Source organism: candidate division KSB1 bacterium (assembly GCA_034506395.1).
Classification (GTDB): domain Bacteria; phylum Zhuqueibacterota; class Zhuqueibacteria; order Thermofontimicrobiales; family Thermofontimicrobiaceae; genus Thermofontimicrobium.
This window is the reverse complement of record JAPDPQ010000004.1, coordinates 230,687-280,775: the sequence shown is the minus strand read 5'-3', so window position 1 is coordinate 280,775 and position 50,089 is coordinate 230,687. Positions and strand designations below refer to the sequence as shown.

The window sequence follows — 50,089 nt, the reverse complement described above, 5'->3', positions numbered from 1 at the left end:
GTTCAAAAAATTAGCATATTGGGCATTGGTGACCTCGGTCTGGCTCATATAAAAATCCGACACCGTAACGGAATGCACTGGCTTTTCGTCATCATCGCCATCGCCAAAGGTATCGCCCATGTCAAAGGTGCCGCCAGGGATAAAGACCAGGGTCATGCCGTTTACGATTTTTTCTGTGGGAGGCGTAACTGCCGTTTGATCCTGCTGTGTACGTTCAACCCGTTGTGGTTGGATCGTCACATTATTCACCTGGCCTTTCATGACCGTAACATTTTGAGCATAAATTTGTGTTCCAGTTCTGATCTCAACTTTATGTGTACCAGTTCGTATGTCACGATATTGTTTACTATCACCGCTTTCAATTTTTTCGACGAAGACCCCATCAATAAAAACTTCACCACTGATATAAGCAGTAAGCTGAATGATACCATAGGTGGCTATGGTTTCGCCACGAGGAACTGGGACAGCTCCGAGTCGGCTGGAATAATCGGCTGCCAGCATAATCCCTTGCTTTTGCGCCTCAGGGTTGATGAAAACGAAAGTCCCGCGATAATCGGCTGGGTCTAATGTCCAGAGCCTGGGCGTCAAGCGTTTTTGGTAACGAGCTGAAAACGAGGCGACCTGGTCTTTGACGTGAGCGTATATTTCGTCGACTGTAATAAAGCCATCTTTTCCCTTATCAGCTAAGCCTCGTTCTAAAGCATCTAATAATGCCCGAGTAAGAACGCCGTTGCCTTTGCCACCAGGCCTCGGCACTTCAAACGTTTGTTCGTCGGCGGTGCCAGCAGTGATAATGGCACGGCTGCCGTTACCGCTCAATGTCGATAGTAGCTGCTGGACATTATCATCGCCACCTCGTGGGGTAAATGCCAAGCCTGAAGCACAACAGTCGAAAATAAACAAGAGATGCTTAATAGAAGTCTCACTGCACCAGGTTTCGGCATCTTTAATTTTTAATACCTGGGAGCCAACAAAGTTTTTGGGTCTGGCGCCATAAAACTGCATGTAGCCCGTATTTCCGCCAGCATCATCCCCATGTCCCGCATAATAAAACAAAAATCGATCCCTATTACTTAGCTTTTTGAAGAAGACGTTGACGATATAGTGTTCAATGAGATCACGGTTTACAATTTTTTCAGTAGCAATATAGACCTCGTCAAAACCACCTTTGGTTAAAAGAAATTCCCTCATATCCCTGATATCATTTTTGACGAATGGCAGTGATGGTGTGAGATAGTGATACTCGCTCACGCCTACTAGTAAGGCCACGCTTCTGCCAAAAGGAAGTTCTTTCGAGGGCTGAATCACACTAAAGATATTTTGTAATTGCTGAAAAAACCAGGGACGATCAGCGGAAGATGAGGTTCGGTACCAGCGTTCTACACCATCACTCAACCGTTCGTTTTGAATGTCAGACTGTGAATAGGCTGACTGCAAAATATAAGCTATGATGCTTAATAATAAGGCAAGCAACAATAGCCAGCGCGTTTTATTTTTCATCTTTGCCCTCGCTTATGGATTGACGGCGATGGTCAAAATATTCCTTCCAAAAAAAGCCATTTTCAAAGGCCACGAAGAATACCATCAATTTGGTAGTAGTCAAATTTTTCAGATCAATATCAGCATTTTGAAGAGCCGAAAGCAGCGGAATGAACACAACCGGCGAGGCGAAAATTGGAGCAACAAAAAGCCCCCACTCGAACTTTTTCCGTTGTGGTGCTGCTTGTTCTAATCTCGAATAAATGTATTGAGCGAGCATTCCCAATAGCATGAAAAAGTAAAGTACGATCACAAAATAAATATCATTAGCTGAATCGCCTCTGCCAGTAGGCATTTGAGGCACATAAAAGAAAAAATAAATGAATGCAAAGCCAATTGCCAGGATAAATAAATGTGCAAAAAAGCGACGAATGTTTTTAGAACGAATGAAATAATAAACGCTGATTATTAATAAGCCCAATAGAGAAAGGCTTGTGATAATAAACATTGTTTTGGACATTTTGCCTCCTCTCATAAATTTTGAAGCTCATGATTTATAATTAAACTTAACTTATCTGAAAGAGAAAAAGCCTACGCCTGAACTCCAGTATTTCATCCTGTTTAATCCTGTTGATCTGGTCAAATGATTAAAAGGCTGACGCCTGAACTCCATCACAGCCAGAACGCATTCTCAATCAGATCGATCTTCCACAATCCATGCTCCCAGGTGACCAAAACGACATCGAAGCGGCAGTCGCGATCGGTGATATTGCGCTCGTAAAGATACCCTCTGGCAATGCGGCCCATCTGCTTTTGTTTTCCGCGAGTGATCCAATGAATGGGATCGCCGAAATCCCCGTGCTTTTTGGTCTTCACCTCGATGAAAATCAGCATGCCATCTTTTTCAGCGATGATGTCCAGCTCGCCGTGGCCGTAGCGGTAGTTACGTTCCAGAATATGATAGCCCTTATCTTCGAGAAATTTGGCGGCTAGGTTCTCGCCCAATTTGCCAACCGAGGGCTGTTTCTCTTTAGAATTTTGATTATCCATCTTATTTTTGTTGACTTTTCTAAATCAGTGCCTGCCAATACATCAAGCAGTTGTCATTTCGACCGGCCAGTTCGCCATAAGCGTCAACCTAAGAGAGGAATATTATTCTGGGCCATCCAGCAAATGCCTATTAGCGTCCACATAAGATATTTTTTTCTCAGAGACCGCTAAAGCGGTCAGCAACTCTGTTTAATTGACGCCCGAATTAATTCGGGCGTCAATGATAAACTCGTATTACTATTAATAACCGTTTTAACGGTTTTAACATTTTTGAGCTTAGGTTGACGCCAGAGGCCAGTTAGCGGTGAGAAATCTTTAGGTTCAGTATTTGTGAAAAAAAAGATTCCTCACTCCGTTCGGAATGACTTTTGTTTCCAAAATACAGTGGTTTTAAGACAGATACCAATGAACTCTGCTACGATTGTGGTAACGAGCACAAAGATGGTTTCTGAGCCTAATTGATCGGACACTTGCGTAATTTTAGCCATACGATTCCAGGTTTTTGATTTTAAACGTCGTTCGGTGAATGGGACAATAGCCGTATTCGATAATGGCTTGAATATGCTTTTTCGTTGGATAGCCTTTGTGCTGCGCAAAGCCATATTGGGGAAACAGCCGATCGTATTCCAGCATCAAGCGATCCCGGGTGACCTTGGCGATGATGGAGGCGGCCGCGATGGAAAAGCATTTGCCATCCCCACCAACGATCGCGGTCTGGGAGAAGTTTAGCTCGGGGACTGATCGGCCATCGACCAATACGTGCTCAGGTTGGGGGTTCAGTTGGGCGATCGCCTGTCTCATGGCGCGATAGGTGGCCTGAAGGATATTCATTTGGTCGATCGTTTGATGATCGCACCAGGCGATGCCGATCGAGATGGCCGATTGGGTGATTGGTCGGTAAAGTTGCTCTCTCAGCGCTGGCGAAAGCTTCTTTGAATCATTTATTCCAGGGATAAAAACATCGGGTGGGAAGATTACTGCAGCGGCAACCACTGGTCCCGCAAGAGGGCCGCGGCCCGCCTCATCAACTCCAGCCAGAAATCGCTTACCCGTGCTCCAGAGCTGACGTTCATACCGCAATAGCGCCGCAATCCGCCTCTGTTCCGCCAGCCCGATCCTCATTTGAGTCGTAGATTTCATCTTAAAATTAAATTTAAGAGATTTTTCAATAAAAGCAAGCAATTTTTGTGGCGCAGTTGAGTAGGTTAAGTCAGTTAAGTGGTTAAATTGGGTGTTTCGATGCTAAGAATATTGAGGCAACATCATTCATCTGAAATACTGTGAATCTTGAAGATTTCAACCACAAATTTAATCTGAATTTCACCAAGTATGTTTCTTATTGCCATGCTCATTTCCTAATAAAATTCCAGCAAGCCGCTGGTTAAAATAATTTTGTTCAAAGATATTTTGAATTGGCCGAATTAATGCTTGACATTTTTGTGGTTTTTTATTACATTATTGTTGTAAAAAGTGGCGGAGGGATCATGAATAAGTTCGATGAGATCGATAAAAAGATACTCAATATCCTTCAAGAACGAGGAAGAATTACCAACGCCAATCTTGCCGCAGAAGTTGGGCTTTCACCTCCCCCCATGCTGGAACGCGTCAAAAAATTAGAACGCAATGGTGTCATCAAGCAATATGTCGCCCTGGTCGATCCCAAAAAGGTCGACAAGGCGACCATCGTCTTTGTCTCGCTTACTGTCGCTCGTCATCGCGTCAAATCTTTCGATCAGGTCAATCAAGAACTCAACAAATTTCCCGAGGTATTAGAAATCTATCATATCTCTGGCGAGGAGGACTACTTAATCAAAGTTGTCGTCAAGGACATCCAGGAATATGAGCAATTCTTGCTGAAAAAGCTGGCCACTATTCCGGCGATCAGTCGGATCAAGAGCAGCGTTGTGCTCTCAACCATCAAATATGGGACGAAAATTCCCATTGATTGATCCGCAATTGCAGGTCACCGTTTGAAATGGATCAATAATTGGGAGAATCTATTCGAGTGTAAAAAGATAGAAATCGGGTGATTTGGCCCCTGCCAGATTGGCATCTATTAAATAGCTTATCAGTCAATATCGCGCTTTGCATTGGCTGGAATGAAAAGCATTACCTTAGCATTTTGGATGTTGGAGAACTCGAATCATCCACAGAAAAATTCGGATTAGAAGATGGTGGTTTCAATAAAGTGAGTTGATATTTCCTGCAGGTTGAAGTTGAGCGTTTTGTTTCTGTTTCAAATAAATGTCCAGCTTTATCATTCGAATCTTAATTGAGGAGGAGGCATTATGGCGACACTGAAAGAGAAATTGAAGGAAAAGATCGAGGCATGGCGACCCAGGACGACCCGTCTGCTTAAAGAATTTGGCCATGTGAAGATCGATGAAGTGACCATTGAACAATGCATTGGTGGCATGCGAGATATCAAATGTCTGGTAACTGACATCTCATATTTGGATCCTCATGAAGGAATTCGATTTCGCAATTATACGATTCCAGAAGTTTTGGAGAAATTGCCCAAGGTGCCTGGTTGTGAAATGCCTTACGTGGAAGGCCTGTTCTATTTGCTTCTCACGGGTGATATTCCCACCCAAGCTGAGGTAGATGAGGTCGCAAATGAATTCAAGAAGCGTCAAACGGTGCCGAAATATGTGTTCGATATGTTGAAGACATTGCCCAAGGATTCGCATCCAATGGCGATGTTCTCTGCCGGGATTGTCGCCATGCAACGAGAGTCAGTGTTTGCCAAGCAATATCGGGCGGGCGGATTGAAGAAGCTGGATTATTGGGATCCGACATACGAGGATGCGCTGAACCTATTGGCGAAGCTCCCACAATTGGGGGCGTTCATCTATCGGTGGAAATATAAGAATGGCGACATCATTGAGCCGGATCCAAATTTGGACATGGGTGGCAATTTCGCGCACATGATGGGGATCAAGAAGCCGTATGATGATGTGTCCCGACTCTATTTTATTCTGCACAGCGATCATGAGAGCGGCAATGTGAGCGCGCACACTGGGCATCTGATTGCTAGCGCCTTATCTGATATTTATTATTCTATATCGGGCATGATCAATGGCCTGGCTGGACCGCTTCATGGTCTGGCAAACGAAGAAGTCTTGCGCTGGATCCAGGGTGTTATGGACAAAATGGGAGGGAGGATCCCGACAGAAGAAGAGATGAAGAAATTTGTGTGGGATACGCTGAAGGCTGGTCAAGTGATCCCAGGATTCGGCCATGCAGTGCTCCGCAAGACCGATCCGCGCTATATGGCACAGCGCGAATTTTGCCTCAAGCATCTGCCTGATGACCCATTATTCAAGTACGTCGACCTATTGTTCAAAGTCGTTCCGCCGATCTTGTTGGAACAAGGCAAAGCCAAGAACCCATGGCCGAACGTCGATGCCCAGTCCGGCGTCATCCAGTGGTACTATGGTCTGAAGGAATATGATTTTTATACGGTATTGTTCGGCATTGGTCGAGCGTTGGGAGTTTGCGCAAATATCATTTGGGATCGCGCACTCGGTTATCCGATCGAGCGGCCCAAATCCGTTACCACAGCGATGTTGGAGGAGGCCGCTGGGATCGCCAGCTGATACCTCTTATGGCCTTGCGGAGGTTCATGCGCTACAACCGCGATTGTCCTTGTCTCAAAAGGGATGCCCCATTTGGCATCCCTGTTTTGTTATTCGCCCCACTATCATCATGATTTCACCAGAAAAATATTGAAAAAGATATTGAATTTGAAAAATTTTTTTTTTACATTCGCGCTTTCAATGATCCAATCAGCCATTCCGTTTCGACATGAGCAACGAATAATATCTTTCATGAACCGTGGCAGCAGAGGAATGAACTATGGAATTGATGGAATACTTCATTCAGCGGGCCTCTTTACAGCCCAAACGGATTGTCTTTCCAGAATCAAATGATGAGCGAATTTTGAAGACAGCAGAGCTGATCTTGCAACGACACATTGCCCATCCCATTCTCATCGGCGATGATTCGGCCGTGCGCGAACAAAGCCGGCAATTGGGCATCAATTTGGACGGCGTTAATGTTATATCCCCAGTGGATTCTCCGCAATTTGGTGACTATGTGGCTCGATATTGTGCCCAGCGGGACAATGTCACCGAAAAGATCGCCGAAAAACTTCTGAAAAAGCCGCTGCTTTTCGGTGCGATGATGGTTGCCCAGGGCGATGCGGATGGGGTCGTTTGTGGGGTGGCCCATGCCACGGCCTCAGTCATTCAAGCAGCCAGCTTGACAGTCGGTTTTGCTCCCGGAGTCTCTAATCCATCATCGTTATTCATCATGGTTGTTCCAGAATTTCTCGGTGAGAGGGATAAGATCTTTGTCTTTGCTGATTGTGCAGTGACCATAAAGCCGACAGCCGAACAATTAGCTGAAATTGCCATAGTAACAGGACGAAATGTTCGGCGGCTGCTGCAAATTGAACCGAAGATTGCCATGTTGTCGTTTTCAACCAAGGGAAGTGCCAGCCATGAGGAGGCGGATAAGGTGATTCGGGCGACAGAATTGGCCCGGCAGATGGCGCCCGAACTTGCCATCGATGGCGAGCTCCAGGCCGATGCTGCGATCGTACCCAGGGTCGCCCAAAAAAAAGTCAAAGAAAGCCCCGTAGCAGGGCAATGCAATGTGCTCATATTTCCAGACCTCAATTCAGGCAATATTGCTTACAAATTGGTTCAATATTTAGGCAAGGCCAAGGCGTTTGGTCCGTTTTTGCAGGGGTTCGCCAAGCCAGTTAGCGATCTTTCCAGAGGCGCCAGTGTGGAGGACATCGTAGGGGTGACAGCGGTGACAGCGGTGCAAGCGCAATGATGGTGCTAATTTCGATCAGAACGCCACCGGCCCATTCTGATTCTCTTCTGAAATATGCCCCAACTGTAAAATTGATGTTGTTCCAACCGCTAGTTCATTTTTGCCATTGTCCAAGGAGGATCTTATTCTTCTGTATCGATCCATTGGAAAAAGTGTTTACCAGGCTAATGGATGATTTAAATTTTTGACATGGGAACGCGCTTTAGAGCTAATTTGTATATCCCCACTTTTACGCTTTTGCAATGCGGAAACTAAGCCCGCAGCTTTAAATAAATCTTAGATTCAGTACCATATCTTGAACTATGCAACGTTCATTTAATTGGAGGTAACAGCTATGTTAGTCATCATCAAGGAGAATTACGATGAAATGAGCAAGGAGGCTGCCAAGATGGTGGCCGATCTGGTTCGGCGCAAACCAAATTGCGTGTTGGGATTTGCAACAGGAGGCACCCCATTGGGATTGTACAAAGAGCTCATTCGGATGCACAAAGAAGAGGGGTTAGATTTTTCGAAGGTGACAACCTTCAATCTCGATGAGTATGTCGGTTTGCCGCCAGAGCACCCGCAGAGCTACCATTATTTCATGTGGGAGAATTTGTTCAAACATATTAATGTGGACCCTCGTTACGTCCATATTCCACAGGGCATGGCTCAAGATATCGAGGAATTCTGTGAATGGTACGAAGAGCGGATCAAATTTTATGGTGGGATTGATCTTCAAATTTTGGGAATCGGTGCCAATGGGCATATCGCCTTCAATGAGCCTGGGTCATCATTGGGATCGCGAACGCGGATCAAAACGTTGCGACAGGAGACTCGCTGGGACAATAAGCGATTTTTCGAGAGCCATGAGGAAGTGCCCAAATATGCGATTACCATGGGTGTAGGAACCATTATGGATGCCAAGGCGTTGCTGCTTTTGGCCAGTGGCAAAAACAAAGCGAAGGCGATCAAAGCCACGGTTGAAGGACCGATCACAGCGCTATATCCAGCTACTATTGTCCAGATGCATCGCAAGGCATTTATCCTTTGTGATCGAGAAGCAGCTTCATTGCTTTCCACCGAATATACTGGCTATTTGACATAAACTGATTCCGGGGATGAATCGGCTGAAATAAGGCCGGCGCAGCAAACCATGGGCAGATTTGAGTCTATGCTACTGCTTTTTGCAGCCGATCATCCCCAGATTTTGCGGTCCAATGATTCTGATCACGAGAAACAATTTCTGAACAATAAAATTCTGGAGACCGTTATGAAAGTAATCATTTTTGAAGATGATCAGTTTGACAATTTGTATCCATTGACATATTTGCGACCTGTTTATGAGCTGAAATGTGGCCATACGAAACTTGTGCAAAAGATCCAGCGGCTTTTGGGGGATCAGGATTATTACTATTTTATGCGCGAATATCTGGCACCAGTATTTTCGAAAAAATATGGCGCCGATCGGGTGAACCAGTTCAACGCGCTGAATGGGGATTTACTATTGGTAAATGGACGGCTGTTAGCAATAGATATCACCTTGCAAGTTGAAGGGCCTGAGGAAGTTGCCCAGTCCGAGGGACAGATCATCTATGCTCGATTAAAGGCTTCTACGGTGCAGCAGATCGGTGCCAATAACGTGGGCGAGTTGCTGAAGAGAGCGGCAGATCGGTTGCCGAATAAAAATATCGATGCGAAATTGATTTGCTTTCCATGGAATTTGATCCAGCACAACAGCAAGGCCATCGCCGATGATTTTCAGCACATTGAGTATCGGGGGATCCACGGCGAGCTTTCCCCCCAGGCAGCGATCGTGGGAGATCCGAATTTGATCCACATCGCCTCTGGTGCATCCGTGCGGCCGTTTGTGACGCTCGATACCAGCCATGGCCCGATTATTCTAGATCAGGATGTGATCGTTCATCCTTATACGCATATCGAAGGCCCCAATGCCATAGGGGCACAAACGCAGGTGTTCGGCGGCAACATTCGGGAGGGCTGCGCCATCGGACCTGTATGCCGTGTGCGGGGGGAAATTGAGGAGAGCATCATCCACGGCTATTCCAATAAACACCATGATGGATTCCTGGGACATGCGTATGTGTGCGAATGGGTAAACCTTGGCGCATTTACCACAAATAGCGATCTGAAGAACGATTATACCTCGGTGCAAATTTATATCAAGGGCGAGTTAGTCGATTCTCGGGATTTAAAAGTCGGATCATTCATTGGCGATCACACCAAGACCAGCATCGGCACGCTTTTTACGACTGGCGCTGTCGTTGGTATTATGAGCAATGTCGTCAATGCTGGTGCTTTGATCCCGAAATTTGTGCCCTCGTTCTGCTGGTTCATCAATAATCGCGCTACAAAGGGATTTGGATTTCAACATATGGTCGACACGGCGGCCAAGGCCATGGCGCGTCGCAAGGTTCAATTGACGCCAGAGGACGAGGCGCTGTTGAGGACCGTGTTCGAAATGACCAAGGAAGAGCGAAGTTATTGGATAAAAAAAGGATTTCAAAGTCAAAGCTGATCACCAAAGTGGCATGCTATTGAGCGATAAATGTATTGTGGAAACTGATATTCGGAACGAATTAGTCGGTTTCTGTGGCAAAACAAGCTCTGTCGCCATGTCATCCACTGTGAAACGGATGGGGATTTCATTCCTCGTCAGCTTTCGAGGAGTTTCCCGTTCGCCGGCGGATCTTTGGCGTCAACCTCAGCGAATCCATGGGTAGATGCTGTCATTCTAAGGAGCGAAACGATGAAGAATCCCTTATAAATGTACACTCTTGAGCTCAATCAGGAGATTCTTCCCTTCATGTGGTCGCTCAGAATGGCATAATGCTCTTAGGTTGACGCTGATGACCAGCGCACCGAAAGCGATAAGCGAGTCTAATCGAATTTTGCTTTTTAAAACAGAAACAAGTTAAGCAACTTGTGGGACAAGAGAGGCTAAAGGTTTGGAATAAAGGTCCAGCTTGATGCCAATCCATTTGTTTTGAAAAAGTATTAAGCAAAAAGTGGAAAGATTAAACTCAGAAGAAAACAGGAGGCTATTTATCATGACCGTAGAAGAACGTGTAAAGAACGTCATTGCACGGCAGTTGAAGGTGAAACTCGAAGATATAAAAGACGACTCGGATTTTGTGAAGGATTTGGGAGCGGATTCGATGGCCAGCATTGAGCTGGTGGCTGCTTTTGAGGCGGAATTTGATATTGAAATGGACGAGGACGCTGCGCTGAGCGTCAAAACTGTGGGCAAGGCGGTAGAGTTTATCGAAAATATCCTGAAGAGACAATAGCTGGGCATCTGGGGCGGCGTCAAATGTGAAGTTCGATGATATCTTTATCTTGAAGAATGTAATCTCGATTAATGCGCTGCCCCTCGAACACCGAGCTGCCCCAAACGCGAGCAAATTTAAGTTTCTCTGCAAAATCTTTATGGACCGCCCGGGCAAAGTCGAGCAATGTACTGCCTTTGCGAAAAGTAAAAGGACGATCCATTTCTGGCTCATGGCCCGGGCGCTTAGAATAGACTCGAATGATCTCCAATCTCGCGACCATTATCTCTTTAAGCTGCGGGAGATTGTGTTGCGAAAGCGCTGATACTGGGATGAGTTCGAACTGGTTTCCATACAATTCGCTTAGAATTTGGAAATTGACCAGGGCCTGAGGCAGGTCAATTTTATTAGCGATCAAAAGTGTTTTCAAAATTGCATAGTGCGAAAAATTTCCATCGTTATCTCCGGTAATGTTCAGCGGCTTAATTTTGAACCGCTCCAAAATTTCAAGCGTGGTGTCCAATTGCTCGATGGCATCGTCCCGGCTGACATCGATCACCAGTAGCATCATGTCGGCAACCCGAATCATGGAAGAAATCCAATTTTCGGTGAATTCTTTAGAAAGGGGTGGTAAATCGACCAATTGAACTTGGATATCTTGATAAGGCATCATGGCAGGCTGGAACATCCGAGTGGTGTATGGGTAATCGGCGACTTCTAATTGAGTGCCAGTCAATTGAGAGATCAACAATGATTTTCCGACATTGGGCGGCCCGACGACCACCACCTGGGCTGCGCCCTCCCGCTCGACACTATAGCTAAAACGATGCCCACCTTTCGATTTTCCGCCTTCCATCTCATCCTTCAAGCGGGCAATTTTTCGCTTGATTTCTGCCTGCATTTTCTCAGTGCCTTTATGCTTCGGGATGTAGGCCATCATCTCTTTTAAGGCCTTCAGCTTCTCGCGGTCATCCTTTGCCTGTTTATACCGCTCTTCAGCTGCTAAATATTGGGGCGTCAGATTGGCAGGCATGATTTTCAGCTCCTCCCTGGATCATTTGCATAGCCAATCCGAAATCTTACCCCATGACCTGTCCAGGCTAGGGGCAAGCTGATGATCGGATCAGCGAAAAGTTTTACAACGAACGAAGACAGGAATACGAACGATCCCATATAAACCAGATGCGCCTTCCAAATAATGTTGGTTCTGGCCTCGGCGCGTTCAGGCGATCGTACACCTCTTTGGGTTAAATGTGAATGATCAAACGATCTGGTCCAGCTTTTCTCAGTCTAAAACGAAAATATAGGTCAAGCAGTAAAAATATAAAAAAATTTTCTTTGAATGTCAAGCGGAGAGCTGACGAGATTGAGACATTGTCGGAACTATCGGGTCATTTATTTAATGGATTGGCTCAAAAAACTTATTTCGCTAAAAATATTCACTTGATTCTCAATGAAACTCGCATTATATTATCGCCACTTATTCGGCGATCTGGAGCAGACCCAAGAAGTGTGCAGTTGGATAATGAGGTAGTTATCGCGAATTCTTTAAAATATCACCGATTTTATCCCGTCAAATTGAGGAATAGAGTATGATTATCGAAGCGCGAGCTTATGCGCGGGCTGGTCTATTGGGCAATCCCTCGGATGGTTATTTTGGCAAAACGATTTCGATTATCGTGAAAAATTTTGGGGCTCATGTATCTTTATATGAGACACCCGAGTTGCGGATCGAATCGCAACTTGAGGATCGAAATGTCTATCGGAATATTTATGACATGGTGGAGTCGGTCAACTTGGTGGGCTATTATGGTGGAGATCGATTGATCAAAGCAGCGATCAAGAAATTTTATGAGTACTGTGAGTCCCATAGCATCAAGTTGAGCAACCAGAATTTCACGATCCGTTATCATTCTTCGATCCCCAGGCAGGTGGGATTGGCTGGATCCAGCGCAATCATCACCGCAACAATGCGCGCGTTGATGAAGTTCTATCGGGTGAAAATTCCTCAGGAGATTTTGCCCAATATTGTGCTTTCAGCAGAAGTGGACGAATTAGGGATCAACGCTGGTTTGCAGGATCGAGTTATTCAAGCGTATGAAGGGTGCGTTTACATGAATTTTGATCGTGCCATAATGGAGGCCAAGGGGCACGGTGAGTATGAGCGGATCGATCCGAGGCTTCTTCCGCCACTTTACATTGCATACAAGACCGAGTTAGGTAAGGTTTCGGGCAAAGTCCTGAGCGATATTAAGACCCGCTGGGAGCGCGGCGATCCCCATGTGATCGCTACACTAAAACGAATTGCTGACATAGCCGAAGAGGGAAGGGAAGCGATTCTAAAGCGCGATCTCAAGCGACTCAACGAGCTGATCAATGAGAATTTCGACCGTCGACGGGAGATCATGAATATCAGCGAGAGCAACCTTCAATTGGTGAAGACGGCTCGCGATTGCGGAGCTTCAGCGAAATTTGCTGGTTCTGGGGGGTCTATTGTTGGCATCTATCAAGATGATGACATGTTAACTCGATTGGTGGTCGAATTGAAAAAAATCAAAGCAAGAGTGATAAAACCTTACATTTTGTGATAGGAGAATTGGATTCGCATGGTGAGAAAAGCAGTGATACCCGCCGCCGGTTTGGGAACCCGATTTTTGCCGGCAACAAAAGCTCAGCCCAAGGAGATGCTACCGATCATCGATACGCCGACCATCCAATATGTTGTCCAGGAAGCAGTGGATTCTGGGATTGATGATATTTTGATCATTTCGGGCAAAGGCAAGCGAGCGATCGAGGACCATTTTGATCGAAATTTTGAGTTGGAAGCCCGGCTGGGCAACAATAATGATCGAACTTTGTATAATGAAATCCGTCATATCGCTGACATGGCCAACATCCATTTTATACGGCAGAAGGAACTGAATGGCCTGGGCGATGCCATCTATCAAGCTCGGCTGCATACTGGGAACGAGCCGTTCGCCGTCCTGTTAGGTGATACGATTGTCGATTCAGTCATCCCTGTTACACAGCAACTCATCGATGTTTACAATCAATTTCGCGCCACTATCATCGCCGTCGAACCTGTACCGAGCGAAAAAGTCTCCCGTTATGGGATCATCGGTGGAAAAATGCTCAGCGATAGCATTTGGGAGGTAACTGAATTAGTGGAAAAGCCAGACCCAGAGCGAAGTCCTTCCAATTTGGCGATCGCAGGACGGTATATATTGACTCCGGAGATTTACAAGGCGATCGAGCAAACGCCGCCGGGAAAGAATAACGAGATTCAATTGACCGATGCAATGCGGCTCATGTTGCGCCGGGAGAACATCTACGCCAATATCATCGAAGGCAAACGGTACGACATCGGAAACAAGCTGGACTATTTGAAGACCACGGTAGAATTCGCTTTGAAGCGCAAGGAATTCGCTGCAGAGTTCAGGAAGTTTCTTTTGGAAATCGTGAACTGCATGGCAGACGAAGATGATGCCCTCTGATCACTGATATCGTGGATTCGTTTTAACTTGGTTCGATCCTTCCGCTGATGAAGCGGAAGGATTTTTTTTGTCAGCCAACGCTAACTAATAAAAGGAGTTCATTTCTTTCGCTGGCACTTTTGATCGATCGGCAATGAATGACTCAAGATCGGCGTTGGACTGGTCGGCAAATGCTATTTATCTGGTCCATAACAAAAAAGAGAGCGCCGAGAGAAGATTAGCTAACGGGCGGTGTATTCATATTGTTATTATGACCAAAAATTTTGCTTGACATTGAGCAAAAAAGTTATATCTTATTATTTGAAGCGGTTCAAAAAATGTTATAATAATGCCTGATTAATTAGATTATTACCAATAAGATGATTCTTTAATATCATTCAAAAAATCGGTTCATCAAATGAACATTACGATTGAAGATGTCGCTCGAGTGGCCAACGTGTCAAAAGCGACGGTCTCAGCCGTATTAAATAACAAATCCACAGTGGCGCCAGCCACGCGCGACAAGGTTTTAGAGGTGATCAAGCGGCTCAATTATCGTCCCAGCGAAGTCGCTCGATCGCTATCCATTCGAAAAACCCGATGTATTGGCCTGGTGATAAAGGAGATCGATAACCCTTATTTTGCCAGGGTGATGAAAGGGGTGTTCGATTGTTGCTGCGAGAACGGCTACACCGTGCTATTGGGTAGTTCAGAATTATCCCCCGCACAAGAATTGCAGAGCATCGAAACGCTGGTGAGCCAGCGCGTGGATGGGTTAATTGTTTCGCCATTGCAGGACCAGGAGATGGATTTTTTGCATCTTGCCGAGCTATTGCGGAAAAAGATCCCGTTGGTAACGCTGGGAGCGATTGGCAATTATAGCACCAATGTTGTGGATATTGATAACGTTCGCGCCGCACAGATGGCCGTGAGTTATTTGATCCAATTGGGGCATCGTGACATCGCTTATTTTGCAGGCCCATCTTATTCCTCCCATAGTCGGGATCGTTTGGCAGGTTATCATCAGGCATTCATCGAACACAATTTGCCCATCCCAAAGGATCGGACGCAGCCGGCTGGATCTTCCATCGCCAGTAGCTACCAAGCTGCTATGAACTTTTTTTCGAATACAAAATCGATTCCCAGTGCTGTATTCTGCTACAATGATCTTGTCGCTATTGGGCTGATCAATGCGCTGCAACAGCTCGGCATCGCTGTACCCGATCAGGTCTCAGTATTGGGTTTCGATGACATTGATATCAGTGCCTTTCTTTCTATCCCGTTAACTACGGTTCACGTGCCAGCTTATGAGATTGGTTACAAGGCAGCAGAAATGTTAATACAACAGATGCAACAACCTGAACGATTTCTAAATGAGAAATTGATTTTGGAAGTGAAGCTCATTGAACGAAAATCCTGTACAAGACATGAATCATAATTGGGCAAAATGAACTCTGCGAATACAGGAGTCACTTTTCTCAAGGCTGCTTGGAGTCGCAGGGATGAAGGAGCAATTTAGGATATTCTGATTTTCAAAACCTAATAATTAACTGGGGAGCATGGAAGGTTATGGCCTCAAAATTAATCCTCGATGATGATCGTTTTTTTGACCCAAATCCAGTTGTTCGGAAAATCGCGCGCCAACTTTATGAGGGAGTAAAAAATCTTCCGATTGTCAGCCCGCATGGACATGTGGACCCGAAATTGTTTGCTGAGAACAAACCATTTCCCGATCCAACTGCACTGATCTTGATCCCAGATCATTATATCTTTCGAATGCTCTATTCCCAGGGGATTCCATTGGAGTCTCTGGGCATTCCAACGGTGGATGGTTCGCCAGTAGAGACCGATCATCGGAAGATCTGGCAGATATTTGGGGATCACTATTATTTATTTGCTGGCACTCCGACCGGCGTTTGGTTGAATCATGAGTTTGCCACGGTTTTTGGTATTAAGGAAAAGCTAAATGGCGAGACCGCAATGCGGATTTACGATCAAATTTCGGAGAAATTACAACAGCCAGAATTTTTGCCGCAGGCGATGTTCGATCGATTTAATATCGAGGTTTTGACAACCACCGATGGTGCTGCCGATTCGCTAGAATATCATCAGCAGATCAGAAATTCAGGTTGGAAGGGGAACATCATCCCGTGTTTCCGCCCGGATGCGGTGGTCAATATCACGTATCCAAACTGGAAGCAGCAGATCGAAGCGCTCGAACGTGCCAGCGGTGTGGAGATCACCAACTTTCAACGTTTTATTCACGCGCTTGAAATGCGTCGCCAATTTTTCAAATCTATGGGTGCGGTTTCCACGGATCAGGGGGTGGTTAGCCCATACACCCATGAATTATCCCCTGCCGAAGTAGAGTCGATCTTTCAGCGCGCGCTAAAAGGCAAGGCCAATGAGACGGATGCTGCTCAATTCACAGCTCATATGTTGATGGAAATGGCTCGCATGAGCGTCGAGGATGGGCTGGTGATGCAAATTCATCCCGGATCCTTCCGCAACCATAATCAATTCATCTTCCAAAAATTCGGCCCAGATAAGGGATGCGATATCCCGATTCAGACCGAATACACTCGCAATCTTCATGAGCTATTAAATAAATACGGCAATGACCCACGTTTCACGCTGATCGTTTTTACTTTGGATGAAAGCACTTATTCGCGCGAGCTGGCGCCGCTGGCTGGGCATTATCCGGCCATGAAATTGGGACCTGCCTGGTGGTTTCACGATAGCATTGAGGGAATGACGCGCTATCGTCAAATGGTGACTGAAACGGCTGGCATATATAATACGGCCGGCTTCAATGATGATACCCGGGCCTTTCCATCCATTCCAGCACGGCACGATCTGTCCCGGCGCATCGATTCCAATTTCCTGGCTGGGTTGGTGGCTCGTCATATCATTGATTTCGAAGATGCCAGAAAAATGAGCCGATCCATGGCTTACGATTTGGTGAAGACGGCTTATAAGCTCTAAATTCACCAAATCGTCGATCTGAAGCTTGGTTGAAATGTCGCTAAGGTTTCGCATTCAGCTTCTAAAATATTGATGCTGAGCTGGATTTTTCGTGCTGAAAATTGCAAGTGTTTCAAAAGAACATTACTTCAGATGATGAAAAAGTTAGCTTGTCAATCAATCTGTCATCACGAGAAGCTGCGAAACCTTAATCTCCATTTTCGGGGGAGAATGTTTCATTGATCGAAGGAAACAAAAACTAGATCATTGCAAAAGGGAATGCTATGAAGTTAGGCAAATACTCATTTGGCGTAGGCGACCGCTTTGGTCATCAAGCCAGGGCTCAGTTAGAGGCCTTTATTTTGGCGAAGAATCATGGCGTGACCATTACACCAGTCTGGAATAAGTCATTCCGCGAACATCAGCTTATTGGCAGCAAGCCAGATGACGTTCGAAAAGCTGCCGATCGAGCAGTGCGGGCTCTTGGTTGGAAGGACAGCTATTTTGTTGATGCTGATCATATCGGGATGAAAAACATCGACTTCTTTTTGGACTCATCTGACTTTTTCACCATTGATGTTGCGGATTTTATTGGCCAGCCAGTCGATGCCAAAAAGCAGGCGTTGTTCGTAGAGCAGCATCGACGATATCTGGGCTCGATTGAAATCCCGGGGATCGCAGAGCCGTTAATCATCACACGAGAGCGAATTGAGAGCATAGCGAGCAAATATCTCGCTGCCATTGAAGCCGCTGGAAAAATTTACGCCTATATCTTCAGCAAAAAAGACGGTGATAACTGGGTGGTCGAAGTGTCGATGGATGAGACCAGCTCACCTCAGACGCCTGTCGAATTGTTATTTATCCTTGCCGGCTTGGCTAATCGGGAAATTCCAGTTGCAACCATTGCCCCGAAATTCAGCGGGAGGTTTAATAAAGGGATCGATTATATTGGCGACTTAGATCGATTTGCCATCGAATTTGCCCAACATCTGGCAGTCATTCGATTTGCTATCGACGAATTTTCTCTACCACGAGATCTCAAATTGAGTGTCCATTCGGGGAGCGATAAGTTTTCGATCTATCCGCTCATTCGAAATGCGTTGGTACAATTCGACGCAGGCGTGCATCTCAAGACAGCCGGCACGACCTGGCTGGAGGAGTTGATCGGTCTTGCCGAAGCTGGTGGCGAAGGGTTGGCACTGGCGAAAGGGATCTATCGCTCCGCCTGGGAGCGATTCGAGGAATTATGCGCGCCATACGCGGCTGTGGTTGATATTGATCGTGGCAAGTTGCCACAGCCCTTTGAGGTCGATCGCTGGGATGAAGAGCGGTTCGCCACTACTTTGCGTCATCACGTCGATCATCCCAACTATAATCCCCATTTTCGGCAATTGCTTCATGTTGCCTATAAAATCGCCGCCGAGCTTGGGGACCGCTACTTGGAAGCCTTGGATCGTTACGAAGCGGAGATCACAAGAAATGTGACAACCAATATTTTCGAACGACATATTAAACCAATTTTTCTGGCCCAGGATTAAGCGGTTCGCCACATGACGAATCTATGTCTTTATCTGAAGTTGACATTAGGCCACGGTATCCATTATCTCGGTTGGTTCTAAAAATTTGATGGCGACATGATATGGTGCATAGAATCTGAGATAGTGCATGAACATAAATGCAAGCTATTGTTTAATAATTGGGCTGGAAGGGAGGGAAACAAATGAGTTACCTGGATGAACTTTTTGGTTTGAAAGGCAAGACTGCTGTCATTATTGGTGGTGGCGGAGTCTTGGCTGGCAGCATGGCGGATGGATTGGCCCAAGCTGGAGCGAATATCGCCATTGTCGATATTAACCTGGAGCTTGCGAAGCATCGAGCAGAGCAATTGGCCAAGCGAGGGGTTGAAACCCTGGCATTGATGGCTGATGCTTCCCAGAAGTCGGCCTTGCAGTCAGTTTCACAAGAAATCGATGCAGTTTTTGGGCATGTCGATATTTTGATCAATGCGCCTGGCATCAATTCGATGACGCCGTTTTTTGAGATTCAGGAATCGGAATGGGATAAGATTCTGGATGTAAATCTCAAGAGCATGTTTTTCGCTTGCCAGATATTTGGTCGCAGAATGATTGATCAGGGAACGGGGGGGAGCATTATCAATATCTCTTCAGCATCATCAGGGCCGCCGCTCTCAAAAGTGTTCACCTATAGTATTTCAAAAGCCGGGGTCAACAATTTGACCCAGTATCTGGCACGCGAGTGGGCGCCCTATCACATTCGGGTCAATGCGATCGCGCCAGGCTTTTTTCCAGCGGAACAGAACCGAAAGATCTTGACAGAGGATCGCATTGCTCAGATCTTCAACCATACGCCGATGGCGCGGTTCGGCGATCCTGCCGAATTGATCGGTGCGGTGATTTGGTTGGCCTCGGACAAGGCGTCGTCATTCGTCACAGGAGCGATCATTCGGGTGGACGGTGGCTTTTCAGCGATGACCATCTGATGTTTGCAGCTTTTCGGTCCATTGATGGTTTTGGCTTGGGATAGGTGCGGTAACCGAAGCGATTGAAAGGTGAGATCATATCATTCTGAAGCGCGAAGCACCGAAGAATCCCTTCGATAAGGGCGACGATTTGAGATAAAGCAAGAGATTCTTCGCTTCCGATGGTCGCTTAAAATGACTTTGCCATTTTGGATGGATGCCAATTCTTTTGGAAAAAGAATATCCATCAGACTCGTAATTTTCAGCTAAAATAATTTATTGAAGGACATATTTTGAAGGAGCCACGAGATGGGAGTTTATGATATTGGACTGATCGGACTGGGCGTCATGGGGCAGAATTTAGCCCTGAATATCGAGCGCCATGGCTTTTCAGTGATCGGTTATGATGTAGATGAAACGAAATTGAAGGCAGCTAAGCAACAATTTGCTGGCAAGAACGCTACCATTGCCTTTACGCTGAAGCAATTCATCGATGGTTTGCAGGTACCGAGGAAAATCATGATGATGGTCCCTGCGGGCAAAGCTGTGGATGCGGTAATCTCTGAGCTGAGGTCTTATCTCGAGCCCGGGGATGTGCTGATCGATGGCGGTAATAGTTATTTCATGGATACGGAGCGTCGGAATAATGATCTGAAGAAAGATGGAATCCTATATGTTGGGACAGGCGTCAGTGGGGGAGAAGAAGGTGCGCTTTGGGGACCTTCGATTATGCCTGGGGGCAATCCCGAGGCATGGCCGCTGGTGAAACCGATCTTTCAGGCGATTGCAGCCAAAGTACCGGATGGAACGCCGTGCTGCGAATGGGTTGGCGAAGGCGGAGCTGGTCATTTCGTCAAGATGGTGCACAACGGCATTGAGTATGGAGATATGCAGATGATCTGCGAGGCCTATTTCATCATGGAACGGCTCCTTGGATTGACCCCAAAAGAGATGCGAGAAATTTTTGGGCGTTGGAATGAAGGAGAGTTAAATAGTTATTTGATCGAGATCACCAGCCATATCATGGGAAAGCAGGACAAAGAGACGGGCAAGCCCATGATCGAAGTCATCTTGGATACTGCTGGTCAAAAGGGCACTGGGAAATGGACCAGTCAAGTGGCGCTGGATCTGGGGATTCCTGCTCAGACTATTGCTGAAGCGGTTTTTGCGCGAACGATGACCGCGCTGAAAGAGGAACGCGTTGCTGCTTCCAAACATCTCCATGGCCCCCAGCTTCAATTTAAGGGCGAGAAAAAAGAATTTATCGAAATGATCCGGCAAGCATTGTACGCCTCTAAGATTTGTTCCTATGCCCAGGGCTTTCAATTGATGCGAGCGGCTTCGGTGGAGTACAAGTGGAATTTGAACTACGGCAACATCGCGCTATTGTGGCGCAGTGGCTGCATCATTCGGGCAAAGTTTCTGGATAATATTAAGCAGGCATTCGATCGTCAGCCCGATCTGCCAAATCTGTTGTTGGATCCGTATTTTAAAGAGGCGATTGAACGAACTCAGGCAGCTTGGCGGAAAGTCATTGCCACTGCGACGGAATACGGGATTTGGATTCCTGCGTTCACTAGCGCGCTGGCTTATTACGATGGATATCGCAGCGAGCGGTTGCCCGCCAATCTGCTTCAGGCGCAGCGGGACTATTTTGGTGCCCATACGTATGAACGTGTAGATCGGCCTCGAGGACAATTTTTCCATACGCATTGGTTAGAATAAAAGCGTCTGACCATCTATGTTTTTAAGTTCCGCCTGGGTTGAGCTTAGTGACAGTGGTTCATCCCATGTGATGCTCGATCCGAGGAACGCAGATTCGGCGAGAGCTGATCGACCTAATATCGATTAAATAGACGTGCGTTGAGATAAACAGTCGCTATCATTCTGAATCTCGCATTTTGGTTCGAGAGGGATAGCAAAGAGTTTCGATGGTTCATGATCATCAATAAAAAATAGGAGTGGAACGATGGGACTTTCAATTAAGCCTGCTTCTGAATGCAAGTACGATGAAATTTCTTTGGGTGAAATCATGCTGCGGCTTGATCCAGGTGAGGGCCGAATTCATACAGCTCGATGGTTTCGGGCCTGGGAAGGCGGCGGTGAATACAATGTGGCTCGGGGATTGCGCCGCTGCTTTGGATTGCGGACCGCAGTTGTTACAGCATTTGCCGATAATCCAGTGGGTCGGTTGATCGAGGATTTTATCCTGCAGGGTGGCGTGGATGTCTCGCTGATCAAATGGGTGCCTTATGACGGCATTGGCCGGACCGTTCGGAACGGTCTAAATTTCACTGAGCGGGGATTCGGCATTCGGGGTGCTGTTGGCTGCTCCGACCGTGGTAATACCGCAGCCTCTCAGTTGAAAAAGGGCGATTTCGATTGGGATATGATCTTTGGCGAGCTTGGGGTGCGATGGTTTCATACCGGCGGGATCTTCGCTGGGCTATCACCTACCACGCCAGAGGTGATCTTAGAGGCCATGGCTGCAGCCAAAAAGCACGGCACTGTTATCTCGTACGATTTGAACTACCGGCCCTCCTTATGGAAGGGGATCGGTGGTCAGCAGAAAGCGCAGGAAGTGAATCGAGAAATTGCTAAGCATGTCGATGTGATGATAGGTAATGAAGAAGATTTTACCGCCAGCTTGGGTTTTGAAGTTGAAGGAGTCGATGAAAAATTGGCCAATCTCCCAGTCGAGAGTTTCAAAAAAATGATCGCCCAAGTAGTGAAGGCGTATCCGAATTTTAAGGTTGTTGCCACGACGTTGCGAACCGTAAAGACTGCGACCATCAATGATTGGGGCGCCATTTGCTGGCATGAGGGGAAATTTTATGAGGCCCAGTTCCGGCCCAATCTGGAAATTTTGGATCGCGTGGGCGGCGGAGATAGCTTTGCCTCTGGTTTAATTTACGGACTTATGACCACTGGCGATCCGCAAAAAGCGGTCGAATATGGCGCAGCTCATGGCGCACTGGCGATGACCACTCCCGGCGATACCTCAATGGCCACATTGAAAGAAGTCGAGAAGCTTATGGCTGGGGGAAGCGCACGGGTTGAGCGATGAGTCTTGTGCAATAGGCAGAAGTCTGTTGTCAGTGATCAGTAATTAGTCATCAGTCATCAGTGATCAGTACGCAGTGATTGCTGATGGAAAAGTGGTAATGTAACTTGCGGTTTAAAATTGAGGTGGAATAGAGATGAAGTTTGATCGGGATAGTCTCATAAATTTTCAGCCGAAACATGAATTCTTTGTCGGGATCGATTCAGATGGATGCGTTTTTGACTCGATGGAGCCGAAGCAAAAGGAATGCTTCTGCCCAGTGACGATAGAGAAATGGGGCTTAGCACCGATTTCGAAATATGCACGCGAGGCTTGGGAGTTCGTCAATTTATACTCTCAGGATCGTGGCTGCAACCGCTTTTTTGCGCTGCAGAAGGCGTTCGATCTGCTGCGCCAGCGTGAGGCGGTGAAGCGTCGCGGGGTTGTTATTCCAGAGCTCACCGCGCTCAAGGAATGGACATCGCGGGAGACCAAACTTGGCAATCCTGCGTTAAAGGCTGAGATCGAGCGAACTAACAGCGATGAGCTCAAGAAAATTTATGATTGGAGTTTGGCGGTCAATGAGGCAGTGGCTCGGGTTGTTAAAGGCGTTAAGCCGTTTCCATTGGTGAAGGAAAGCCTGGAGAAACTTCGAGACAAGGCTGACATCATCGTGGTTTCTGGGACGCCATTGGAAGCGTTGATGCGCGAATGGCAGGAAAATGATATCGATCATTACGTTGCCATTATTGCTGGTCAGGAGGTTGGAAGCAAGAAAGAACAATTGCAGTTCACCACGCAAGGCAAGTATGCTGCTGGCAGAGGGCTGATGGTTGGGGATGCGCCTGGCGATCTCAAAGCTGCCAAAGCCAATAAACTGTTGTTCTACCCAATCATCCCAGGCCAGGAGGAACAATCCTGGGAGCGGTTTTATCATGAGATTATCGATCAATTTCTTGAAGGAAAATATACAGCGGAAGTTGAACAGCATTTCATTGCAGAATTTAATGCGCATCTTCCGGAGAAACCGAGTTGGATTTAAAATTCAGTTTGAAACCAAAGTCGTTCCTTCAGGGTTTAATGATCGAATTTTTTTAGGCGATGGGGCATCGTCAGAGCTGTTTTTGAACGAGCGAGGAATCATTTATGTACATTGTTCACGTGTTTTGTCATGTCAAACCGGATCAGATCGAAAATTTTAAAGCTGCTGTGGTCGAAAACGCCCGAGCGAGCGTTCAGGAGCCAGGAATCGCGCGGTTCGATGTGATTCAGCAGCAGGACGATCCGACCCGCTTTGTGTTGGTCGAAGTTTATCGGACGGAAGCGGATACTGCTAAACATAAAGAGACCCCACATTATCAAAAATGGCGAGAGGTGGTCGAGCCCATGTTGGTGACGCCGCGAACTCGACTGGTTTATTCCAACATTTTCCCAGACGATTCGGGATGGTGAAGATGTGATAATGGTGCTGATTTGAAGTAAACGGGCTCAATTTTTTTATGGGGAATTGAGCCCTTTGAATATAACGGCGGAGGGTTGACATTTTCATAGCAGTTTCTGAAAAATGTTTCTTGGTGTTTAGCCCAATAATTTTCGAGCACGATCCACCAATTAGAGGATGAGATGATCCAATTTGATTTTGCGACAGCGAACCGAATCATATTCGGGAATGGGACAAGCGCCCAGATCGGCTCAATTGCCAAGGAATTCGGGCAACGTGCTATGGTAGTAACATGGGATTTGTCCCACCCGTTGTTCGACCGACTTGGCCGAGAGGGATTGGAATTGATCCCTTTTTTCGTAAGTGGCGAGCCAACGATTGAACTGGCAGAAGAAGCGATTGAGCGTGCCCGAGAGAAACGCTGCGAACTGGTAATTGGAATTGGAGGGGGAAGCGTAATAGATACGGGCAAAGTTGTGGCAGCGATGCTCAGCAATACCGGGGAGCTGCTGGATTATTTGGAGGTCATCGGTCGCGGCAAGCAGCTTGAACGTCGAGCAGTGCCATACTTGGCTGTTCCGACTACGGCTGGGACGGGTGCTGAGGCGACGCGAAACGCAGTGTTGAAATCGGAGCAGAATGGGGTGAAGGTGAGCATTCGCAGTGCTTTTATGTTGCCAGCCTGCGCTATCGTGGATCCAGAATTGACTTATTCGATGCCTCCCTCGGTCACTGCCAGCACCGGCCTGGACGCGCTGACCCAACTGATGGAGGCGTATGTGACGAAAAAGGCTAATCCGCTGACCGATGGACTCTGTCGTGAGGGGATTCGCCGAGCCGCTCGGTCATTGCTGCGGGCCTTTCAGAATGGTCATGATGCAGAGCCACGCGCTGATATGTCAATCGCAAGCTTGTTCAGCGGTATCGCTCTTGCCAATGCGGGATTAGGCGCGGTCCATGGCTTTGCTGCCCCTTTGGGCGGCATGTTTCCTGCTCCTCACGGTGTGATTTGCGCCAGAATTCTTCCGTTCGTCATGGAAACGAATATTCGCGCGCTGGTCAGAAGGCAGTCCAATTCTCCATCTTTGGTTCGATATAAAGAGTTGGCGGAAATCATCACTGGGAGGCCAGATGCAAATGCGGAAGATGGCTTGACCTGGATTAAAGATCTATGTGACCAACTTCAAATACCTCCGCTGAAGAGGTTCGGTTTGGCTCAAAAGGACATCCCAAAGGTCGTTCAAAAAGCGAAACAAGCCAGCAGCATGAAGGGAAATCCCATTGAACTCACCGATGAAGAACTCACCGAAATCTTAGAGAAAGCAATAGGGGAGTGAATTGGGATCTGCAGATCGGAATGGCGGATGAAAGAGGGCTCAATCGCGCAAGCAGAAAGAGCTGGTGAATGCGGTTTTGCCAAATCGAGATGGGTAACAGCAAAATTGTAAAACAGAAGGAGAACTTTAGCCAAGCATAGGGCTGAGCCTCGTCAGCTCCAAAAAGAGATTTGAGATAGGTCGAATGATGAATTCCAAACAACGCGTATTGGCAACGCTGGAGGGAAAAATCCCAGATCGAGTCCCCATTGGGGAGTTCGCTATTGATTTCGATACAGTAGAAAAGATCCTCGGCCATGAGACCTATTTTCGTGCGAAAGCAAAGTCCCAAATCGCTTTCTGGGAAGGCCGACACGATGAGGTGGCTGAAAGCTATATAAAAGACCATATCGAGTTGCACGAGAAGTTAGATCTTGATATAATTACCTTCCCCATGGCTACCTGGCAGATCCCGCCGGAGACCGATGATCCCCCGCCGCGAAAGATCAATGACAATACCTGGGAGGACAAATATGGTCGGATTTACAAATATTCAGAAATCACAGCGGATATCACCTGCATTAAAGATCCAGTGATGGAACAGAGGGAATTTACTGTTGCCGAGTTCCAGCGTGCGCCAGCGCTGCCGCAACGCGATGCACGATCTTGGCGGATCGTGGATACGGTGATCCAACGGTTTAAACATGATAAGTTCATTTGTGGTCCAGATGGAGGTGAAATCGGCATCCTCATGCTGGCCGGCATGGAGCGCAGCTTAATGATGTTGATCGAGCAACCTGATGTTATCGAGGCAGCAACAGCTTATTATTTAAAACAACAGAACCTGGCAGATGAAATTTTCATCCATCCAGACTCTGACGCTATTCTATGGGGAGCTGATTTTGCCTATAATAGTGGCCCATTCATCAGCCCCGAGCTGTTCAAAAGATATTTTCTTGAGCCGAATAAAGCACGGGTGAGACATATTCATGACAAATTCGGTAAGAAAGTGATGAAGCATTGTTGCGGGAACAACAATGCGCTGTTGGATTTTTTTATTGAAATCGGTTATGATGCCTACCAATCGATCCAACCGACAGCTCACATGGATATCTGTCAGCTCAAAAAATCTCATGGCGACAGAATCACGCTTTGGGGTGGGGTCGCTGTGGAGCATCTGGTGAGCGGGACGGCTGCTCAGGTTCGCCAGGACGTGCAGCGCGCCATGCAATGTGCCAAGCCGAACGGTCGCTTCATCCTCGGCACCAGCCATTCAGTGGCGGTCGGCGCCAAATATGACAATTATATGGCCATGCTGGATGAATATTGGAAATGGTGCGATTATTGATTGTGATCAGTTTTTTGATAGATGTTAGTAGCCCGGACCAATCAACGATTCACTGGCTGGAATGCTTTTTGGCGCGTTTGGAAACAAATTTTGAACTGTGGCTCAATCAAAGTGAGCCAGAAATTTTGATATTTTGAGGCGATCTGGGAGCCGAGGTGTCTTTTTGAACACAATACTCATGCGCTCCGATTTCTGGTGCAAGGCCACAGTAGGGAAACGAAACGCCTTCACCAGCTTGCCATTGCAATGCCCGATTGATTGTGACAATCTGGGTTGCATAATCGATAGCGATAATTTGCACCGGCTCATGATCGCCGATCTGAATCACATCCCCTTCAATGATTCCCCATCCGTCGCAAAAATAGCTAGCATCTTCTACTTGAATTTGTGTTCCAGAACCCTCATCTACTGTTTTAGTCAACGAGACCCCTGCATCGATGCATGGCGATTGAGATGTTAACTGAAAATCCAATTTATTTTTGTCAGCGAAATGAGGATCTGCATCGAGATTGTGCGAGCCGAACACTTCGGGATATTGGGCAATTGCAGCAGCGAGGCTGAGTTGCTGGCGGTTATATTCAAAAAAGTAGATAACTGGTTGGCCGAACGTCCCTGTGCTAATAAGATTCCCATCGAAATATTCCAATGGGAGAGCGTTAATCATTCGTGTAAAACCGATTTGGAAGCCTTGCTGGGAACCAGTGCCGTTGTTGAAAATGATATTGTTCTTAAAAATGTTTGGTCCAAACGGCACTTCAGTATTATATACTGCTAACTTGATTCCATACCATGTGGTGTTCCCCTGATTGAAATTGGCAATCACATTATGATACACCTTGTTATAACGCACCCAAGGACGTTCTGAAGTCGATTGCAATTCGATCCCAGCGCCGCTGCCATCGACTTTAGAATGTAAATCTCGGGTCACGATGTTCCGACGGACAATTGTGTAATCGGAACGGATTTGGATACCGCATGCCCCATCGGGATCTCCGCCTGGATTCTGACAGCGGTTTCCTTCAATCAGCACCCAGCGGGTTAGCGCACCAGTGGCGATGCTGACATCCCCAATATCATGGACATAATTATTACGAATGATATTGAATTGCGTTCTGTCTCCAGCGCAGCAAATCCCTCCGTGCATGGTTCCAGTGCATTCATTATTGGCGATTAAATTATATTGTGCGCCATATTTCTCGCCGACATCGTCGGAACCGATATGAATTGCATCTCCCTCGATGCCTGACCCGTTGATAAAATTATCGAGGACTTGATTGTAACTTGACCCATCTCCCACTTCGATGCCGCACCAGCCAGTCTGCTCGTTCATCACGCAGTTTCGGATCGTGCAATGGTCGAATCCCTCAGGATATGAGCGAACGAAATAATTGCATCGTTCAAAATAGATGCCGTCAATGATGATGTAGCTGCGGCCACTTAAATTGACGCCGACTGGACGAGAATGGATGACGGCGACCTCGGAGGGATAGGAACGGAATACAATTGGAGCCACTGCCGTGCCGCTATTCACCGGTTGAATGGTTTCGTTATAACGACCCTGTCTCAAATTGAGCGTATCCCCTGGCTGAAGCCGTTGATTGGCGATCTTGATGCTGCGCCAGGGCAATGTCGCTGTGCCGGGATTGGCATCATTTCCAGTCGGGGCGACATAGTATCTTCCTGCCAATAATTGGCTTGCTAGAAGAAATAGACAGGACCAGCTTCGCCAGACGCGAATGAATTTGCTAATTACGGTGTTCATTGCAGAACGGCAGTCTCAATTATTGTACCAGTTGACTGATTTTTTCAGTTTTTAAAATGAATAGGAGCGGCTAATGACTGAGGAAATTTGAGCTCAATTCTGGATATTCGAATATCACTTTCTTATCTTTTCATCAATATGTAGGGGCAAAAAAGAAATTTGATTTCAATAGCTTGGAAGTTTTGTTCATACGTGTCAGCATTCGATAATTCTGCTAATTCATCATTTTAATCGATTGCCAGTTGCCGATCGATCGTTTGATTGAAAGTCAATTTCTGACAAAAGTCAGTGACTGAGTCGGAGCGATAAATTTTAATTACCGATTTTTCCGCTTGAATTTCGAATTTGTATTTAGTAGTTTCAGGTAAACCGCACGATATCGGTCGAACATAGCTTTCATGGTGAACTTATCATTTGCCCATTGTCTGCCAAATTCACCATGCTGGTGCGCAATCTCTGGGTGATTGACATAAAATTGGATGGCTCTCGCAAGCGCATCGACGTCATAGAGCGGCACGAGCAGACCTGATCGATTCGGATGAATGCTTTCCCGCACATAATCGAGCTCGAACGCGATAGAGGGCTTCCCAAGCCGAAAAGCCTCGATAATCACGCGGCAGTGGCCCTCCTGATTGGAGGTGACCACATTGAACTGACATTGTTTTAAAACTCGATCAATATCAGTTCTATAACCCAAAAATTTAATCACGTGGTTTAAACCGAGTTGTTTTGCCTGCTGTTCCAGCTTGTTGCGTAATGGTCCATCGCCAGCAATAAGCACCATGATTCTTTCCTGGGTCTGTTTCGGCAGCCGGGCAACGGCCTGGATTAAATAACTGTGCCCTTTGACTGGCACCAACGATCCCACCGAACTGATACAAATTTTCCCATTCGGGTTGAAATGTTCGCTTGAACAGCGAATGAAGGGATGATCGCCATCCGAGGGAATTAGCTCAATCCCATTGTATATTACCTCCACCTTATCCGCGGGGATACGAAACTGCTGAATCAGATTGGTGCGTACAGCTTCGGTGATGGCAATATTGTAATCGCCGAGGTAAAAGGCAGTTTTATCGGTGAAAATGCTGCGGGCGGTATGGAGGATCTGGTATTTCATTGGGAAGATTTTCCGAACAATCTGCACCAGAAAGGTAGCGTAACGGTGATTGGAATGAACTAAATCCGGTTTTTCGATCAGCAAGATAATTGACAACCCCACCAATGCCACCGGGAAAAGCCACACAGAACCGATAGGGAGATAATACGATCTCACTGGCAGGTTTTTCACCCTCTCGAATAACAATCCATGATTACAAACGAAAATCGTTTTTTGAAATTCCTGATGAAACTGATTGATCAAACTTAGAACGCCTTGTTGCGCTCCTCCCCAGCCTGGGCCCGTTTTATGAATATATAGAATTTTGCTTTTTGCGATCTGGTCATGCGAAACCTGATTCATTGCTCTGATCCCCCTAACAATAGGACTGGCTTGCAAAAGCTAATTTGCTCAAGGCTAACAACATCCATGCTTGCATCGAGATGAATGGGCCTTTGATGATATAGCATGGAAGTTGCTGGTAATAAAAAAATCCCTCTGGTGCCCGAAAGTTATTGATGGTCCACTCAGCCAAATTGATTGCCGCGTCGAAAAATTTTCGATCCCATCGCGCCAATAGAGAATACAAGATAATCCCCTGAGCGCAGTCGCGGAGGTCCAGTCGAGTCAGCAACGAGTCGGCATTGGTTGGTAAGCCATAAAGCCTCTTATGTCGAGGTCGACCTGAGGCGTGAAACAACTGGTGCTGATAGTAATTCAATCCCTTAAGCAAATGATCCCGAAATGTTTGATCTTGCAAATAATGCTCGAATTTTGCCAAAGCTTCTAAGATGAATCCCGTATGAAAATTGTCACAGTATCTCACATTAGGTCGATAAAACCATGAGCCATCTGGTCGCTGCCAATTGACCACATAACGCAGATTGCTGATGGCGGTCTCAAGCGCGATCGAATCAGGAGATATTGAGCAAAAATGGGCCAACGTTCCCGCTACCACCGCTGGTAGATTTGGATAGAACCGATGGTTATTGGGATGATAGACGAAGTAGCGCTGATTTGGTGTTACTTGGATCTGTGGCAATTCATCGAGAAAAAATCGGATGCCGCTTTCTGCAAATTCCAAATATCGCTGTTCGCGCAAAATTTCAAAACCAGCTAAAAAGGCCTCAACCGCCATGGCAGTAATGAAGGGCGCGGGAGAATCTGGTTGAGCACCATAGTCCTTTAAATTAACCTGATAGCTGGCGCCGATGCTGAAGTTGTTCGTGACTGGACTGCGATGCTGTTGTAACCAATCCAAAAAGAATATTGCTCGTTGTCGAAATTCGCTTTGACCAGTGATGCGATATAGAATCAAAAACGCTTGCGCGAATAATGCTACTGCATTGGCATAAAACTGCGGTCGTTGCACAGAACGCAGAATAGGGCGCGGACTAATTCTCATTAACTGTGTTACCAGAACGCGTAATGGTCGCGATGTCAGCCATGCTGGCCAATTGCGAAGCCGAATGTCATACGGTTCCCAACCTTGGTAATGATTCTTGCCTAAAAATTGCAGTAACTGAGAAATCGCTTGCTGAGTAATGGTTGGATTAGCTTGCGTTGCAGGCAATTTGTTCGTAAAGCTGTTTGAATTGGTTGCAGACGATATTGATGTCATATTTCTGTTCTGCTATTTTTCGATTCAATCTCGCCATTCTATTGCGAAGCTTGGGACGTGTTAATAGGCAGATAATAAATTCGGCAAGCTTTTGTGAATCCCCAGGCGGGATTAAGAAGCCATTTTTGCCATTTTGGATTATCTCAGGGACCGCTCCGACTGAAGTGGCGATGATAGGTAGCCCGGCAGCCATGGCCTCCAACAACGAATAAGGAAGTCCCTCGCAAAGCTGCGAGGGAAAAAGAAACACATCGCCCTGGGCCAAAAAATTGACCTTTTGTTCGTCATCGATATAGCCGAGGAATTTCACCTGCCGCGCGAGGCCATTGCTGCAACACAATAATTCCAATTTGGTCCGATCTGGCCCTTCACCGGCAAAAATAAATTTGGCTTCAGGAAAGCGACCGATAATCTCAGGGATGGTTTGAACAACCTCGTAAACCCCTTTCGCAGCATCGATCCGGGACATGAACAGGATGATGAAATTTTGTTTCTGTTTCGGCTTGATGAACATTGAGGTGTCCACCATATTGGGAATCACTGCTATCTTCTCCAGTGGAACAAATTCCAGGAGGGGTTGTTTCTGGGTTTCGGTCAGCACGACGTAGCGATGAGCCCATTTGAGCATGAATCTCATATAAAGAGGCAGCCGGCCGTTTGACATGATCCCAGCTAAGTTGCCCCCGTGAAATTGAACGACGGCTCGAAATCCCGATATTTTGCAAATAGCCAACATTGTCAATTCCCTGATCAGCGATCTGCGATCGAACGATGGGTTGAAATGCACCACATTTGCCCGAGTCCTGAGCAGTTTGATGAAAAAGGCAAACGGAGTGATCAGAGATCGCACAAAGATGTGGAGTCGTGTGTCTCGATATTCGCTTCCCACCCTAAAATAATGCAGGTTGAAATTTTGTGCCAATGGCGAGTATAGGAGCGTTCGAAGATGATGCGCAACGCCACCTCGCAAGGCAATGGATGGGCCAACAATCAGGACCGTTAATTTACTATTTGTCTCGGTCATCGGTGCTGCCCTCAAGGTATTTATCGGATCGAATGACAATCGCCGCCGAGATGAACCAGAACGTAAATGCCAAAACATCGAAGAACCAGGCAGGGTTATAGATCACGGCGGCGATATAGCAAAAAACCATCCCATTATAGCCAATAGAAATCGACTTCCAAAAATCACTTTGGGTTGCTTTGTAAAAAATGGAGTTGATTTTCAATAATCGGTAGAATAAATAAAGAAACAGCGCCAATCCTATATATCCGAACTCCAGAAGAATGACGGATAGTTGGACACCGGAGATTTTTCGCCCCTGAAATTGCTTTTCCAATCGACCTTTGTATTGGCTGAAAAAGCTATCTGAAGCATTTCCTGGTCCGAATCCGATCATGAGATGGGGGAGGTGCTGCGAGAGCAAATCATTGGCGACCTTCACGGCTTGAAAACGACCGAAAGTGCCTTCCTTGCGATAATTCAAATTGAATCTATAAAATTTTTTGGGCGAACGAATGGTCTCCGCCAATTTGCCTTGATAGAAATGATCATGAAAATTGATCCCAGTCCAGATTAGAACGGACATAATGCCAATCAATGAGATCAATTTAAACAAATTCTTCAATGTCTTGGGATAACCGAAAATCAAACTAATCAAAGTTGCTGGTGGAATGATGTAAAAGCCGAACAAGCCAGAACCGAGAATGACGGGAATGAAGCTTAGGGCGCCTAAGAATAAAAAGACTAACTTGCGTTGTTGTACATATAGTCCAGCGAGCATACTGGCAAAAAATCCCATAAACACAGCCATAGCGCCAGTAGTTCGCCAGCCCAAAGTGCCCGACACGTTATCTGCGATGTCTTCTCCAATGTTCCCGTAATATAATGCCTGCATGATGGTGACTGGGATTTGAATCAATGCAAAGATGAATAACAACCAAAAGAACAATCGATAAAACTTTTCGTTGGGCTCGATATTGCGCAAGATGTAAAACATCAATACATATTTGAAGAAGTTTCTGAAACCAAGGATCACGGTAAAAGGGGAAACAGTGTTGTACATGGCGCTGATGATTCCTAAAAGAATGATCGCCAAAATCGCCATGTCAATGGGTGTGCCCTTAAAGCGTTTTTCGCCAGCTTGCAAAAACGCAACTTTAGCTGTCAGAATGATCAGGATCACATCAGGGAGCCAAGTGATCTCCTTCGGAATTACCCTGAGAACGCCGAAAAGCCAGTTGAAAATGAATAGAGTGGCCAAAATGATTAAAAAGCCGACGCGATTGCTAATGAAAACAGCCACCAGGGTTGCCATTCCCAAAAACACCAGCCACCACATCGGTGTGAGCATCACATAAACCAGTCCTGCCAATCCCCCTAAAATGAACATCAACGCCAATTGGGTGATGTAGTTCGCCTGCGCAGTTTTTGTTCGGATCATAATGTCACTCATCGATTGATGTTTTTAGAGCGATGTGATATAATTGACCAATTGACTCGCGCGATGGGACCAACTGAATTGCTCTGCGGCCTGCTGGCGGTTTTCTGCTGCAAATCGGGCCAACTGGTGACGTTGATGATAAGCAGTGAGAATCCCCTCCGCAATGTGCTGTGGCGAAGTGGATTGCAGAAAAACCGCGGCAGGATTATCTTTTGCCACTGCCAAATGCGCTTCAATTGGGGAGACCAACACTGGTTTGGCCATGGCTAAATACTCAAACAGCTTCAGCGGCGTGCTAACTTGCCAACAGAACTCATCAGGCAAGGGCACAATTCCGAGGTCGGCTCGCGCGATGTATTCAGGAATCTCCTGATAATTCACTTTGCCCCGAAGCTGAACATAATTTCCCAAATTCAATTCATCGATCCAACTAGCCAATCGAGCGTATGCCAATCCCTGACCAATAATCATCAGCCGAGCTTGGGGCAATTTTTCGATCACAATTTTCATCGCGTTCACGGTCTCAAACAGACCGCGGTTATGCGCGATCGCGCCATGATATAAAATTGTAAATTGGGAATTATGTTGGGCTAGGTCTCGCGGATTATAGCGATTCGGCTCAAACAGATCGACATTAACCCCTGCCATCCAAACTCCAATGCGGTTCGGGTCAATTCGGTAGCGACGAGCCATCATCTTTTGCAAAGGATAACTAACGACGGTGATCCCGTGAAACAGACGCACCGCCATCCAAACTGCTGCATCGCTAATGGCGTTTTTGATCTTCTCACTGATAGTTTTATTGCGCACTGGCACTGTGCGCAGATCGACGACGAATTTGCAGTTCGGACGAACGCAAATTGCCAGAAGTCTCGCTGGCCACAAGAACGGTACCGTAAGAGGGTGGCATAAAATGACATCTGGGGACATATTGATCAGCCAGATGCAGCAGCGCCAGAGCAATTGAATATGAAAGCTTAAAGCCATCAGAGGGAAGCGGTCGATCGCCCGAATTTCTTTGATTGTCACCCCTGGGAGATCCATTTTGAATCCCTCGGGGGAAGTCGATAGCGTTACCAATGTCACGTGATGACCATTCTGTCCTAACGCGCGACACATCTCGATCCATGTGGAGATATCGAGATCGCGCATTAAATCCTTTTGTGCCACCCACAAGATTTTCATCTTCCCAACTCTCAGAATACAAATAGCGGTCGCGGTAACAATTGATTTATTAGGATTCGTTCTTTGAGAAAAAAACTTTTGTTGAAATATGACATCGCCAAATATGTCACAGCAGCTCCAGTCAGAATAACGATAAGGCTCAGTGTGCTAATTATCATCCCTCTCACCACCAATAAAAATACCATCATGACCAGCGAATTGAATAAAATTTTCAATAGCGGTTGGAATGCTATTTTTATCGGCACATGCCTTCGAATGCCATGAAAGATAAACAAGGTTTGAAACAAACGAGCGGAGCAGGTCGCTAGTGCTACCCCCATTAGCCCGAGTGATTGGATCACCAGAATCTCTACAATGAGATTGTATATCGAGAAGATTTTGCTGTAGAAAGTGATTTCAACTTTTTCGACCGCCTGAACCACAAGCTGCAATGGGTATTGAAAGCTTATAATTAATAGGAAAGCCGTGAACATCCAGATGAGCTTCTGGGCTGGCAGATATTTGGCGTCATAAAAATGAACGATGATCTTGTCGCTTAACACGATGATGCCGGAGAACAAAGGGAATGAGATGAAGGCAATTAGCTTGACGAGCAAATTGAAATTTTCGTTTAATTTTTCGAGATCGCGATGTTCCGAAAATTTGGAAAAGAAAGCGGTTCGGATCAGCGGTCGGATCATTTTATCTGGCATCAATTTCGCGACTGTTTCGATGACCTGATTGGCAAATGCATAAAGGCCAACCATGGTCGGACCCAGAAAATTAGAGATGACGAAATAATCTGTCTTAACATCCAACACAGTCCAACCGAGCTCATCCAAATAGCTCAAACCGCTGTACCGCAATAATCGCTTCAAGGGCAATTTCTGCTTCTCCGAGTGATTTTTGGCGGCAAAATCATAAAAATAAAATGTCAATTGGGTGATTAAAAGCGCTGCATAGTAAATGGTTTCAGCCCTTAGCAGCCCAATAAGCCCGTGTCCGTGCGATAAAAACCAATATACAAGACTGGCGCGAAAGATGATCGCAATGAAATAACTGAACATGATGGCGCGATTCTGTAGTAGCGCGCCCAACGTGAGTTCAACGATTTGGATCTCCAGGAATAAAAAGATCCCTAAACCAAATAGCTCAAGGTAGATGTTTAAATTGTCCACCTTGAAGAATTTTCCGACTGGTCTCGCAAACCATATGAGCAACGCCAAAAAAATGATTGTCAATATAAAGCGAAAAACTAGCGCTGAGACAAACAGCTTCTTCACACCACTATAATTTCGTTGAGCATTGAATTCAGGAATATATCGTTGCAGCACGTTTAAGATTCCCAGAGAGGAATAGAGGGACAAATACCCAATTACCGCATAGATGATGTTATAGATCCCATAATCAGCGATGCTCAATTTATTGACAATATAGATCGTGAGCAGTAGATTTATCGCGGGTGCGGTCAATTTCTGAAGCAAAAGATAGACGGCATTGACCCTAATTTTCTGATGAAAATCTTGCATAACTCTGTTCCGCTTAAATGGCAAAATATTGAGACATGCGAGCAACGATCTTGTCCCAGGTAAAATTGTTTTGGACCATGCGATGCGCCCGTTCTGCAATCGTAGCGCACCAGGATGGGTTATGGTATAGTTCAATAATCCGCTGGGCAAGTTCTGATGGTTCCTCCGTCCTAATCAGGATGCCAGTTTCATTGTCCAAAATCAGATCTGAGAGCAAGAGGTTCGAGCGGCTCGCGATGCAAACACATTTCTGATACATTGCCTGAAGCACAGATTGAATGCCCCCCAATTTACCTGGCATAAGATAGATATGGGCCCTTCGGAGAACTTGGTCGATTGTTGCAAGACTTGAATAGTCATATACGGTAACATCAGTCGGTATTTTCCGCGGATGGCGGCCGATGATGATGAGTTCAATTCCGGGCACTTGACGTTTAGCAAGCTCGTAAGCCTTTAGCGCCAGCGGTCCACCCTGACGTTCAAATTCGCTCGAAACAAATACCATGGTGAAACGCTGTGTTTGTTTTTCGCTGAAGCCGATCTCTTCAATGATATCAGCGTTGATCCCCGTACCCACAACGATAACCTTATCAGGGCTAATATGATAATCTTCCACGAATGATTGTTTCAGCCGATCACTGAATGTAAAGATGATGTCGGCCCGATGGTATGCTGCTGATTCCAGTTGGTACCAATGGCGCACTTCTGCAGCTGAGCCAAATAAAGCCCACCCGGGCCAGAATTGATCGCACAATTTTTGGGTCAAATCGGTGTAAATGAAATAGGGCCGGGAGTAAGGGTTTTCAGTGATGCTAAATTTGCATTGGGTCTGAAAAATAATATCGTAGTCGGTTCTCGAGCGAATCACTGCATTGCAGTATTCGGTCATTTTAGAAAATGCGTAGCAATTTTTGCTATGGGTTTGTCGCCAATAGCGCCTCGATTTGATGATCGTATAGAGCAAATTATGCCAGGCTGAAAAACGCAGTGACTTTCTTTTGATAATCTTGCCAGTATCGATGTTTGCCACGACATGATGAACCCGACTTAGCGCCTCATAGAGCTTTTGGTTCACATGTGAAAAAATCCCCACCCGCAGGAATATGACATTCATTTTCCTGACTTCCCAGTTTCTAATACCTTTTCCACGATGAAATTGACCAACCGCTGATTGTCATCGAGCTGCGGTCGCTCGGGACGAACTCGTTTCACAGGCTGGATTGACTTCAGGTCTTGAACGGATTGGATGATCTTCAATTTGCCAGTTTGATGCAGGTAGCGATCGATCGCGCCAATTTTTCCTTGAAAGATGGAGTACACCGGAACATTCAACACAGCAGCCTCCCGATTCATGGTGCCTCCACCACTAATGACGATGTCGGAGTTCCAGATGAGCTGAATCCCATTTTGTGCTTTCGTGGGGAAAATAATTTTGTTATTCCCTCCATCGCGCTGGATGGCTTGAAGAATCTCCTTTTGTTGCGCTTTTGTTCGTGCCAGAACTACAATTATCGTATTGTCGAATTGGGATAGATATCGGATCGCATGATAAAATAGCGAATCGCTGCCATCGTCAGGATGGTAATAATGGGCTTCTGTCGCCGGGGGGCGAATGGTGATAATGACGCGCTCTGGATCTAACTGCAGCTCTGGACAAGCAGTGCCGTTGTTCATTAAATTTGCCACATAAATATGTTCTTTGATCCCAGGATATTTGAGGATTTTCGATGCTGGGATTCGATCTCTAAACGCCTCTGCGGAAAGGATCTCTGGTATTGCCAACCGATCGATAAATCGATGAATGACGGATAAACTGGCATATTCATAATCCCACATCACAAATGTGGGAATTCGAAGTAGACCGGCAGCGATGATCTGGCTGCGCGATCCATGCGACAGCGCGACAGAAATCCCTTTATTTCGACCATATAACATCAATCTCACGATGCGGCTGCAATGGCCCAATACTTTGTATACTGTCTTTTTGCCATGGTGATGACTGATCCGTTTCGCATTCATTTTAAAATAATTTGCCAATTCGAGAGTTTGGGAGCAGTCCCGCGCTGTAATGAGCACATCATGATTGCGACGCTGCAATTCTTCGATAATCGGCTTCAAGATCAGCACATGAGGAGTATTCTCTAAATCCACCCAAATTTTCATCTATCCTAAATTCCCGATTTATTCTATGAAGACCACGGAATTAATTATCTCTCTTTGGACTTTTCTAATAATCTCTTATAGTGACAAAGAAAGAAGAATCTTGTTTTGGTAAATGAATTCACAGCTCATTTGAGTTGGTCAGAATTTGAATACAATTTTATTAGTCAATGCAACCCAGAGAAGTGCCATATTTCATTCCGCAGCGAAGAAATGAAAAAAAGGAGACGCCAGCCTCAAATGTCCCCTTTATTTAGAACAGCGATGCAGCAATTTGAAATTATTCCTTTTTCAAAAGCTGTGCTGTTCTCGGTTGTATTTTTGATCATCTCTTGCTGAAGAAATGAGTTTCTTGCTTCGTTTCCAATCGGCACAAATTACACCCTACAGTCGAGAGTGGGATCGGTAACGAAGTAAGGATCGGTATGGCAATCGGCAATGCTATTGTTAAACTATAATCGTTAATAAGCGCCTTTCATTGAGAGCACCGCACCAATCGTTTTTAGTAGGATTTTAATATCCAATTTTAGCGACCAATTTTGAGCATATGCGAGGTCCAATCGGATCATTTCGTTGAAGGCCGTCGTACTGCGACCGTAGATTTGCCATAGCCCAGTAATGCCAGGTTTGACGCTCAAAAAGCGGCGCCGATGCCACAAATCGTATAATTCCACTTCATACGGGATTGGCGGTCGCGGTCCCACTAAGCTCATGTCGCCTTTCAACACATTGATGAATTGTCCCAGTTCATCTAAGCTGGTGCGCCGCAAAAATTTTCCAATCCGCGTCACCCGGGGATCATTTTTAATTTTGAAAATCGGTTGTTCATCTTCGCAACCTGGCTGACTTGAGCTGCAATTATGAATGAAGTCCTTGATATAATTCTTATGGATCTGATCGTCCTGGCTTTGATGCATGGTCCGGAATTTATACATTACGAATTTTTTGCCCAGATAACCAATCCGCTCCTGCTTGAAAAAAACTGGCCCAGGAGAAGTGAGCTTGATGATCAGCGCGATGATTAACATGACTGGGGCGAAAAAGATCAAGGCGCAAATGGAAAAAACAATATCAATAGCGCGTTTGGCTATTTTTTGCCATACATCTGACCAGTCATAAAAGGCTTCGCTGAGTACCAAAAACGGATTGGGAAGAGCAGCAATGGCGCTACCAGCGCTGATTAAAGCAGAACCATGGCCAAGATTCTCATCGGACATCATTCGATAGTAATTGGCCGATGCCTTCCGTATCACCCGTTCGATGTGCCTGGTCGATTCGCCAGTTGCCACAAGATCGGAATCGATGAGCGATTCAATCAGATGGCTCTCCTCTGGATAAGAATAGCATTTGATCTTTGGCAGCTTCCGAGGATTCCCATTGTTCAATTCAAACGAATGGCTAAGCTCCTGATTCATTCGCTGCATTACCGTCGCCGCCCCTTCAGCATTGGTATCGGGCAAGAGCACGAACAACAGGGTTGCGCCCGATCTGGCTACGACATCGGTGGTGCGAAGAATCGTTTTGAGCGTTGCTAATAAGATTGCAGATAGCTCACTGGGCTGATCTAAGGCCTCAGACGATCGCGGTTGTCGATCGGCATCGGGCAGCTCAATAACGATCAAAGAGAAATCGTATGCTTTTCGTTCGGCTCGGCGTTTTTCGATTAGATAACGCTGCCGGAAATATTCTAATGAATGGAAATAACCATTATTAAGCGCTTCAAGCTGAGCTCTGCCATTTTTTTGTTTCAGCAGGTTCGCCTGTATCTTTTGCCGCGCTAATTTTTGCAAAAGTTGATGCCAATTTTCCTTCTGGATGCGGTTACGTTTCAAAACTTCCCCCTGAGTTAAAACTGATTGGTTATGCAGTTGCATCGTAATACCGCCGATAAGACCGCGGCACCGGTTCTTCAGCGGATTGATTCAGCACAATACCCCAGATCTTAATACCAGCGTTTTGCAATTGCTCGATTGCGCGGTTGATGGTTCGTTGGCTGGTTTTTCCTGCTTCACAAACAAGGATCACCCCGTCCGCCAACGAGCAAAGTATCGAAGTGTCAGTAACTACTAACAATGGCGCTGAATCGATAACAACAACGTCATATTTCTTTTTCACCAGAGTGATAAAGGTTCGCATTAATTTCGAACCCAAAACTTCAGAGCAATTTTTCACCGCTGACCCAGCAGTGAGCAGCGACAGATGAGCGATATTTGATAAAACGTTAATGCTTCTGTCTATTTCAGCATAGAGATTTGCTAAACTCTGGAAATCGAACTTGTGTTGCTTTAATAAATAGCTGTATGGCTCTTCTATTGCGGAATCCGAATTTGAAGAATTTTGAGGTTTCAAAAAATCTTCCCATAAATGCTTTCTCTGAGCTTCCTGGTATTCCGCCAACAACGTCTGAAAGGCTGTTGATTGAAGGATGTCCACTAACCCAGGCGTTCGTTCCAATTGAAATGTGTTATGCAGCGTCGGTCGCCGGAGATCGGCATCGATCAACAGCGTATCGTAGCCCAACTGGGCGGTTGAGACAGCCAGGTTAATAGCTGTTGTTGATTTCCCTTCGCCCGGCTGGGGGCTGGTAACCACAAATGCATTGGAGCGAAAGTCCGCTGAAGAGAATTGCAAATTGGTTCGCAACATCCGAAAAGCCTCGGATGCATGAGATTGAGTATCATAAATGGTAATGAGTTGGTTCAGCTCCTGCGGCTTCGGTTTGCGGGTCGGATCGAAAATACTGTAATGGCCATTCACACTTGTTCTGATCTTCGGGATATTTCCGATCACCGAAATATCCGTGAAGCGCTTAATATCAGCAGATGTTTTGATGCTCGTGTCCAATGACTCGAATACAAAGACCATGATGCTGCCGATAATGGTGCCGAACAAGAGACCGATTAGCAAATTGAGGCTCTTACGTGGCCGAATCGGGCTAGTTGGGAATACTGGCGGATCGATGACGCGAATATTGCCCGTATTCTGCGCCTCAACGATTCGTGTCCGCTCATTTTCTTCCATCAGCATCGTGTAAATTTTGGCGTTGGTCTCTACGTCTCGGATCAACTTCGCAAGTTGCAATTCTAGGTCTGGCAGCATCTGAATCTTGCGGTCGTACTCCGCCAGAATGCTGCGCAAGGTTCGCTCCTGGGCTTCATAGGCTTTCAGGTCCGCCTCCAATGTGATCGCTTCACGCAGAAAATCCTTCAGTTGGGATAACGGATCAACAAAATTACCCTTGGCGATCAGTTCCTGCGTTTCGTTTGAAAGATTATCCCGCGTTTGTTGGATTTCATCAGCCAGATTTAACAATTTTGGATGTTGATTGGAGTATCCTTTCATCAAGAGCTCGGTGCGTTGCAATTCCAGTTCTACCAAGCGATTGTTGAGTTTCTGCAGCCGTGGGATGATGGTTTCGGTCACATTCGGCAAAAGCTGGCTCTGCTCCGATTCAATCTTTTGCCGAATATAGCTTAATCGTTGTTCTGTCGCGTGCTTCTGAGACTGCGCCGCCGTGAGTAGTACCTCTGCCTCTGTGATCTGGCGCAACAACTCATTGGTCTCTTGATTGAGCGAACTGATTTTTTGGTGCTCTTTGAAATCACGCAATTGCTGTTCTGCCGAATCCAACTTTGCCTTGTAAACCACCAATTGCGCTTCAATCAATTGTCGCGTACTACTGATATTTTGTTTCCGATGCTCGATCGTCCGATGGGTCGCGACATCTGCGATGGTTTGAGCGACTTGCAGGGTCAACTCTGGATCGGGATTAATATAGGCAATGCGAATTACATTAGAATGATTATCGGGCATCGAAATTTCAGTGTTCCCGCGGATTGTCGCTGCCAGAAATTCGCGGATCTGACTTTCTGCAGTCAGATAAGCTGGAGTTGGGAACCGATGAACAATTTCGCTGGGCAGGGCTCTTACCACCTCAGAGAAAAATTTGCGGCTTCGAAGCTCTTCCACTTGGTTCGATAATATGGTCTCTCTTCGTTGATTGGTTTGGAAAAACTCAGTGTCTGGAATCGGCTTGATTAAATCCTCATAAATAAGCGATAATTCGGTCTTGTACAACGGCGAAACTGTTTCATTGTAGACCTCAATTGCCGCTAAAACACCGAGGATAAAAAAACCTAACAGCCAAATCCGCTTACGAAATACCGAAAGTATCTCGTAGAAGTCCGATGTTTTCTTATCTGTTCGTGCCATAGCTGACATCCTGATATTGTTAGGGGGTTAATTTGAGAATTGTACCTGAAATTATATTAAAAATCAATCAATCCGACTATACCAATACCACACTTGGGCGACGATAGCGACCTGAGAGACAACTCGAATAAATGTTTGCCATTTGTGCCAAACATTGCGTTTCACCTGAACCACATCGCCTGGCAGAAGCCGTGGCAAATACTGGGCTTTGCCATTTTTCAAATATTGATTGATGTTGATCTCTGCGCGACCCGTCGCATGGAGCTTTTCAAGATCTTTTAAAATGAATCGATCTTCCTCGGAACTTAATTTCGACTTCTCCGCGTCTGTCAATGCAGGACTGGCCTTGCTAAAGAGCATCACATGGGAAAGGTCCGAAAATTCTGTGGGACCGCCCGCCTTAGAGATCAATTCCAGTATGGTGATGCCGTCTGGGACGCGCTTTTCGCCCGGCTGCCGAACTTCGCCCCAGACGTGAACGATGATTTCTAAGTTCTTTTCCTCACCAATTAGATAAGCTTCTTTGGTGACCTGGATGCGTTGTTCCGCTGATTCCTGGGAGACAACATTACCAATGAAAGATAAAACAACAATTCCCCCGAGCCCGATAATGAATAACGCTCGTCTCATCGGATTTCCTTTCGATTTGATCCTTGCTTAAATCATCCTCATTTATAAAATAACCGCTAGATTTGCTCTCAGATTTGAACCATACGGCGCATCTTATCAATAAAAATCCGCTTGTTCGATATGATAGCCTCTCAAGGCTAATTCATCGATGGCAATTGAATCGGAACGGATTTACCGGAATTTTTCATGGATTCGCTGGCCGCCTCTAAAATTGCCACCACTTTTAATCCATCATAGCCATCAGTAATCGGCTGTTGATTGTTTTGAATGCACTCAATAAAATGTTGACATTCCCGCGCCAAAGGTTCATACTCCTCGACTCTGGGACTGTAAATATCGCCATATCGATACGTAAAATGAAATTCCGCAAAGGTATCATAGTAAGCTGGCGCCTTGATCCCTTTATCGAAAATCTTGATTTTCTCGTTGGGCTCAATATCGTTATAGACCAGCATCTTTTTGCTGCCCACAATGGTCATTTTTCGAATTTTATATGGATCAAGCCAGCTATTATGCAAGAACGCGATCAAATCCTCTCCGAAATTAAGTGATACCCAGGCAACGTCCTCTATATTTTTTTTGTAATGTGCCTTTCCCTGAGCATTCACTGAAATCGGCAACCGCTTGAGCAAATACAGGATGATCGAAATATCGTGCGGCGCCAGATCCCACACCACATTAATGTCGTCTTGAAATAATCCCAAATTAAGACGCTCACTGGCAATATACAAAATATCTCCCAATTCTCCGCTCTGAATGATTTCAAGAATCTTATTCACTGACGCGGTAAATTCAAAAGTATGACCAACCATTAAAATCCGATCATGCGCTTTGGCCAAGGAGATGAGTTCCATGCATTCATTGACTGACGCAGTGATTGGCTTTTCCACCAAGACATGTTTGTTGGCCGAGAGACATTGTCGGGCAATTTCAGCATGCGTCCGAACCGGCGTAGCAATCGCTACTGCATCAATGTCCTTGGACTCAAGAATCTGATGATAATCAGTGACGGTCTCAATTTCATTATAAAGCAGTTTCATTCGTTTCAACCGCTCGATATTCAAATCACAACAAACTTTCATATTGCAATGTGGGTTTGCATTGAAATTGCGGATCAAGTTGGGTCCCCAGTAGCCGCATCCAATGACGGCAATATTAATCGGCTTCATCATTCAGTCCCTAATGTTATGTCATCGCTTTTCAGGAAGTGGTGCAGCCCAATGACTGTCAGGCTTCCCAGTATTCTGTCATAAAGTTATCAATCAATTCGAAAGCTAAACAATTTTCAATCATTTTTATAAAATGATTCAAACTAGCTTCCAGTACGGTTTTTCACCCATATGCTATTAGTTTTTTGCGGAGAAATAAAACTGCGATGCAATATAGCACTTTTTTTATCTGATAAATAGGAACATTTCCTCGATAATGCGGAAAATTCTAGTTTTTTTTCCCCACATAGATGTTCTGATTTTGTTGAAATTCGAGAGGAAGTAAAAGTTATACTCACTACCTCCCATTTTAATACCCTCGACAATGTTGCTATTGCAATTCTCAATTGTCGGTTCTAGAGAGCGCAAAATTATTGGAATAATCTGGTTTTGTATCGAAAGAACCAATCGCCAGGTCTATGATTTTTGTCCATCAAAGAACGTTGGTAGAATAATACTCAACCCTGGTTGATTGAACTGAGCATCGAATCTTCCAGTGATGAATATTTGATGGAAGAGATAGATGTACATCAGATGAAGCATGATTGCTGGGTAATAGTTGGAATGGTTCATCAGCACGTCGATCTGGTCTTTGGTGAGGATGCCGCGGATGAACTCGGTACGGAGCAACTCACTCATCAACGATTGGCGTGCCGTTATCAAATATTCTATATCGGTTCGGCCATCTCCTTTTTGAATATAGCCAGCGACATTGCGGTCCAAGCTCGCCTTGACCTGGTTTTTATAATATCTTTTTCTGAAGTTGAGTCGACCAAGAGCTTTGGACATGGCTCGGGTTGTCTCATTTAGGTAAGGATAAATGCCTTGAATCCCGACGCTATTGAGCATCAGGCCGCCTTTTCTCAAAATGAACTCGAAATCGAGGTCACCAAATGGATAAAGGTTCATTGAAAAGCGTCGAAATTTCGCTTGGAACGCAGCGGTTTTAGGGGAGATAGGTTCTTGCTGTTTAGTCAAACGATACAATGCAAGTCCACACCAAGAGCTCTTGATGGTCCGCTTCAGGTCTCGCAGTAATCGCTGATGCCAACTATTGCGATAATGATCCAATTGTTGATCCGCACAATCCCCAAGAAAGATAAACTGATGTCCCTCTTCTGCTAAAATATTGGCCAAGGCATATTGGAGAAACAGCCCTTCATTGAAAACCGCCCCTTCGGTCCTCCAGACGATATCTGGCAAAGCATCGATTAGGCTTTCGGGAATCACTCGAGTGATATGATGAAGGGGCTGATAGTGACGCACAATCTGTTTTGCTTGGTCGATCTCGTTGCGAGTGATCCCCCCAATAGTAATTGCAGTAAATGATGCTGTGCTTAGTTTTCGCAAATAGGAGAGCAGCAAATTGGTATCATATCCGCCGCTGAGAGTCAGTGCTATTCTCCGATCGGATAGGTGGGAATAAAGTCGCTCTAAATTTGAAGTGATGGAACGGATCAATTCCGATTTTGCCACCGAGCGGGAGATTTTTTCGTCGCGCCGTTTGATCGGTCGAATCATCACAGAACACGATTGCAGATCAATTGCGATCATTTGGTTGGGGAGCAGTTTATTAACCCTTTTGATCAATGTAAATTCAGCGGCTATGGTTTTTTTGTGATAAAGAAAATTATAGATCGCATCGATATTCAATTCGCGTTTTATCGGCGCGATGCTGAGAAGCGCTTTGAGAGAACTGCTGAAGAAAAGTTCATTGCCATGTTGAACGTAATAGAGCGGCAATTGCGAGCCATAGCGGTCTTGAAAAAGAAAGATCTGCTTGGCTGCTCCATCGAAAATAAAGATCGTGTACACACCGTCCAGTTGGGCTGCAAAATCGGTTTTAAGCAAACAATAGAGCCGACTGAGCACTTCAACATCGCTGGAATTTTCAAAACCATATTGTGATTTTATCTCACCCAGATTTGAAACATAACCGATCATCCCACAAGCGATTTGGCTCATTGAGTCATAGCAAATATTCCGATTTTGAAAATTGAATATTGCAATGCGTTCGACATGCAGATCGACCTGATTGGTCATGAAGCGTTGCTGAGTTAGCTCGATCGCTCCATCTGGCCGAGGAGCCAAAATAATTTTTCCACTCAGTAGATTCATAAAAACTGATCCGAATGATTCAATCAATGACGGTATATCAGTCAAATATGTATTACATTGGTGTTCTTTGTATCAATTTGAGACCTAAATATGGACAAAACTCTCTATAAAATCCACTAAACCCTTGATCGTGAGAATGGAGAAGGTAGCCAAAGACAATTTTCATACCAGAAACAGAGATGGAGTCGTAAATTCATTTTATGACCCTGTCCAATTCCAATCGTGAACATTCCCAAGCTGAAGAACAAAAATTTTACGCTTTTGATTGGCACTGAAGGTATTCAATAAAAAAAATTGCTACTCCCAGCCAACCGCAAAAATAGCTAACAAGAAACTGGTTTATTGTCAAGTAGCGATACATACGGATAGTAGCATTGATACAGCCATGATGGTCCGTCGCAAGTTTTCATCTTTTTTTTGATGATTCGCCATAAATACAGATTTTGCGCGCAGGCAAAATTTCATGGGATCATGGTTTAGTGGCGAAACAGTTTCCAGCAATTTGAATGGGTTCAGTGCTCAGAGCTTTATGAAGAAGATGGGAGAAGGAGCCCCTATGAGTGCAATTGAAAATCAACAATTCGATTTTTCAAAATATTTGCAAATTATAGTGCAAAGGAAATGGGTGGTTGTTGGATGTCTAATGATTGTAGTGATACCTGTGATGATTCTCAATCAGGTGTTAGCACCAATTTACCGTGCGGATACCAAAATCATCTTCGAGGAACATCGCAGCGTTGCTGATCCAAGTGATCCATACCGATTGCTATCAAATAAAAGCTTTATTAAAAATCAAATTGAAGAGATTAAGAGCCGCTCGGTTGCTGAGGCTGTGGTCCAGAACCTACCAGTTGAAGTCATCAACTCGTTTCCTATCCCCAAAAATCCCGGGCCAAATTTTAGCAAGGAGCAGTATATCGCTGAACGAATTCAGAAGAGCATTGAAGCGAAGGCCGTGCCGTACTCTGAGGTGATAGAGATTCATGTTGAGGCGTATACGCCTGAAGCGGTTGCATTGATTGCCAATAAACTGGTGGAAGTGCTACAAGAGCGAAATCTTGGGGCTAAGATCAAAGAAACAGGAAATGTCCGCAGCATTATTGAGGCGCAATTGGAGACCTTTAAGAAGCAGCTCGATGAAGCGGAGTTGGCGCTGAAGACTTTCCGCGAGCAAAATGAGGTCACTTCCATCGATAAGGAGGCCGAAGAAATTTACCGTCGCATTACCGAGGCAGAAAATATTTATAACAAGACCACGGCAAATTTAGATGCAGCCCGAAAACGATTGGCTTTTATCAAAGAGAAATTAGACAAGGAGCGCGAGGCGCTTGGGCCTGCACTCACGGAGACAAGCAGTCCTTGGGCGCAAAAGTTGAAACAACAATTGGTCGATTTGGAGGTCCAATATACCACTTTAAAGCTCCAGGATTATGCAGAGGATCATCCCAAGTTGGCAAAACTTCGGGAGCAAATTGCGGAGGTCAAGAAGAATCTCAAAGAAGAGAGCACCAAAATTGCCACGGGCGAAAGCGTGGTAGACCCCATTTCTCAGATTCAAAAATTCATGTCGGAATCGATCGATATTGAGATCGAGATTCAGACTTATCAAGCCCAGCAAATGGCGTTGAAGCGCGTAATCGACAGCTATCAGCAGCGTCTGCAACAACTGCCCCATAAGGAGCTGAGGCTTGCGCAATTGATGCGAGATAAAGAAGTGAATGAAAAGATCTATAAGATGCTGCTGGAAAAGAAGGAAGAGACCAAGATCACTGAAGCTGAACGGGTCGGCAATATCCGAGTCATCGACCCAGCAAAAGTTCCAGATCGCCCATCCCGGCCTCATAAGCTGCTCAATCTGGTGCTTTCGATCGTATTCGGATTGATGCTTGGATGCGGGCTAGCTCTGTCCCTCGAATATCTGGACCGCAGAGTCAAAGCCGTAGAAGATATCGAGCGAATCACAGAGTTGAATCTGCTGGCAACCATTCCAGTGATTTCATTCGATCGGGGTTGGTTGGCGCGAAAAATTCTTCGGTCGATAAACGGAAAGGCAAGCTCTCATTACGACAAGCAACTTGTTGCAGCAAGTCGATCTTCCTCTCCTGAGGCAGAGGCATTTCGAACACTTCGGACCCGTTTGCTCAATGCTTCAGCTACTTCACCAAAAACCGTGTTGATCACCAGTCCAAACCCCAATGAAGGAAAATCGCTGATCACAGCAAATTTGGGGATCGTGATCTCGCAACTTGGGATGAAAACACTGTTGATTGAGGCAGATTTGCGCAAGCCGATGTTGCACCTTCTATTTCAAAAAAGGCGCAAACCCGGGTTGATCGATTGTTTGAATGCATTAATGAAAATTCCTTCGGTGTCAAAAACGGCGATTGTTGATGAAAAAACCGATTTAAATAGCGAGGGTGACTGGGAGGAAAGGGTTTCAGTTTTCAAGAACCGAATTATTGCAACAAAATTTCCCAATCTGGATCTGCTGACCAGCGGCAGCCCCACTTCTAATCCATCGGAACTGTTGGCCAGTCCAGTCATGAGCATGGCATTGGAGGTGTTGAAGAAGCAGTACGATATCATTCTGATCGATACGCCGCCGATCAATGCAGTCAGCGATGCTGGCGTGTTAAAGGAATTTATTGACGCTTCCGTGTTGGTGGTGCGAGCTGGCTTTGATTCTGAGAAAGAGATCAGGCGGGCGAAAGAGTTATTGCAGCGGGAACAAGGCGAGATCCTGGGGCTGGTGGTAAACTTCGCCACTCGCTGGGAAAAATATTATCGCTACGACTATTATTACTACGATGATCATAAAAAGAGGAAACGCCGCTTGCAGTTCAATTAACTAGGATTTTCAATCGTAACCATTGTTTTGAAATTGATCCCTGCTCGGCCTTCAAAGCGCTGTGTGCCTACAGCTTGTGGGAGCTGATCTTTCGAAATCGCTTTGATGGCCGATGTCATTTTGAATTCACGTAAGAATGTGACATATGAATTCTCGAATTTTGATGATCTCCCAATCTTTTTATGATAAGGATCCGCGCGTTCAGCGCGAGGCAGAGGCATTAATGGATCACGGCTATCAGGTGGATGTGATAGCATTATGTCATAATAGCCATCGGCGAATTGATTGTCTTCATGGAGTGCGAATTTATCAGATTCCCATCAAAAAGCGCCGAGGAAAAGTGCTGCGCTACTTCTTTGAGTACCTGGCGTTTTTCGTCATGAGTTTTGGGTTGGCAGGTCTTCTACATATCAGACGAAACTATCAAATTTGTTATGTCCACAATATGCCGGATTTTCTGATATTTGCGGCGATGATCCCAAAGCTTCTCGGTGCAAAAGTGATTATCGACGTTCATGATCCGATGCCCGAGCTGTTTTCAATTCTATATCCGAATAGGACCTGGCTCATCAAGTTGATCCAATTCCAAG

General features: G+C 45.8%; 39 protein-coding genes (1 of these 39 only partly in view). 20 read left to right on the top strand and 19 right to left on the bottom strand.

Annotation, left to right across the window (positions count from 1 at the left end; translation table 11 throughout):
• The 4 genes from ONB37_04625 to ONB37_04610 all read right to left on the bottom strand — a co-directional run.
• Window positions 1-1,500: caspase family protein (locus tag ONB37_04625; protein MDZ7399434.1), on the bottom strand; the 1,500-nt coding region annotated here is incomplete at its 3' end.
• On the bottom strand, window positions 1,490-1,999 hold the full coding sequence (locus tag ONB37_04620) for a hypothetical protein (GenBank protein MDZ7399433.1): 510 nt from the start codon (window positions 1,997-1,999) through the stop codon (window positions 1,490-1,492). The genes ONB37_04625 and ONB37_04620, both read right to left, overlap by 11 nt.
• Before the next feature lie 152 nt (window positions 2,000-2,151).
• The gene (locus ONB37_04615; GenBank protein ID MDZ7399432.1) at window positions 2,152-2,529 is read right to left on the bottom strand and encodes a YraN family protein; all 378 of its coding nucleotides are present in this window, start codon (window positions 2,527-2,529) and stop codon (window positions 2,152-2,154) included.
• A gap of 480 nt (window positions 2,530-3,009) precedes the next feature.
• Window positions 3,010-3,669 (bottom strand): ribonuclease HII, encoded by a 660-nt coding sequence (locus tag ONB37_04610; protein MDZ7399431.1) that lies wholly within the window; start codon window positions 3,667-3,669, stop codon window positions 3,010-3,012.
• A 344-nt stretch (window positions 3,670-4,013) separates the two neighbouring features.
• Between ONB37_04610 and ONB37_04605 the strand changes: the two genes are divergently transcribed.
• From ONB37_04605 to acpP, 6 genes are all read left to right on the top strand, one after another.
• Entirely contained in the window at window positions 4,014-4,478 is a 465-nt protein-coding gene (locus ONB37_04605; GenBank protein MDZ7399430.1) for an Lrp/AsnC family transcriptional regulator, read from the top strand.
• Between the two features lie 339 nt (window positions 4,479-4,817).
• Window positions 4,818-6,128 carry a citrate (Si)-synthase gene (locus ONB37_04600; GenBank protein MDZ7399429.1) on the top strand — a complete coding sequence of 437 codons (1,311 nt, stop codon included), beginning with the start codon at window positions 4,818-4,820 and terminating at the stop codon, window positions 6,126-6,128.
• A 259-nt stretch (window positions 6,129-6,387) separates the two neighbouring features.
• Window positions 6,388-7,374 (top strand): phosphate acetyltransferase, encoded by a 987-nt coding sequence (gene pta / locus ONB37_04595; protein MDZ7399428.1) that lies wholly within the window; start codon window positions 6,388-6,390, stop codon window positions 7,372-7,374.
• 334 nt (window positions 7,375-7,708) lie between these two features.
• On the top strand, window positions 7,709-8,461 hold the full coding sequence (gene nagB / locus ONB37_04590; GenBank protein MDZ7399427.1) for a glucosamine-6-phosphate deaminase: 753 nt from the start codon (window positions 7,709-7,711) through the stop codon (window positions 8,459-8,461).
• A 165-nt stretch (window positions 8,462-8,626) separates the two neighbouring features.
• Window positions 8,627-9,892 carry a putative sugar nucleotidyl transferase gene (locus ONB37_04585; protein MDZ7399426.1) on the top strand — a complete coding sequence of 422 codons (1,266 nt, stop codon included), beginning with the start codon at window positions 8,627-8,629 and terminating at the stop codon, window positions 9,890-9,892.
• Between the two features lie 532 nt (window positions 9,893-10,424).
• Complete coding sequence (gene acpP, locus ONB37_04580; protein ID MDZ7399425.1) at window positions 10,425-10,664, top strand: acyl carrier protein; 240 nt, start codon at window positions 10,425-10,427, stop codon at window positions 10,662-10,664.
• A gap of 19 nt (window positions 10,665-10,683) precedes the next feature.
• On the opposite strand, the gene ONB37_04575 is transcribed toward acpP, so the two are convergent.
• On the bottom strand, window positions 10,684-11,676 hold the full coding sequence (locus ONB37_04575; protein MDZ7399424.1) for a 50S ribosome-binding GTPase: 993 nt from the start codon (window positions 11,674-11,676) through the stop codon (window positions 10,684-10,686).
• Window positions 11,677-12,235: 559 nt separating this feature from the next.
• On the opposite strand from ONB37_04575, the gene ONB37_04570 reads away from it, so the two are divergent.
• From ONB37_04570 to ONB37_04515, 12 genes are all read left to right on the top strand, one after another.
• A complete protein-coding gene (locus ONB37_04570) occupies window positions 12,236-13,231 on the top strand; it encodes a GHMP kinase (GenBank protein ID MDZ7399423.1) in 996 nt (331 codons plus the stop codon).
• An 18-nt stretch (window positions 13,232-13,249) separates the two neighbouring features.
• Window positions 13,250-14,137: a UTP--glucose-1-phosphate uridylyltransferase GalU gene (gene galU / locus ONB37_04565; GenBank protein ID MDZ7399422.1), complete on the top strand. Its 888-nt coding sequence runs from the start codon at window positions 13,250-13,252 to the stop codon at window positions 14,135-14,137.
• A gap of 397 nt (window positions 14,138-14,534) precedes the next feature.
• Window positions 14,535-15,554, top strand: a complete 1,020-nt coding sequence (locus ONB37_04560) for a LacI family transcriptional regulator (protein ID MDZ7399421.1) — start codon at window positions 14,535-14,537, stop codon at window positions 15,552-15,554.
• A 131-nt stretch (window positions 15,555-15,685) separates the two neighbouring features.
• Window positions 15,686-17,101 carry a glucuronate isomerase gene (gene uxaC, locus ONB37_04555; protein MDZ7399420.1) on the top strand — a complete coding sequence of 472 codons (1,416 nt, stop codon included), beginning with the start codon at window positions 15,686-15,688 and terminating at the stop codon, window positions 17,099-17,101.
• Between the two features lie 263 nt (window positions 17,102-17,364).
• Window positions 17,365-18,618, top strand: a complete 1,254-nt coding sequence (locus ONB37_04550) for a tagaturonate epimerase family protein (protein MDZ7399419.1) — start codon at window positions 17,365-17,367, stop codon at window positions 18,616-18,618.
• Window positions 18,619-18,800: 182 nt separating this feature from the next.
• A complete protein-coding gene (locus tag ONB37_04545) occupies window positions 18,801-19,580 on the top strand; it encodes an SDR family oxidoreductase (GenBank protein MDZ7399418.1) in 780 nt (259 codons plus the stop codon).
• Window positions 19,581-19,868: 288 nt separating this feature from the next.
• On the top strand, window positions 19,869-21,284 hold the full coding sequence (gnd, locus tag ONB37_04540; protein ID MDZ7399417.1) for a decarboxylating NADP(+)-dependent phosphogluconate dehydrogenase: 1,416 nt from the start codon (window positions 19,869-19,871) through the stop codon (window positions 21,282-21,284).
• A 244-nt stretch (window positions 21,285-21,528) separates the two neighbouring features.
• Complete coding sequence (locus tag ONB37_04535) at window positions 21,529-22,626, top strand: sugar kinase (GenBank protein ID MDZ7399416.1); 1,098 nt, start codon at window positions 21,529-21,531, stop codon at window positions 22,624-22,626.
• 133 nt (window positions 22,627-22,759) lie between these two features.
• On the top strand, window positions 22,760-23,644 hold the full coding sequence (locus ONB37_04530; GenBank protein ID MDZ7399415.1) for an HAD hydrolase-like protein: 885 nt from the start codon (window positions 22,760-22,762) through the stop codon (window positions 23,642-23,644).
• Window positions 23,645-23,748: 104 nt separating this feature from the next.
• A complete protein-coding gene (locus ONB37_04525) occupies window positions 23,749-24,054 on the top strand; it encodes an antibiotic biosynthesis monooxygenase (protein MDZ7399414.1) in 306 nt (101 codons plus the stop codon).
• A 171-nt stretch (window positions 24,055-24,225) separates the two neighbouring features.
• Window positions 24,226-25,380, top strand: coding sequence for an iron-containing alcohol dehydrogenase (locus tag ONB37_04520; GenBank protein MDZ7399413.1), 1,155 nt, complete (start codon window positions 24,226-24,228; stop codon window positions 25,378-25,380).
• A 184-nt stretch (window positions 25,381-25,564) separates the two neighbouring features.
• Complete coding sequence (locus tag ONB37_04515) at window positions 25,565-26,707, top strand: hypothetical protein (protein MDZ7399412.1); 1,143 nt, start codon at window positions 25,565-25,567, stop codon at window positions 26,705-26,707.
• A gap of 106 nt (window positions 26,708-26,813) precedes the next feature.
• On the opposite strand, the gene ONB37_04510 is transcribed toward ONB37_04515, so the two are convergent.
• The 14 genes from ONB37_04510 to ONB37_04445 form a co-directional block, all read right to left on the bottom strand.
• Window positions 26,814-28,469 (bottom strand): right-handed parallel beta-helix repeat-containing protein, encoded by a 1,656-nt coding sequence (locus ONB37_04510; protein MDZ7399411.1) that lies wholly within the window; start codon window positions 28,467-28,469, stop codon window positions 26,814-26,816.
• A 316-nt stretch (window positions 28,470-28,785) separates the two neighbouring features.
• Complete coding sequence (locus tag ONB37_04505) at window positions 28,786-29,928, bottom strand: glycosyltransferase family 4 protein (GenBank protein ID MDZ7399410.1); 1,143 nt, start codon at window positions 29,926-29,928, stop codon at window positions 28,786-28,788.
• A gap of 13 nt (window positions 29,929-29,941) precedes the next feature.
• Complete coding sequence (locus ONB37_04500) at window positions 29,942-31,186, bottom strand: hypothetical protein (GenBank protein ID MDZ7399409.1); 1,245 nt, start codon at window positions 31,184-31,186, stop codon at window positions 29,942-29,944.
• Window positions 31,119-32,210, bottom strand: coding sequence for a glycosyltransferase family 4 protein (locus tag ONB37_04495; GenBank protein MDZ7399408.1), 1,092 nt, complete (start codon window positions 32,208-32,210; stop codon window positions 31,119-31,121). The genes ONB37_04500 and ONB37_04495 overlap by 68 nt, the downstream gene beginning before the upstream one ends.
• Window positions 32,194-33,630: a hypothetical protein gene (locus tag ONB37_04490; GenBank protein MDZ7399407.1), complete on the bottom strand. Its 1,437-nt coding sequence runs from the start codon at window positions 33,628-33,630 to the stop codon at window positions 32,194-32,196. The genes ONB37_04495 and ONB37_04490 overlap by 17 nt, the downstream gene beginning before the upstream one ends.
• A gap of 24 nt (window positions 33,631-33,654) precedes the next feature.
• Window positions 33,655-34,815 (bottom strand): glycosyltransferase family 4 protein, encoded by a 1,161-nt coding sequence (locus tag ONB37_04485; GenBank protein ID MDZ7399406.1) that lies wholly within the window; start codon window positions 34,813-34,815, stop codon window positions 33,655-33,657.
• A gap of 11 nt (window positions 34,816-34,826) precedes the next feature.
• Complete coding sequence (locus tag ONB37_04480) at window positions 34,827-36,323, bottom strand: oligosaccharide flippase family protein (GenBank protein ID MDZ7399405.1); 1,497 nt, start codon at window positions 36,321-36,323, stop codon at window positions 34,827-34,829.
• Window positions 36,324-36,336: 13 nt separating this feature from the next.
• Complete coding sequence (locus tag ONB37_04475; GenBank protein ID MDZ7399404.1) at window positions 36,337-37,437, bottom strand: glycosyltransferase family 4 protein; 1,101 nt, start codon at window positions 37,435-37,437, stop codon at window positions 36,337-36,339.
• Window positions 37,434-38,486, bottom strand: a complete 1,053-nt coding sequence (locus ONB37_04470; GenBank protein ID MDZ7399403.1) for a DUF354 domain-containing protein — start codon at window positions 38,484-38,486, stop codon at window positions 37,434-37,436. The genes ONB37_04475 and ONB37_04470 overlap by 4 nt, the downstream gene beginning before the upstream one ends.
• A 458-nt stretch (window positions 38,487-38,944) precedes the next feature.
• Window positions 38,945-40,315, bottom strand: coding sequence for an exopolysaccharide biosynthesis polyprenyl glycosylphosphotransferase (locus ONB37_04465; protein ID MDZ7399402.1), 1,371 nt, complete (start codon window positions 40,313-40,315; stop codon window positions 38,945-38,947).
• Between the two features lie 28 nt (window positions 40,316-40,343).
• Window positions 40,344-42,695 (bottom strand): AAA family ATPase, encoded by a 2,352-nt coding sequence (locus ONB37_04460; protein ID MDZ7399401.1) that lies wholly within the window; start codon window positions 42,693-42,695, stop codon window positions 40,344-40,346.
• A 63-nt stretch (window positions 42,696-42,758) separates the two neighbouring features.
• A complete protein-coding gene (locus ONB37_04455) occupies window positions 42,759-43,325 on the bottom strand; it encodes an SLBB domain-containing protein (protein MDZ7399400.1) in 567 nt (188 codons plus the stop codon).
• Window positions 43,326-43,462: 137 nt separating this feature from the next.
• Window positions 43,463-44,497: a Gfo/Idh/MocA family oxidoreductase gene (locus ONB37_04450; GenBank protein MDZ7399399.1), complete on the bottom strand. Its 1,035-nt coding sequence runs from the start codon at window positions 44,495-44,497 to the stop codon at window positions 43,463-43,465.
• Between the two features lie 453 nt (window positions 44,498-44,950).
• The gene (locus tag ONB37_04445) at window positions 44,951-46,651 is read right to left on the bottom strand and encodes an asparagine synthase-related protein (protein MDZ7399398.1); all 1,701 of its coding nucleotides are present in this window, start codon (window positions 46,649-46,651) and stop codon (window positions 44,951-44,953) included.
• 556 nt (window positions 46,652-47,207) lie between these two features.
• On the opposite strand from ONB37_04445, the gene ONB37_04440 reads away from it, so the two are divergent.
• The gene (locus ONB37_04440) at window positions 47,208-49,499 is read left to right on the top strand and encodes a Wzz/FepE/Etk N-terminal domain-containing protein (protein ID MDZ7399397.1); all 2,292 of its coding nucleotides are present in this window, start codon (window positions 47,208-47,210) and stop codon (window positions 49,497-49,499) included.
• A gap of 145 nt (window positions 49,500-49,644) precedes the next feature.
• Window positions 49,645-50,089, top strand: partial view of a glycosyltransferase family 4 protein gene (locus ONB37_04435; protein ID MDZ7399396.1) — the 5' end (the start) only. 785 nt of this gene lie beyond the right edge of the window; 445 of the gene's 1,230 nt are visible here — the first part of the coding sequence; its start codon is at window positions 49,645-49,647; the stop codon falls past the right edge of the window.

What these genes read in the sequence shown, in the direction of transcription:
- ONB37_04620 (MDZ7399433.1), bottom strand. Translation starts at nt 1,999, where the DNA reads ATGTCCAAAACAATGTTTATTATCACAAGCCTTTCTCTATTGGGCTTA.
- ONB37_04615 (MDZ7399432.1), bottom strand. Translation starts at nt 2,529, where the DNA reads ATGGATAATCAAAATTCTAAAGAGAAACAGCCCTCGGTTGGCAAATTG.
- ONB37_04610 (MDZ7399431.1), bottom strand. Translation starts at nt 3,669, where the DNA reads ATGAAATCTACGACTCAAATGAGGATCGGGCTGGCGGAACAGAGGCGG.
- ONB37_04605 (MDZ7399430.1), top strand. Translation starts at nt 4,014, where the DNA reads ATGAATAAGTTCGATGAGATCGATAAAAAGATACTCAATATCCTTCAA.
- ONB37_04600 (MDZ7399429.1), top strand. Translation starts at nt 4,818, where the DNA reads ATGGCGACACTGAAAGAGAAATTGAAGGAAAAGATCGAGGCATGGCGA.
- pta (MDZ7399428.1), top strand. Translation starts at nt 6,388, where the DNA reads ATGGAATTGATGGAATACTTCATTCAGCGGGCCTCTTTACAGCCCAAA.
- nagB (MDZ7399427.1), top strand. Translation starts at nt 7,709, where the DNA reads ATGTTAGTCATCATCAAGGAGAATTACGATGAAATGAGCAAGGAGGCT.
- ONB37_04585 (MDZ7399426.1), top strand. Translation starts at nt 8,627, where the DNA reads ATGAAAGTAATCATTTTTGAAGATGATCAGTTTGACAATTTGTATCCA.
- acpP (MDZ7399425.1), top strand. Translation starts at nt 10,425, where the DNA reads ATGACCGTAGAAGAACGTGTAAAGAACGTCATTGCACGGCAGTTGAAG.
- ONB37_04575 (MDZ7399424.1), bottom strand. Translation starts at nt 11,676, where the DNA reads ATGCCTGCCAATCTGACGCCCCAATATTTAGCAGCTGAAGAGCGGTAT.
- ONB37_04570 (MDZ7399423.1), top strand. Translation starts at nt 12,236, where the DNA reads ATGATTATCGAAGCGCGAGCTTATGCGCGGGCTGGTCTATTGGGCAAT.
- galU (MDZ7399422.1), top strand. Translation starts at nt 13,250, where the DNA reads ATGGTGAGAAAAGCAGTGATACCCGCCGCCGGTTTGGGAACCCGATTT.
- ONB37_04560 (MDZ7399421.1), top strand. Translation starts at nt 14,535, where the DNA reads ATGAACATTACGATTGAAGATGTCGCTCGAGTGGCCAACGTGTCAAAA.
- uxaC (MDZ7399420.1), top strand. Translation starts at nt 15,686, where the DNA reads ATGGCCTCAAAATTAATCCTCGATGATGATCGTTTTTTTGACCCAAAT.
- ONB37_04550 (MDZ7399419.1), top strand. Translation starts at nt 17,365, where the DNA reads ATGAAGTTAGGCAAATACTCATTTGGCGTAGGCGACCGCTTTGGTCAT.
- ONB37_04545 (MDZ7399418.1), top strand. Translation starts at nt 18,801, where the DNA reads ATGAGTTACCTGGATGAACTTTTTGGTTTGAAAGGCAAGACTGCTGTC.
- gnd (MDZ7399417.1), top strand. Translation starts at nt 19,869, where the DNA reads ATGGGAGTTTATGATATTGGACTGATCGGACTGGGCGTCATGGGGCAG.
- ONB37_04535 (MDZ7399416.1), top strand. Translation starts at nt 21,529, where the DNA reads ATGGGACTTTCAATTAAGCCTGCTTCTGAATGCAAGTACGATGAAATT.
- ONB37_04530 (MDZ7399415.1), top strand. Translation starts at nt 22,760, where the DNA reads ATGAAGTTTGATCGGGATAGTCTCATAAATTTTCAGCCGAAACATGAA.
- ONB37_04525 (MDZ7399414.1), top strand. Translation starts at nt 23,749, where the DNA reads ATGTACATTGTTCACGTGTTTTGTCATGTCAAACCGGATCAGATCGAA.
- ONB37_04520 (MDZ7399413.1), top strand. Translation starts at nt 24,226, where the DNA reads ATGATCCAATTTGATTTTGCGACAGCGAACCGAATCATATTCGGGAAT.
- ONB37_04515 (MDZ7399412.1), top strand. Translation starts at nt 25,565, where the DNA reads ATGATGAATTCCAAACAACGCGTATTGGCAACGCTGGAGGGAAAAATC.
- ONB37_04510 (MDZ7399411.1), bottom strand. Translation starts at nt 28,469, where the DNA reads ATGAACACCGTAATTAGCAAATTCATTCGCGTCTGGCGAAGCTGGTCC.
- ONB37_04505 (MDZ7399410.1), bottom strand. Translation starts at nt 29,928, where the DNA reads ATGAATCAGGTTTCGCATGACCAGATCGCAAAAAGCAAAATTCTATAT.
- ONB37_04500 (MDZ7399409.1), bottom strand. Translation starts at nt 31,186, where the DNA reads ATGACATCAATATCGTCTGCAACCAATTCAAACAGCTTTACGAACAAA.
- ONB37_04495 (MDZ7399408.1), bottom strand. Translation starts at nt 32,210, where the DNA reads ATGACCGAGACAAATAGTAAATTAACGGTCCTGATTGTTGGCCCATCC.
- ONB37_04490 (MDZ7399407.1), bottom strand. Translation starts at nt 33,630, where the DNA reads ATGATCCGAACAAAAACTGCGCAGGCGAACTACATCACCCAATTGGCG.
- ONB37_04485 (MDZ7399406.1), bottom strand. Translation starts at nt 34,815, where the DNA reads ATGAAAATCTTGTGGGTGGCACAAAAGGATTTAATGCGCGATCTCGAT.
- ONB37_04480 (MDZ7399405.1), bottom strand. Translation starts at nt 36,323, where the DNA reads ATGCAAGATTTTCATCAGAAAATTAGGGTCAATGCCGTCTATCTTTTG.
- ONB37_04475 (MDZ7399404.1), bottom strand. Translation starts at nt 37,437, where the DNA reads ATGAATGTCATATTCCTGCGGGTGGGGATTTTTTCACATGTGAACCAA.
- ONB37_04470 (MDZ7399403.1), bottom strand. Translation starts at nt 38,486, where the DNA reads ATGAAAATTTGGGTGGATTTAGAGAATACTCCTCATGTGCTGATCTTG.
- ONB37_04460 (MDZ7399401.1), bottom strand. Translation starts at nt 42,695, where the DNA reads ATGGCACGAACAGATAAGAAAACATCGGACTTCTACGAGATACTTTCG.
- ONB37_04455 (MDZ7399400.1), bottom strand. Translation starts at nt 43,325, where the DNA reads ATGAGACGAGCGTTATTCATTATCGGGCTCGGGGGAATTGTTGTTTTA.
- ONB37_04450 (MDZ7399399.1), bottom strand. Translation starts at nt 44,497, where the DNA reads ATGATGAAGCCGATTAATATTGCCGTCATTGGATGCGGCTACTGGGGA.
- ONB37_04445 (MDZ7399398.1), bottom strand. Translation starts at nt 46,651, where the DNA reads ATGAATCTACTGAGTGGAAAAATTATTTTGGCTCCTCGGCCAGATGGA.
- ONB37_04440 (MDZ7399397.1), top strand. Translation starts at nt 47,208, where the DNA reads ATGAGTGCAATTGAAAATCAACAATTCGATTTTTCAAAATATTTGCAA.